At 56.4% G+C, this 52,825-nt stretch carries 66 protein-coding genes, 1 tRNA gene and 1 other RNA gene; 19 read left to right on the top strand and 49 right to left on the bottom strand.

All coding sequences use genetic code 11. The annotated features are described in order from the left end of the window. Positions 1 to 76 precede the first annotated feature (76 nt). The gene (rpsD, locus tag LKO31_RS11385) at positions 77 to 688 is read right to left on the bottom strand and encodes a 30S ribosomal protein S4 (protein ID WP_227690687.1); all 612 of its coding nucleotides are present in this window, start codon (positions 686 to 688) and stop codon (positions 77 to 79) included. A 250-nt stretch (positions 689 to 938) separates the two neighbouring features. Between rpsD and LKO31_RS11380 the strand changes: the two genes are divergently transcribed. Next, complete coding sequence (locus LKO31_RS11380; protein WP_227690686.1) at positions 939 to 1,247, top strand: chorismate mutase; 309 nt, start codon at positions 939 to 941, stop codon at positions 1,245 to 1,247. Positions 1,248 to 1,300: 53 nt separating this feature from the next. On the opposite strand, the gene LKO31_RS11375 is transcribed toward LKO31_RS11380, so the two are convergent. From LKO31_RS11375 to rpiB, 5 genes are read right to left on the bottom strand one after another with little or no spacing between them, the layout of a single operon-like run. Next, entirely contained in the window at positions 1,301 to 2,071 is a 771-nt protein-coding gene (locus LKO31_RS11375) for an RNA methyltransferase (protein ID WP_227690685.1), read from the bottom strand. A gap of 8 nt (positions 2,072 to 2,079) precedes the next feature. Continuing rightward, positions 2,080 to 2,547: a transcriptional regulator NrdR gene (nrdR, locus tag LKO31_RS11370; protein WP_227690684.1), complete on the bottom strand. Its 468-nt coding sequence runs from the start codon at positions 2,545 to 2,547 to the stop codon at positions 2,080 to 2,082. Positions 2,548 to 2,551: 4 nt separating this feature from the next. Next, the gene (locus LKO31_RS11365; protein WP_227690683.1) at positions 2,552 to 2,770 is read right to left on the bottom strand and encodes a hypothetical protein; all 219 of its coding nucleotides are present in this window, start codon (positions 2,768 to 2,770) and stop codon (positions 2,552 to 2,554) included. Positions 2,771 to 2,777: 7 nt separating this feature from the next. Continuing rightward, on the bottom strand, positions 2,778 to 4,082 hold the full coding sequence (gene glyA, locus LKO31_RS11360; protein ID WP_227690682.1) for a serine hydroxymethyltransferase: 1,305 nt from the start codon (positions 4,080 to 4,082) through the stop codon (positions 2,778 to 2,780). Between the two features lie 21 nt (positions 4,083 to 4,103). Next, positions 4,104 to 4,538, bottom strand: coding sequence for a ribose 5-phosphate isomerase B (rpiB, locus tag LKO31_RS11355; RefSeq protein ID WP_227690681.1), 435 nt, complete (start codon positions 4,536 to 4,538; stop codon positions 4,104 to 4,106). A gap of 137 nt (positions 4,539 to 4,675) precedes the next feature. Here rpiB and LKO31_RS11350 point away from each other — a divergent pair, with 137 nt between their 5' ends. Then, a complete protein-coding gene (locus LKO31_RS11350; protein ID WP_227690680.1) occupies positions 4,676 to 4,843 on the top strand; it encodes a hypothetical protein in 168 nt (55 codons plus the stop codon). A 73-nt stretch (positions 4,844 to 4,916) separates the two neighbouring features. Here the strand turns inward: LKO31_RS11350 and LKO31_RS11345 are convergent, their stop codons facing one another. Continuing rightward, positions 4,917 to 5,573, bottom strand: coding sequence for an alpha/beta hydrolase (locus LKO31_RS11345; RefSeq protein WP_227690679.1), 657 nt, complete (start codon positions 5,571 to 5,573; stop codon positions 4,917 to 4,919). Positions 5,574 to 5,810: 237 nt separating this feature from the next. On the opposite strand from LKO31_RS11345, the gene LKO31_RS11340 reads away from it, so the two are divergent. The 8 genes from LKO31_RS11340 to LKO31_RS11305 all read left to right on the top strand — a co-directional run bounded on the left by LKO31_RS11340 (position 5,811) and on the right by LKO31_RS11305 (position 13,232). Next, a complete protein-coding gene (locus tag LKO31_RS11340; RefSeq protein ID WP_227690678.1) occupies positions 5,811 to 6,902 on the top strand; it encodes a cysteine desulfurase family protein in 1,092 nt (363 codons plus the stop codon). Further along, positions 6,899 to 7,237 carry a 2Fe-2S iron-sulfur cluster-binding protein gene (locus LKO31_RS11335; RefSeq protein WP_227690677.1) on the top strand — a complete coding sequence of 113 codons (339 nt, stop codon included), beginning with the start codon at positions 6,899 to 6,901 and terminating at the stop codon, positions 7,235 to 7,237. The genes LKO31_RS11340 and LKO31_RS11335 overlap by 4 nt, the downstream gene beginning before the upstream one ends. 84 nt (positions 7,238 to 7,321) lie before the next feature. Beyond that, positions 7,322 to 7,419: signal recognition particle sRNA small type (gene ffs, locus LKO31_RS11330), an RNA gene on the top strand. A gap of 243 nt (positions 7,420 to 7,662) precedes the next feature. After that, complete coding sequence (locus LKO31_RS11325) at positions 7,663 to 9,630, top strand: DNA polymerase III subunit gamma/tau (RefSeq protein WP_407699282.1); 1,968 nt, start codon at positions 7,663 to 7,665, stop codon at positions 9,628 to 9,630. A gap of 18 nt (positions 9,631 to 9,648) precedes the next feature. Then, positions 9,649 to 9,984: a YbaB/EbfC family nucleoid-associated protein gene (locus LKO31_RS11320; RefSeq protein ID WP_227690676.1), complete on the top strand. Its 336-nt coding sequence runs from the start codon at positions 9,649 to 9,651 to the stop codon at positions 9,982 to 9,984. A 147-nt stretch (positions 9,985 to 10,131) separates the two neighbouring features. Next, complete coding sequence (lon, locus tag LKO31_RS11315) at positions 10,132 to 12,528, top strand: endopeptidase La (RefSeq protein WP_227690675.1); 2,397 nt, start codon at positions 10,132 to 10,134, stop codon at positions 12,526 to 12,528. 181 nt (positions 12,529 to 12,709) lie between these two features. Further along, positions 12,710 to 12,982 carry an HU family DNA-binding protein gene (locus LKO31_RS11310; protein WP_227690674.1) on the top strand — a complete coding sequence of 91 codons (273 nt, stop codon included), beginning with the start codon at positions 12,710 to 12,712 and terminating at the stop codon, positions 12,980 to 12,982. Between the two features lie 175 nt (positions 12,983 to 13,157). After that, a tRNA-Val gene (locus LKO31_RS11305) sits at positions 13,158 to 13,232 on the top strand. A 134-nt stretch (positions 13,233 to 13,366) separates the two neighbouring features. Here the strand turns inward: LKO31_RS11305 and LKO31_RS11300 are convergent. The 9 genes from LKO31_RS11300 to LKO31_RS11260 form a co-directional block, all read right to left on the bottom strand. Continuing rightward, positions 13,367 to 14,275 (bottom strand): tyrosine-type recombinase/integrase, encoded by a 909-nt coding sequence (locus LKO31_RS11300; protein ID WP_227690673.1) that lies wholly within the window; start codon positions 14,273 to 14,275, stop codon positions 13,367 to 13,369. After that, positions 14,251 to 14,637 (bottom strand): hypothetical protein, encoded by a 387-nt coding sequence (locus LKO31_RS11295; RefSeq protein ID WP_227690672.1) that lies wholly within the window; start codon positions 14,635 to 14,637, stop codon positions 14,251 to 14,253. Before LKO31_RS11295 ends, LKO31_RS11300 begins: the two co-directional genes overlap by 25 nt. Positions 14,638 to 14,869: 232 nt before the next feature. Then, positions 14,870 to 15,028, bottom strand: coding sequence for a hypothetical protein (locus LKO31_RS11290; protein WP_227690671.1), 159 nt, complete (start codon positions 15,026 to 15,028; stop codon positions 14,870 to 14,872). Further along, a complete protein-coding gene (locus LKO31_RS11285; protein WP_227690670.1) occupies positions 15,025 to 15,201 on the bottom strand; it encodes a hypothetical protein in 177 nt (58 codons plus the stop codon). The genes LKO31_RS11290 and LKO31_RS11285 overlap by 4 nt, the downstream gene beginning before the upstream one ends. A gap of 59 nt (positions 15,202 to 15,260) precedes the next feature. After that, positions 15,261 to 15,506, bottom strand: coding sequence for a DUF2312 domain-containing protein (locus LKO31_RS11280; RefSeq protein WP_227690733.1), 246 nt, complete (start codon positions 15,504 to 15,506; stop codon positions 15,261 to 15,263). Positions 15,507 to 15,671: 165 nt separating this feature from the next. Next, a complete protein-coding gene (locus LKO31_RS11275; protein WP_227690669.1) occupies positions 15,672 to 18,401 on the bottom strand; it encodes a toprim domain-containing protein in 2,730 nt (909 codons plus the stop codon). Positions 18,402 to 18,490: 89 nt separating this feature from the next. Further along, entirely contained in the window at positions 18,491 to 18,799 is a 309-nt protein-coding gene (locus LKO31_RS11270; RefSeq protein WP_227690668.1) for an ogr/Delta-like zinc finger family protein, read from the bottom strand. 29 nt (positions 18,800 to 18,828) lie between these two features. Beyond that, positions 18,829 to 19,323, bottom strand: a complete 495-nt coding sequence (locus tag LKO31_RS11265) for a phage regulatory CII family protein (protein WP_227690667.1) — start codon at positions 19,321 to 19,323, stop codon at positions 18,829 to 18,831. Next, positions 19,320 to 19,601, bottom strand: a complete 282-nt coding sequence (locus LKO31_RS11260; RefSeq protein ID WP_227690666.1) for a carph-isopro domain-containing protein — start codon at positions 19,599 to 19,601, stop codon at positions 19,320 to 19,322. The genes LKO31_RS11265 and LKO31_RS11260 overlap by 4 nt, the downstream gene beginning before the upstream one ends. 83 nt (positions 19,602 to 19,684) lie before the next feature. Between LKO31_RS11260 and LKO31_RS11255 the strand changes: the two genes are divergently transcribed. Next, positions 19,685 to 20,227: a helix-turn-helix domain-containing protein gene (locus LKO31_RS11255; RefSeq protein ID WP_227690665.1), complete on the top strand. Its 543-nt coding sequence runs from the start codon at positions 19,685 to 19,687 to the stop codon at positions 20,225 to 20,227. 441 nt (positions 20,228 to 20,668) lie between these two features. On the opposite strand, the gene LKO31_RS11250 is transcribed toward LKO31_RS11255, so the two are convergent. The 15 genes from LKO31_RS11250 to LKO31_RS11180 all read right to left on the bottom strand — a co-directional run bounded on the left by LKO31_RS11250 (position 20,669) and on the right by LKO31_RS11180 (position 32,236). Next, positions 20,669 to 21,316, bottom strand: a complete 648-nt coding sequence (locus LKO31_RS11250; protein WP_227690664.1) for a YoaK family protein — start codon at positions 21,314 to 21,316, stop codon at positions 20,669 to 20,671. 88 nt (positions 21,317 to 21,404) lie between these two features. After that, a complete protein-coding gene (locus LKO31_RS11245; RefSeq protein ID WP_227690663.1) occupies positions 21,405 to 22,418 on the bottom strand; it encodes a contractile injection system protein, VgrG/Pvc8 family in 1,014 nt (337 codons plus the stop codon). Then, on the bottom strand, positions 22,415 to 22,849 hold the full coding sequence (locus LKO31_RS11240; protein WP_227690662.1) for a phage tail protein: 435 nt from the start codon (positions 22,847 to 22,849) through the stop codon (positions 22,415 to 22,417). Before LKO31_RS11240 ends, LKO31_RS11245 begins: the two co-directional genes overlap by 4 nt. A gap of 12 nt (positions 22,850 to 22,861) precedes the next feature. Continuing rightward, positions 22,862 to 25,297 (bottom strand): phage tail tape measure protein, encoded by a 2,436-nt coding sequence (locus tag LKO31_RS11235; protein WP_227690661.1) that lies wholly within the window; start codon positions 25,295 to 25,297, stop codon positions 22,862 to 22,864. Positions 25,298 to 25,299: 2 nt separating this feature from the next. Beyond that, positions 25,300 to 25,419 carry a GpE family phage tail protein gene (locus LKO31_RS11230; RefSeq protein WP_227690660.1) on the bottom strand — a complete coding sequence of 40 codons (120 nt, stop codon included), beginning with the start codon at positions 25,417 to 25,419 and terminating at the stop codon, positions 25,300 to 25,302. A gap of 8 nt (positions 25,420 to 25,427) precedes the next feature. Further along, a complete protein-coding gene (locus tag LKO31_RS11225) occupies positions 25,428 to 25,727 on the bottom strand; it encodes a phage tail assembly protein (protein ID WP_227690659.1) in 300 nt (99 codons plus the stop codon). Positions 25,728 to 25,796: 69 nt separating this feature from the next. After that, positions 25,797 to 26,309 (bottom strand): phage major tail tube protein, encoded by a 513-nt coding sequence (locus LKO31_RS11220; protein ID WP_227690658.1) that lies wholly within the window; start codon positions 26,307 to 26,309, stop codon positions 25,797 to 25,799. 46 nt (positions 26,310 to 26,355) lie between these two features. After that, positions 26,356 to 27,531 carry a phage tail sheath subtilisin-like domain-containing protein gene (locus tag LKO31_RS11215; protein WP_227690657.1) on the bottom strand — a complete coding sequence of 392 codons (1,176 nt, stop codon included), beginning with the start codon at positions 27,529 to 27,531 and terminating at the stop codon, positions 26,356 to 26,358. Between the two features lie 29 nt (positions 27,532 to 27,560). Then, positions 27,561 to 27,902 carry a GPW/gp25 family protein gene (locus LKO31_RS11210; protein WP_227690656.1) on the bottom strand — a complete coding sequence of 114 codons (342 nt, stop codon included), beginning with the start codon at positions 27,900 to 27,902 and terminating at the stop codon, positions 27,561 to 27,563. 8 nt (positions 27,903 to 27,910) lie between these two features. After that, positions 27,911 to 28,474, bottom strand: coding sequence for a phage baseplate assembly protein V (locus LKO31_RS11205; protein WP_227690655.1), 564 nt, complete (start codon positions 28,472 to 28,474; stop codon positions 27,911 to 27,913). Positions 28,475 to 28,567: 93 nt separating this feature from the next. After that, entirely contained in the window at positions 28,568 to 28,789 is a 222-nt protein-coding gene (locus LKO31_RS11200; protein WP_227690654.1) for a hypothetical protein, read from the bottom strand. A gap of 3 nt (positions 28,790 to 28,792) precedes the next feature. Next, a complete protein-coding gene (locus LKO31_RS11195) occupies positions 28,793 to 29,185 on the bottom strand; it encodes a tail fiber assembly protein (protein WP_227690653.1) in 393 nt (130 codons plus the stop codon). Between the two features lie 14 nt (positions 29,186 to 29,199). Continuing rightward, positions 29,200 to 30,783, bottom strand: a complete 1,584-nt coding sequence (locus tag LKO31_RS11190) for a gp53-like domain-containing protein (RefSeq protein ID WP_227690652.1) — start codon at positions 30,781 to 30,783, stop codon at positions 29,200 to 29,202. A gap of 11 nt (positions 30,784 to 30,794) precedes the next feature. Then, positions 30,795 to 31,346, bottom strand: coding sequence for a phage tail protein I (locus tag LKO31_RS11185; RefSeq protein ID WP_227690651.1), 552 nt, complete (start codon positions 31,344 to 31,346; stop codon positions 30,795 to 30,797). After that, on the bottom strand, positions 31,343 to 32,236 hold the full coding sequence (locus LKO31_RS11180) for a baseplate assembly protein (RefSeq protein WP_227690650.1): 894 nt from the start codon (positions 32,234 to 32,236) through the stop codon (positions 31,343 to 31,345). Before LKO31_RS11180 ends, LKO31_RS11185 begins: the two co-directional genes overlap by 4 nt. A 145-nt stretch (positions 32,237 to 32,381) precedes the next feature. Between LKO31_RS11180 and LKO31_RS11175 the strand changes: the two genes are divergently transcribed. Then, positions 32,382 to 33,032 (top strand): abortive infection system antitoxin AbiGi family protein, encoded by a 651-nt coding sequence (locus LKO31_RS11175; RefSeq protein WP_227690649.1) that lies wholly within the window; start codon positions 32,382 to 32,384, stop codon positions 33,030 to 33,032. On the opposite strand, the gene LKO31_RS11170 is transcribed toward LKO31_RS11175, so the two are convergent. The 12 genes from LKO31_RS11170 to LKO31_RS11115 all read right to left on the bottom strand — a co-directional run bounded on the left by LKO31_RS11170 (position 33,029) and on the right by LKO31_RS11115 (position 39,717). Further along, positions 33,029 to 33,694 carry a phage virion morphogenesis protein gene (locus LKO31_RS11170; protein WP_227690648.1) on the bottom strand — a complete coding sequence of 222 codons (666 nt, stop codon included), beginning with the start codon at positions 33,692 to 33,694 and terminating at the stop codon, positions 33,029 to 33,031. The genes LKO31_RS11175 and LKO31_RS11170 overlap by 4 nt on opposite strands. A gap of 11 nt (positions 33,695 to 33,705) precedes the next feature. Continuing rightward, a complete protein-coding gene (locus tag LKO31_RS11165; protein WP_227690647.1) occupies positions 33,706 to 34,233 on the bottom strand; it encodes a phage tail protein in 528 nt (175 codons plus the stop codon). Continuing rightward, positions 34,230 to 34,367: a hypothetical protein gene (locus LKO31_RS11160; RefSeq protein WP_227690646.1), complete on the bottom strand. Its 138-nt coding sequence runs from the start codon at positions 34,365 to 34,367 to the stop codon at positions 34,230 to 34,232. The genes LKO31_RS11165 and LKO31_RS11160 overlap by 4 nt, the downstream gene beginning before the upstream one ends. Before the next feature lie 7 nt (positions 34,368 to 34,374). Next, complete coding sequence (locus tag LKO31_RS11155) at positions 34,375 to 34,773, bottom strand: hypothetical protein (RefSeq protein WP_227690645.1); 399 nt, start codon at positions 34,771 to 34,773, stop codon at positions 34,375 to 34,377. Continuing rightward, complete coding sequence (locus LKO31_RS11150) at positions 34,770 to 35,222, bottom strand: D-Ala-D-Ala carboxypeptidase family metallohydrolase (protein WP_227690644.1); 453 nt, start codon at positions 35,220 to 35,222, stop codon at positions 34,770 to 34,772. The genes LKO31_RS11155 and LKO31_RS11150 overlap by 4 nt, the downstream gene beginning before the upstream one ends. A gap of 4 nt (positions 35,223 to 35,226) precedes the next feature. After that, positions 35,227 to 35,559: a hypothetical protein gene (locus LKO31_RS11145; protein ID WP_227690643.1), complete on the bottom strand. Its 333-nt coding sequence runs from the start codon at positions 35,557 to 35,559 to the stop codon at positions 35,227 to 35,229. Positions 35,560 to 35,563: 4 nt separating this feature from the next. Next, a complete protein-coding gene (locus LKO31_RS11140; RefSeq protein WP_227690642.1) occupies positions 35,564 to 35,794 on the bottom strand; it encodes a tail protein X in 231 nt (76 codons plus the stop codon). Next, entirely contained in the window at positions 35,794 to 36,264 is a 471-nt protein-coding gene (locus tag LKO31_RS11135) for a head completion/stabilization protein (protein WP_227690641.1), read from the bottom strand. The genes LKO31_RS11140 and LKO31_RS11135 overlap by 1 nt, the downstream gene beginning before the upstream one ends. Continuing rightward, on the bottom strand, positions 36,261 to 36,704 hold the full coding sequence (locus LKO31_RS11130) for a hypothetical protein (protein ID WP_227690640.1): 444 nt from the start codon (positions 36,702 to 36,704) through the stop codon (positions 36,261 to 36,263). Before LKO31_RS11130 ends, LKO31_RS11135 begins: the two co-directional genes overlap by 4 nt. Before the next feature lie 115 nt (positions 36,705 to 36,819). After that, a complete protein-coding gene (gpM, locus tag LKO31_RS11125) occupies positions 36,820 to 37,710 on the bottom strand; it encodes a phage terminase small subunit (RefSeq protein WP_227690639.1) in 891 nt (296 codons plus the stop codon). 57 nt (positions 37,711 to 37,767) lie between these two features. Next, on the bottom strand, positions 37,768 to 38,850 hold the full coding sequence (locus tag LKO31_RS11120) for a phage major capsid protein, P2 family (protein WP_227690638.1): 1,083 nt from the start codon (positions 38,848 to 38,850) through the stop codon (positions 37,768 to 37,770). 57 nt (positions 38,851 to 38,907) lie between these two features. Next, positions 38,908 to 39,717, bottom strand: a complete 810-nt coding sequence (locus LKO31_RS11115) for a GPO family capsid scaffolding protein (RefSeq protein ID WP_227690637.1) — start codon at positions 39,715 to 39,717, stop codon at positions 38,908 to 38,910. 161 nt (positions 39,718 to 39,878) lie between these two features. Between LKO31_RS11115 and LKO31_RS11110 the strand changes: the two genes are divergently transcribed. Beyond that, positions 39,879 to 41,723, top strand: a complete 1,845-nt coding sequence (locus LKO31_RS11110) for a terminase large subunit domain-containing protein (protein WP_227690636.1) — start codon at positions 39,879 to 39,881, stop codon at positions 41,721 to 41,723. Further along, complete coding sequence (locus LKO31_RS11105; RefSeq protein ID WP_227690635.1) at positions 41,720 to 42,769, top strand: phage portal protein; 1,050 nt, start codon at positions 41,720 to 41,722, stop codon at positions 42,767 to 42,769. Before LKO31_RS11110 ends, LKO31_RS11105 begins: the two co-directional genes overlap by 4 nt. Positions 42,770 to 42,801: 32 nt before the next feature. On the opposite strand, the gene LKO31_RS11100 is transcribed toward LKO31_RS11105, so the two are convergent. From LKO31_RS11100 to LKO31_RS11090, 3 genes are all read right to left on the bottom strand, one after another. Beyond that, positions 42,802 to 43,092, bottom strand: coding sequence for an addiction module antidote protein (locus LKO31_RS11100; protein ID WP_227690634.1), 291 nt, complete (start codon positions 43,090 to 43,092; stop codon positions 42,802 to 42,804). A 30-nt stretch (positions 43,093 to 43,122) separates the two neighbouring features. Continuing rightward, entirely contained in the window at positions 43,123 to 43,410 is a 288-nt protein-coding gene (locus LKO31_RS11095) for a type II toxin-antitoxin system RelE/ParE family toxin (protein ID WP_227690633.1), read from the bottom strand. A 1,130-nt stretch (positions 43,411 to 44,540) separates the two neighbouring features. Further along, on the bottom strand, positions 44,541 to 44,891 hold the full coding sequence (locus LKO31_RS11090) for a hypothetical protein (RefSeq protein ID WP_227690632.1): 351 nt from the start codon (positions 44,889 to 44,891) through the stop codon (positions 44,541 to 44,543). A gap of 51 nt (positions 44,892 to 44,942) precedes the next feature. Here LKO31_RS11090 and LKO31_RS11085 point away from each other — a divergent pair, with 51 nt between their 5' ends. Next, on the top strand, positions 44,943 to 45,584 hold the full coding sequence (locus tag LKO31_RS11085) for a TPM domain-containing protein (protein ID WP_227690631.1): 642 nt from the start codon (positions 44,943 to 44,945) through the stop codon (positions 45,582 to 45,584). A gap of 754 nt (positions 45,585 to 46,338) precedes the next feature. After that, a complete protein-coding gene (locus LKO31_RS11080) occupies positions 46,339 to 46,767 on the top strand; it encodes a nuclear transport factor 2 family protein (protein WP_227690630.1) in 429 nt (142 codons plus the stop codon). Positions 46,768 to 47,002: 235 nt separating this feature from the next. Here LKO31_RS11080 and LKO31_RS11075 read toward each other — a convergent pair whose 3' ends face one another. Together LKO31_RS11075 and LKO31_RS11070 are read right to left on the bottom strand one after the other, a co-directional pair. Further along, positions 47,003 to 47,224, bottom strand: a complete 222-nt coding sequence (locus tag LKO31_RS11075) for a hypothetical protein (protein ID WP_227690629.1) — start codon at positions 47,222 to 47,224, stop codon at positions 47,003 to 47,005. Between the two features lie 93 nt (positions 47,225 to 47,317). Beyond that, positions 47,318 to 47,746, bottom strand: a complete 429-nt coding sequence (locus LKO31_RS11070) for a hypothetical protein (RefSeq protein ID WP_227690628.1) — start codon at positions 47,744 to 47,746, stop codon at positions 47,318 to 47,320. A gap of 567 nt (positions 47,747 to 48,313) precedes the next feature. On the opposite strand from LKO31_RS11070, the gene corA reads away from it, so the two are divergent. Further along, positions 48,314 to 49,285, top strand: coding sequence for a magnesium/cobalt transporter CorA (gene corA, locus LKO31_RS11065; protein ID WP_320443497.1), 972 nt, complete (start codon positions 48,314 to 48,316; stop codon positions 49,283 to 49,285). Between the two features lie 333 nt (positions 49,286 to 49,618). After that, complete coding sequence (rodA, locus tag LKO31_RS11060; protein ID WP_265104630.1) at positions 49,619 to 50,692, top strand: rod shape-determining protein RodA; 1,074 nt, start codon at positions 49,619 to 49,621, stop codon at positions 50,690 to 50,692. A 41-nt stretch (positions 50,693 to 50,733) separates the two neighbouring features. On the opposite strand, the gene LKO31_RS11055 is transcribed toward rodA, so the two are convergent. Beyond that, positions 50,734 to 51,120 (bottom strand): cytochrome c, encoded by a 387-nt coding sequence (locus LKO31_RS11055; protein ID WP_227690625.1) that lies wholly within the window; start codon positions 51,118 to 51,120, stop codon positions 50,734 to 50,736. A gap of 311 nt (positions 51,121 to 51,431) precedes the next feature. On the opposite strand from LKO31_RS11055, the gene LKO31_RS11050 reads away from it, so the two are divergent. Beyond that, on the top strand, positions 51,432 to 52,745 hold the full coding sequence (locus LKO31_RS11050) for an Ig-like domain-containing protein (RefSeq protein ID WP_227690624.1): 1,314 nt from the start codon (positions 51,432 to 51,434) through the stop codon (positions 52,743 to 52,745). Positions 52,746 to 52,825 lie beyond the last annotated feature (80 nt).

The raw sequence follows: 52,825 nt of genomic DNA, 5'->3' as shown, positions 1-52,825 counted from the left end.
TGGGGCAGCTTTGGGGCATGAAAAAAGGCGGCTCGCGATGCGAACCGCCTTTTCTTTTCTGTTCCGAAAGAACGGATTAACGCGAATAGAATTCGACGACCAGATTTGGTTCCATCTTCACCGGATAAGGTACTTCGTCCAGCGTCGGAACGCGGATGTAGGTTACCTTGGTGCCATCAACCGAAATATATTCCGGCAGATCGCGTTCCGGCAGGGTCTGTGCTTCGGCAACCAGCGCCATTTCTTGTGCTTTTTTGCCCAAGGTGATTTCGTCACCGGGCTTCACAAGACGGCTGGCGATGTCGCACTTTACGCCGTTTACATAGACGTGACCGTGGCTGACCAGCTGACGTGCCGAGAAGATCGTCGGCGCGAACTTTGCGCGGTAAACAACGGCGTCCAAACGACGCTCGAGGAGACCAATGAGGTTTTGACCGGTGTCACCCTTGATGCGGGTGGCTTCAAAATAGTTCTTTTTGAACTGCTTTTCCGTGATGTCGCCGTAATAGCCCTTCAGCTTTTGCTTCGCACGCAGCTGAATGCCGTAATCCGACACTTTGCTCTTGCGACGCTGACCGTGCTGGCCGGGGCCATATTCACGGCGGTTTACCGGGCTCTTAGGACGACCCCAGATGTTTTCACCCATCCGGCGGTCGAGTTTGTACTTAGCGCTTTGACGCTTAGACATATTAGTCTCCAATATGCTGTGCCGAAAAATTCGGCCTATTTTCCCGGGTCGCACCATAGGGGCAAGGAAAACCTGCCCTATGCGACCGCCGCTTCACCGGGATGCGGGGTCCATTGCGAAGGCGCGCGATTATCCAAAAGGCGCAGGGGAGTCAAGTTTTGGATGATTTTGCACCCTTTGGCGGAATATTTACGTCTGATACGGCGTGCCATTGCTCGACAGCGCGGCGCGGCATCGCTAAGGGGCGCATATGACCCAAGCGAAGCTTCCCCAAGATTGTGAAACCATGCTCGATGTGCGCGCCGGCGTGGATCAGGTAGATAAAGAATTGGTGGCGCTGTTGGTGCGCCGTTTTGGGTATATGGATGCTGCTGCGCGGATCAAACCCCACCGTGATGCCGTGCGGGACGAAGCGCGCAAAACCCAAGTCATTGATAATGTAGCCCGCGAAGCCGCAGTCTTGGGTTTGGATGCCCAGCGTATCAGCGCCGTGTGGAATGAATTGGTGGAACAATCCATCGCTTATGAATTGGGGCGTTGGGACGCTACGCGGGTCTAGAGCCACGCGGACGGAATGACACCCTCACCTTATGGTACGGGCATAACCGATCTTTAACGGCTGGTGCGGCGGGGCGGTTTGGTCAACGCGGCGACAATGCCATGCATCATCTTCACATCATTGCTGGACCATCCGGTTTTGGTCAACGCGGTGCGCAATGTACGCATGGTCGCGACCGATCGGGCGACGGGGTGAAAATAATTTTTCGGTTCCAGCTCGCGCACCAAATGCTGGATAAATTCTTCCAATTCTTCGTGCGAGGATGGCGGGTCCAGCGGCACTTGTGGCGGGCTGGCCAGTTCGCGGCCCTTGGACCATTCATAGCTGAGCAAAATCACCGCTTGTGCCAAATTCAGCGAGCTGAAATCCGGATTGATCGGCACGGTGATGATGCTGTGCGCCAAGGCGACATCGTCTGTGTCCAAGCCTGATCGTTCTGCGCCAAATACATAGGCCGAACGGCCTGCGGTGGCATGAACTTGCTTGGCGGCGGCTTCGGGGGTCAGTACGGGCTTGGTAACGCCGCGCTTGCGCACTGTGGTGGCATAAATGTGCGTACAATCGGCCACCGCATCGGCCAGCGTTTCATACACTTGCGCATTGCCCAGCACGATGTCGGCACCCGCGGCGGCGGGGCCAGCGTCGGGGTTGGGCCAGCCGTCACGCGGGGCGACGAGGCGCATGTCCGTCAGGCCGAAATTCAGCATGGCGCGGGCGGCTTTGCCGATATTCTCGCCCAATTGCGGGCGCACCAACACAATCACGGGGGGCGGTGCCAAATCCGCCGATAGGGCGGACGGCGCGGGGGATGGATGGTCGGTCATAAAAGGATTTAAGGCTTTTTCTGGACGGCTGCGGCGATGGTCGACGCAAATTCTTCGAAATCACGCGCTTCGGTGAAGTCACGGTACACACTGGCAAAGCGGATATAGGCGACATTGTCGACGCCCTTCAGCGCCTCCATCACCATGCCGCCAATTTGATGGGCGGCGGCTTCGCTTTCGCCCGATGTTTCCAATTGGCGCTGGATGCCCGACACCAGCCGTTCGATGCGGTTTTCATCAATGGGGCGTTTGCGGCAGGCGATTTTGACGCTGCGCATCAATTTGTCGCGGTCAAAAGCCTCGCGCCGACCGTCGGCCTTGGTGATGGTGACTTCGCGCAATTGGATGCGTTCAAAGGTTGTGAAGCGCGCCCCGCAGGCCTCGCATTGGCGGCGGCGGCGAATGGCGGCCGCGTCTTCGGTCGGGCGGCTGTCCTTGACTTGGCTGTCTTCATGTCCGCAATAGGGGCAGCGCATCGGCTTAACGCTTGACCCGCATCACAAGGGCGAAAACTGCCCCAGCCGCCAAACCAATTGGCCATGTCACAACGGGCAATATCGCGGCGGCCACGCCGCCAACGATACCGCCCGTGATGACGGGTTTGGTCGATGGATGGGCCAGCCCCTGACGCCCGATCGCCTTGGCTTCTTCGACAGAAAGTTCGAACAAAGTGGGTTCTTCGGGGTTGGGGCGGGCCATTGATTGATTATCCCTGATAAATGGGGAAGCGTTCGCACAAGGCACGAACACGAGTGCGCACATCGGCTTCCACCGCTGCATCGCCATGTTCGCTCTTTTCGCGCAGCGCGTCCAGAACATCAGCAACCATATCGCCAATTTCTTCGAATTCCGCAACGCCGAAGCCGCGGGTCGTGCCCGCTGGCGAACCAACGCGGATGCCGCTGGTCTTGATTGGGGGCAGGGGATCGAAGGGGATGCCGTTTTTGTTGCAGGTGATGGCGCTGCGTTCCAATGCTTCGTCGGCGTCGCGGCCCGTGATGCCCAAGGGGCGCAGGTCGACGAGGGCGAGGTGCGTGTCGGTGCCGCCAGCCACGATGTCCGCGCCGCGAGCCTTCAAACGGCCAGCCAAGGCTTGGGCGTTGGCGATGGTCGCCTTGGCATAATCCTTAAATTCAGGGCGCAGCGCTTCGCCAAAGGCAACAGCCTTGGCCGCAATGACGTGCATCAGGGGGCCGCCTTGCAGGCCAGGGAAGACCGCCGAGTTGATTTTCTTGGCGATATCTTCGTTGTTGGTCAGCACCATGCCGCCGCGTGGACCGCGCAGGGTCTTGTGGGTGGTGGTGGTGACAACATCGGCAAATTCCATGGGCGAAATATGCGCGCCGCCAGCGACCAAGCCGGCGAAGTGCGCCATATCGACCATCAGCAATGCGCCAACTTCGTCAGCGATCGCGCGGAAGCGAGCGAAGTCGAGGGTGCGCGGATAGGCCGAGCCACCTGCGATGATCAGCTTTGGCTTATGTTCTTTGGCCAAGGCTTCGACTTGGTCGAAATCGACCAAATGATCGTCAGAGCGCACGCCATATTGCACGGCGTTATACCATTTGCCCGACAGGGCTGGCTTGGCGCCATGCGTCAAATGGCCGCCGGCATCCAAGCTCATGCCCAAAATGGTGTCGCCGGGCTTGGTGAGCGCCAGCATGACAGCGCCATTGGCTTGTGCGCCGGAGTGGGGCTGAACGTTGATATAACCAGCGTTGAACAGCTGCTTCGCACGGTCGATGGCGAGTTGTTCAACTTCGTCCGAAGGGCCGCAGCCTTGGTAATAGCGACGACCGGGATAGCCTTCGGCATATTTGTTGGTGAACACGCTGCCTTGTGCATCCAGCACCGCTTGGCTGACGATATTTTCCGACGCGATCAATTCAATTTGATATTGTTCGCGTTCCATTTCCTTGGCCATTGCAGCGGCCACGGCGGGGTCGGTTACGCCCACGCCTTCGGAGAAAAATCCTGCCGAGCGGATGGGGGTGTGAGTATCGGTGGTCATCGGCTATTCTCCCTGTTTCAATCAGGCGGGGGTGGAAAGCTTGGCAACGCGGCGAGCATGCCGGTCACCGCCAAATTCGGTGGTTAAAAAGGCGTCGAGGCAAGCCTTGGCCATATCAACACCGGTCAGGCGTGCGCCCATGGCAATGACATTGGCGTCATTATGTTCACGGCTGAGTTTGGCTGACAAAGGTTCGCCCACCAGCGCGCAGCGGCAAGCGCTGTTGCGATTCACCGCAATGCTGATGCCGATGCCGGAACCGCATAGCGCCACGCCGCGATCCGCCGAACCGTCGGCAATCGCATTGGCCAGCTTGTAACCATAGTCGGGATAATCAACGCTGTCGGGGCTGTTTGGCCCCAGATCTTGAACGTCATGGCCCAGACCCGTCAAATATTCCACCAGCGTGGATTTCAGGTCAATGGCTGCATGGTCGGATGCTATGGCGATGCGCATCGGGCGCCTCCCGCAAGGGTGAAGGGAATCAATGCGGGGCGCTTTAGTCGATCACCCCCGAAAAGGCCATAAGCAGAGCCGCTTTTTATTCGTCCGCTGCTTTACGGTTAGGATGGATTGGATTAGCAGCATGGGCCATGGGTGACACATTATTATCAATCGCCATGCTGGGGGCCATTGCTTTGTTGATTGGGTCCGTGATGGTGTTTCGGCGCGGGGATCGCAAGCACGGCCTGTTGATGTTGATTGCGGCCTTGGTGCTATTTGCCAATGTTGCCATATGGATGGTGCCGGTTAACCCCTGATGGGGGCGTGCGGCAGCCCATGAAAAAGGGCCGCCGAAGCAGCCCTTTTTCCGTTTGTTTGTGATGGCCGACCTTAGCGGATCGGGCAATCTGGCGCCAAGCGCATGTCCAGATATTTGTTCACGCTGCCCATCAATTGATCGAGTTCATGTTCAAAGAAATGGTTGGCGCGGGGAATTTCATCATGTTCGATGGTGATGCCCTTTTGCGTGCGCAATTTGTCGACCAGCTTTTGCACGGCGCTGGGCGGGACGATTTCGTCGCCGCCGCCAGCCACCAAAATGCCCGATGAAGGGCAAGGGGCAAGGAAGCTGAAATCATACATGTTGGCGGGCGGAGCCACCGAGATGAAGCCGCGAATTTCGGGACGGCGCATTAGCAATTGCATGGCGATCCATGCACCAAAGCTGAAGCCAGCGACCCATGTGGTTTGGGCTTCGGGGTGGATGCTTTGCACCCAATCAAGCGCCGATGCGGCATCGGACAATTCGCCAATGCCATTGTCGAACGTGCCTTGGCTGCGCCCGACGCCGCGAAAGTTAAAGCGCAATACGGCAAAACCACGTGCCACAAAGCTTTTGTACATGGCCTGTGTGATACGGTCATTCATCGTGCCGCCGCCCTGTGGGTGGGGGTGAAGAATCAGCGCAACCGGCGCGCGGGGGCGCGGTGGGGGAGAGAAGCGGCCTTCGATACGGCCTTCGGGGCCGGGGAAAATGACGTCGGGCATCTGGGACCTTCGCAAATAAGGTGGGGGCCGCTTGGTCGTCGCCGTCCTTGGTGGGGATGGTGCCGACTGGCGGATAGAAAATGTCTGTGCTGCCTATATGCGAATGCGCAGGGAAAATGCAAATTTTGCGAATCATTCTCAATAATTACTTATTCTGTGCTTCGCTAGATGAGAATTACGATGTCAGCATTCCTCCGCTCTCGACAGGGGGGGGATAACAAGGCAGATGAGAAGGTCATGATCTATCTTGATTATCAAGCGACAACGCCGCTGGCCCCCGAAGCCAAAGACGCCATGCTCAAATGGATGGGCACGGCGGACGATGTGCCCGCCTTTGCCAATCCTGCCAGCACCCACCGCGCAGGCCGCGCAGCCGCGGCAGCGGTCGAGGTGGCGCGGGATCAGGTGGCGGCGCTATTGCCCGCCAATGGCCGCGTTTATTTCACATCGGGCGCGACAGAGGCGCTGAATTGGGCGCTATTTTGTGCGACGCGCGAATATTCGGGCGGCGTCGCCGGATTGGCGATTGAACATGCCGCGACCTTGCAATGTCTGGAAAAATTGCAGGCGTCGATTTTGCCGGTGGATGCCAAGGGCGTGGGCTTGGCGGTGGATGACGCCTTGATCCCCGAAAATGGCGTGGTCGCCATGATGCTAGTGAACAATGAGGTTGGCACCATTCAGCCGGTGCAGGATTTTGCCGATGCAGCCCATGCCAAGAACAGCTTGCTACTATGTGATGCGGTGCAAGGCTATGGCCGTGTCGCCATTCCGGATGGCGCGGATATGGTAGCGATTTCGGCCCATAAAATTCATGGACCCAAGGGTATTGGGGCCTTGTGGGTGCGGGACGGCGTGGATTTGCCGCCCTTGATGCTGGGCGGCGCGCAGGAACAAGGGATGCGGTCGGGCACGGTATCGCCGATGCTCTGTTCCGGATTTGGCGCGGCGGCGGCCTTGGCGGCCCAAAATTTTGACGCTGACGCAGCGCATGTCGATCATTTGTGGCATGTGGCGCGGGCCATCTTGCCGGAATGGACGATCAATGGCTCGCAGGACCATCGCTATCGCGGGAATATGAATATCCGCCGCGATGGGGTGAATGGTTTGCGCTTGATGTCTGATGCGCGCAATATCGCCTTTTCGCTGGGCAGCGCGTGTGGCAGCGGGTCGGGTAAGGTCAGCCATGTGCTGCGCGCCATGGGAATGAGCGAGACAGAGGCGCGGTCCTCCATTCGATTGGGTTGGGGCCGTTACACCAAGGAAGCGGAATTGCGGGCGGCGTTGGACGCGATCCGGCAGGCGGCGCAGTTGCAGGGGGTGAATTGATGCGCATAACCTTTGTCCATGCCGACGGCGACGGCGAAACCCAAGTGGAAGCCGCGGTGGGCGATAATCTGCTGACCGTCGCGCAAATGGCGCTGATGCCATTGGAGGGGACGTGCGAAGGGCAAATGGCCTGTTCGACCTGTCATGTTATCGTGGACAAAGAATATTTCGATCGCTTGCCGAGCGCTAGCGATATGGAAGAAGATATGCTGGACTTGGCGGCTGGGGTGCGGCGGACCAGCCGCTTGGCCTGCCAGATTGTCTTGACCGAGGAATTGGACGGCTTGGTGGTGAAAATTCCGACTGAAAGCCGGAATATGCAGCTTGGCCGCTGAAATCGCGTCAATATTTCAAATATCCGCGCCGCAACAATTTTTCGGGCGGCGCTTGCAATGTCGCCGATCCCCCGCCATATGCGCCTTGGGAGTCGGGCGGACGTAGTCTTCGCCAACCCGGTCAGGTCCGGAAGGAAGCAGCCGTAACGAATTCGCTACGGGTCGTTCCGGCTCCCACCCCAGTTTGAAATATGGTCCAGCGCGGCGCGCGGCCATGATGCAACGGGTCCAGTCATAGGCGCTGGTTTATTTCCTAAAATAAATGTCGAAACTGCGCGGTGATGGGCGCTCGGTTTAGCGCGTTGCCGCGCAGGACAAAGCCATGGCCGCTTTTGCCGTGGGGCGGGCAGAAATCCCCTTCGACAAGCGGGGCTGCGGCCCTTACACAGGGCGGTATGAATGATTCCGTTTCAGATGATATGCCGATGAACGCGCTGGGGCTTGACGAGCCAGCACAGCCGCAGGCCCCGAATTTGGCGGGTGCGTCATCCGGTCCCTATCGCGTATTGGCCCGCAAATATCGCCCGCAAACCTTTGCCGAATTGATTGGCCAAGACGCGATGGTGCGTACGCTGGGCAACGCCATTGCGCGTGATCGCTTGGCCCATGCCTTTTTGATGACGGGCGTGCGCGGGGTCGGGAAAACATCGACGGCGCGTTTGATTGCCAAGGCACTGAATTGCATTGGCCCAGACGGGCAAGGCGGGCCGACGATTGATCCGTGCGGGCTGTGCGAACCGTGCCGTGCGATCACCGAAGGGCGGCATATTGACGTGATCGAGATGGACGCCGCGTCCAATACCGGCGTCGACGATGTGCGCGAGATTATTGAGGCGGTGCGCTATGCGGCTGTGTCGGCGCGCTATAAAATCTATATAATCGACGAAGTGCATATGTTGACGCGCAACGCGTTTAATGCGCTGCTCAAAACGCTGGAAGAGCCGCCGCCGCACGTCAAATTCTTGTTCGCCACCACCGAAGTGAACAAGGTGCCAGTGACGGTCTTGTCGCGGTGTCAGCGTTTCGATTTGCGCCGCATTACGCCCGACATGTTGTTCGACCATTTTACGCAAATTTTGGCCAAGGAACAGGTTAGCGCCGAAGATGCCGCGACATGGCTGATTGCCCATGCGGCCGAAGGGTCGGTGCGCGATGGCTTGTCGATTTTGGACCAAGCCATTGCCCATGCCGATTTGGATGGCGGCGGCACTGTCAGCGCCGATCAAGTGCGGCATATGCTGGGCCTGTCCGACCGCAGCGTGACCGCCAATTTGCTGGCGCAAATATTGGAAGGCGATGCGGGCGCGGCGATTGATTTGGTGCGGGTGCAATATGCGCTGGGCATTGAACCCATTACCTTGGTGCGCGGCCTGATGGATTTGGTGCATAAGGTAACGCTGGCGAAATTGTCGCGCTTTGATGACCCAGCCTTGGCTGCAGACGACCGCGAACGCATATTGGCGTGGGCGCAGGCGATGGGCTTTGCGCCGCTGAACCGCTTGTGGCAATTGCTGTTGACGGGGCATGAAGAGGTTCTGCGCGCCAACCAGCCGCTGGACCATGTGGAAATGCTGTTGCTGCGCGTCATTTACGCCGCCGCGATGCCTGACCCTGGCGAACTGGCCAAGCTGTTGGTGCAGGCGAATTTCGCGGGCTTGCCAGCCACGACCTCTGCGCCGATTGCGGCTCCAGCACCGATGGTAGCGCCCGCTGCAGCACCGGTTGCAATCGCACCTTCACCTGCACCGACGCCGGTTCCCGAAGTCGTCGTTGTTCCCGAGGTGCCCGCTGCGCCGCTCGCGCAAGAGGTTGCGCCGTGGGATGACCAACCCGAACCGGCGGTTGAGGTTGTGGAAGATGTGGCCGCCCCAGCTTTGGTTGACGTGGAGGAACCAGCGGCCGTCGATGCACCCGAACCCACCGCCGAAAGTGAGGCGGGCCTAGAAGGGGAATTGGAAGATGATGAGGATGGCGGCGATGTGCCGTCTGACACGCTCTTTGCCCCTGCTCAGGCCGCCGAACCCGCAGCAGAAGCCCGAGCCGAGCCGCTGACCATCGCGCAATTGCATCATTTGATGGAAGCCAATGGTCGGCATGTCTTGGCGGGACTGATCCATGACCAGATGCGGCCCATTTTATTGGATGCGGGCCTGATCAGCTATGAAGCGTGCGAGGCTTTGGGGCAGGATTTCCCCCGCCGATTGAGCGAGGCCTTGTTTGAACTGACGGGGAGCCGTTGGCGCGTGCGCGAAGATGCGGGGCAGGGCAGGTCCAGCTTGTTGGATATGGAAAAGGCAAAGCTGGCGGATAATGAGGCGCGCATTCGCGATTTGCCCGTGGTAAAAGCGGCTTTGGAGACTTTTCCGGGTGCCAGCCTTGAAGAGCCGAAATAATCAGCATAGGGCAGAGATATGAAATCGATCGAAGATATGATGAAGGCTGCTCAGGAAGCAGCCGCAACCGTTCAGGCCCAAATGCAAGAGGCGCAGGCCAAGCTCGACGCGGTCGAGGTGGAAGGCGTTTCTGGCGGCGGCTTGGTGAAAGTTTTGGCCAGCGCCAAGGGGCGTATCAAAAGCATCAGCATTGATGACAGCCTGATGCTGATGTCCGAAAAGCAGATGTTGGAAGATTTGCTGGCCGCAGCATTTAATGATGCGCGCGAAAAAGCCGATGTCGTCAGTAATGATGAAATGGGCCGCATGACCAGCAGCTTACCGCTTCCTCCTGGATTTAAGCTGCCGTTCTGACGGTCGCTGCGCGCCATCGGCGTGCGCTGGACAAGTGTTTTTGCATGGTCCCGTTATTGAACAACGGGCGAACTGCGCCATATTAGCGTTTAAATCCGTAATGCAGAGGGCGAGGCATCGCGCAAGATGCCCGTCCTAGGAGCCGTAATGACGCAATCTTTCCCTTTACTTCCCCTTCGCGATATTGTGGTGTTTCCCCACATGATCGTTCCGCTGTTTGTTGGGCGGGACCGGTCTGTTGCGGCGTTGGAAGTCGCCATGGAAAGCGACAAAGAAATTTTTCTGGTCGCCCAGCTTGATCCCGGTGAGGATGATCCGGCGCGCGACGATCTTTATGATATCGGCGTTGTCGCCACCGTTTTGCAATTGCTGAAACTGCCCGATGGCACCGTGCGGGTGTTGGTGGAAGGCAAGCGCCGTGCGAAGCTGAAATCTTTGGCTTCGCAAGAAAAAGCGGTGATCGCGGACGTCGAAATTTTAGAAGATGTTGCGGACGACAGCAAAGATACGGCTGCTTTGATGCGCTCGGTTATGGATCAATTTGAATCCTATACCAAGTTGAACAAGAAAATGCCGGCGGATGCGGCGACGCAATTGGCGGAATTGACCGACCCATCACGTTTGGCCGACAGCGTGGCTGGCAATTTGAACATCAAAGTCGCCGATCGCCAAGCCTTGCTGGTGGAAAGCGAACCATCCAAGCGTTTGGAAATGGTGTTCGCCTTCATGGAAGGCGAATTGGGCGTATTGCAGGTCGAAAAGAAGATCCGTGGCCGCGTGAAGCGCCAGATGGAAAAGAGCCAGCGCGAATATTATTTGAATGAGCAGTTGAAAGCCATTCAGCGCGAATTGGGCAATGACCATGGGGATGGCGGCGACGAGCTGACGGAACTGCAAGCCAAAATCGACAAGCTGAAATTGCCCGCCGAAGCCAAAGCCAAGGCCGACGCGGAAATGAAAAAGCTGCGTGCGATGGCCCCCATGTCCGCTGAAGCGACGGTGGTGCGCAACTATTTGGACGTGCTGACCGGCCTGCCTTGGGGTAAGAAATCCAAGCTCAAAAAGGACATTGCCAAAGCGCAGGCGGTGCTCGACGGCGACCATTATGCGTTGGAAAAGGTCAAAGACCGGATCATCGAATATCTGGCCGTGCAGGCCCGCACCAACAAGCTGAAGGGGCCTATCCTGTGCCTCGTTGGTCCGCCGGGTGTGGGGAAAACATCGCTGGGCCGCAGCATTGCCAAGGCGACGGGGCGTGAATTTATCCGCCAGTCGCTGGGCGGCGTGCGCGACGAAAGCGAAATTCGCGGCCACCGCCGGACCTATATTGGTTCACTGCCGGGCAAAATCGTCACCAACCTGAAAAAGGCTGGTACGATGAACCCGCTGATCTTGCTCGATGAAATCGACAAATTGGGCCAAGATTTTCGTGGTGACCCAGCATCGGCCCTGCTCGAAGTGTTGGACCCGGAACAAAATAACAAATTTCAGGACCATTATCTGGAGGTCGATGTTGACCTGTCGGACGTGATGTTTGTCACCACGGCCAATAGCTTGAACCTGCCGCAGCCATTGCTGGACCGGATGGAGATTATCCGTCTGGAAGGCTATACTGAGGATGAAAAGGTTGAGATTTCCAAGCTTCACCTGATCGCCAAGCAGATTGAAATGCATGGTTTGAAAAAGGGTGAGTTTGAACTGACTGACGAGGGGCTGCGCGACCTGATCCGTTATTACACCCGCGAAGCGGGTGTGCGGACGTTGGAACGTGAAATTGCCCGTTTGGCCCGCAAGGCGCTGCGCAAGATTTTGGAAGGCAAAGCGACCAGCGTTGTCGTGACGTCTGAAAATCTGGCGGAATTTGCTGGTGTGCGTAAATATCGCCACGGCGTATCTGACCGCGAAGATCAGGTCGGCGCGGTGACGGGCTTGGCATGGACCGAAGTGGGCGGCGAATTGCTGACCATCGAAACCGTGACGGCGGCTGGCAAAGGTCAGATCAAGACCACCGGTAAATTGGGGGATGTGATGAAGGAATCGGTGCAAGCCGCGCTTTCTTTCGTCAAAGCCCGCGCACCGGCCTATGGCATTAAGCCCAGCCTGTTCGCCCGCAAGGATATTCACATCCATTTGCCCGAAGGCGCGGTTCCCAAAGATGGTCCGTCCGCCGGCGTCGGCATGGTCACCGCCATGGTTTCGACCATGACCGGTGTTGCTGTGCGCAGCGATGTCGCCATGACTGGCGAGGTCACCTTGCGTGGCCGCGTGCTGGCGATCGGCGGGTTGAAAGAAAAATTGCTGGCGGCCCTGCGCGGCGGCATCACCACCGTGTTCATTCCGCAAGAGAATGAAAAGGATTTGGCGGACATTCCTGCCAATATCACCAGCGGTTTGACGATCATTCCGGTGTCCCATGTCGATGAGGTTTTGGCGGGTGCTTTGGTGTCCAAATTGGAACCGATTGAGTGGACGGAAGCGGATGAATTGGCGGCTTCGCCAGCAGTTGGCAGTTCCGCCGACCCCGAGAAGCTGATTCGCCATTAATTCCAGAAGTGGATGAAATAGAGGAGTGGATTGGAATCCACTCCTTATTCGTCGCAAAAAGCTAGTTTTTTGGTCGCTTTCCGCGCTTTTTGCTTTGACAATATGCCGCGAAACAGCGTTAGTGTCGCCACATGGCCTGACCATGAATCAATTTTTTATCCAATGCAGGGGTTCCTTAGGCATGAACAAACAAGACCTGATCGCCACCGTCGCTGACTCGAGCGGTTTGACCAAGGCTGACGCGAGCAAAGCAGTAGAAGCCGTGTTCGAGGCGATCACGGCTTCGCTGAAGAAGGGCGACGAAGTTCGTCTGGTCGGTTTCGGCACCTTTGCTGTTAGCCAGCGTAAGGCATCGACCGGTCGTAACCCACGCACCGGTGAAACGATGACCATCGAAGCGTCGAACCAGCCAAAGTTTAAGGCTGGCAAGGCTCTGAAGGATGCCGTCAACTAAGTTTGACGCGCTTTCGCTTGAAAAATACGGGCCGCGACGAAAGTTGCGGCCCGTTTCATTTGGCGCAATGGGAAAATGGGAAAAGCGGTTTCCAACCAAAATCCCCATTGCATTCATCGGCGTAAGCGGTAATGGAAAGCCCACATTCGCTGCTGCTACGGACGCACAGCCGAATGGGCGCGTAGCTCAGCGGTAGAGCACACCCTTCACACGGGTGGGGTCACAGGTTCAATCCCTGTCGCGCCCACCATCAAAGTCATGGAAATTAAAGGATTTTTGATGATTTGGCATTTTTACTTTGTACGTGAAAATGCAGAACAAGACGCGAACTTACATCTCAATACCGTTCGCGACCGTACAAATCCCGTACAGTGCTCTAGCGATTTACAGCTTAATTTTCGTCCGTTCTTCGGCAAGGCGAAGACCTCGCCTTTGGGCGTCGTGGACCTTGGCGGAGACTTGTTCCGCGTGGGTATAAGTTCGCCTCATTAGGGCAGTGTCCGCCCATCCGCCAAAGTCGCCTGCGGCCTTTTCATCGACCGGCTGGCGCACATTTAGTTCCTGACCAAATCCGTGACGACCGGCTGCGTGGAATGGCAGATATTCGATGCCCGCTTTTTTGCAGGCATCGTTCCAGCCTTTGCGTGGGCTGGAGCGGTCCGCAAATCCGAACACTCTGAGATTTTCGGGGCGGTGCAGTTTCCCACGCGGATAGAGCGGCGGCAGGTTGGTAAGTTCCGTGATCAGTTCGGGCGCAATGTCGATCCAACGTTCCGCATGGCCTTTTGCTGGCGGGATGCAGATTCGTCCGTTTGCCAGATCGAGATGCTTTTCAGGGTGCATAGCCACGGCCTGACTGATGCGGGCACCGGTCATAAACATGAAAAGGGCAAGGGCGGCATGGCGCTGGCTGGCGTGTTGCCGGAATTTCAATAACCATTCCCAACTGCCGGGCTGCCGTTTGATACGGCTTTTCTTTCCCCGCTTTAAATCTTGCGCCACGCGTTCCTCATTAGTGTAGCCACGAATGCGTATTGGCCCGCATTGGCCAAGATCGTGGGCGTTGTTGATGACGGCACGAACGGGCGTGATAATTTGCCTTACCCATGTGTCCGTCGAGGCCTTAGGAAGTAGAGTGCCACCTAGGTTCTTGATCATTTTGGGGGTGATGTCTTTTATCAGCAGTGATCCTATCAACGGCACAATCTTCGTCAGATATGAGGCGTCAGCGGGCGTAGCGGGGTAGAGAACGACCGCCTCAGCAAATGTCAGCGCCTTTTCGTCACCGAGCAAATAGGTGCGGATTTGTCGCCTTTCTTCGTCGATGCACCAGCGCCGCGCACCCGCTTCTGAAGATGTTCCAATGCTGCGTCGATAGTAATCGGTGATAGGTGTGCCGACATATTCGACGCGCCCGCGTACCCACCAATTATTCCCTCTTTTATAGGGTTCGAGAGGCATAGTTGTCCGTTTCCGAAAATCTGATCAATTTGTTCTGGTGTGATGAGCATAGCGCGCCCAATCTTATGGCAAGCCCCAAGCTTGTTGGCCCGTGCCCGCAAGGTCCGTTCTGAAATCGAAATTCCTCTTTCTGCCATGGTGGCCGCCCATTGGGCTGGAGTTTTTGCGCGATCAAGCAAATGTGTGTTGGACATGACAGGCTATCCTGCGCGCCAAAAGACGGTAAAAATTTGCCTTGTACCTGTGCTGATCATCATGGTTCTCCTTCAATGCGAAAATGGGTGATGTCGAAAGGGCAGTTTTTGAAATGCCAGCGCGTCCACTTGGCGGCGGTGTATAGGTTTGTGCTGATCCAGCCGCACCGGAACCGGACGCGCAGCAAACTGGCACCAGTGCGGGGGCGATAGCCTTCGTTTCGTTGCCACGTCACAGGCACAGCTTTCCGAGATTGTAGACGATGGCACTGGTGGCGATGGGGCCGACGAGCAGCATCCAGCCCGCGATTTTTAGGCGATGGCGGTTTTCGACGCGGACGCACTCTATGCAATCGCAATAGGTGCGACGGGTGATGCCGTGGGCGCTCATGCGATCACGTCCCTGACTTCCCACATCAGGAAAAGCATGGGCAGAACGAACAGACCCAAGGCGGTGACGAACAGGCCCTTGGTGAATTCGATCAGGTCGGTGCGGTCCAGAACGTCCATGACGATCCGCGTGGAATGATTGTCAGGCAGTAGATGTTTCAGCAGTTTTTTCATGATGTGCTGGCGGCGCTTGTTCGGCTGGCCCGCCTCTCCCTATGTGGATTGGTGGGCGGTCAGGCCTGCATGCCGATTGCGTTTTTATAGATCGCCTTGATGGCTTCCATTTCCGCTAGGTCATGCAGTGGCAATTTGCGCTGGGCGACGATCTGACGGATGATCTTGGGTTCATAGCCAAGGCTTTTACTTTCCAAGTAGACATCGCGAATGTCCGCGCTGATGCCGCTTTTTTCTTCTTCCAGCCGTTCGATGCGTTCAATGAATTGAAGTAGTTGCTCATCCGATGCCGCGACATTGTTGATGACAGGATCAGGCGGGGTGGCCTTCTTCTTTTTGCCCACTTTTTCGGGCAGCGCAGGGCGTAGAGCGTGCATGGTTCCGCCCTTGCCATCTGGCACTTCCTGCATGGTCATCAAGGATTTCGGGCGCGGGTTTTCAGCAGATTGCATGGCTGGTGCTTCCTTTGATTATTTAGATGGGTTGGCGCTGGCGTTGGCAGCGGTATGGTCTTTGGGGCGTTGAAAAACGTAACAATTCACCGTTTTTCCGGTTCGTGAATTGACGGGTTTCTTTTCCAGAAATTTGCGGGTTTTGCTGGTGCGCAGCAGCCGTTTCAGTTCATTGGCTGATGGCAGGGACAGGCGCATGTCACCGCACCGCTGTTCAAATTGCACCAGATTGATGGCGATCACATCGGGGTTGCGGCTGTGGTCGATGGGGTTGGTGACGCCTTCGGGTTCTTGGGCGACGATCCAATCGAAACGCTCCCAAAAGATTTCGACAGCGGGATGGTCGTTTTCGGTCAGGCGTTGGCGTTCAGCCAGCATGGCGCGGAAAAAATCATGCGTTTCGGCGGCGACCGCTGGCGGGATGTTCTTCACCACGATTTGCATGGCATCAAACATGGCCGCCATTTGGGCATGGTTCTTGGCCAAGCGGTCATTGCGGATGCCGTCTTGTTTCAGCATCGCCGAATAATGGACTTTGAAGCGGTCGAAATAGGCGGCCAAAATATCGGCTTCTTTGCGCAAGATATGCACGATGAAACCCGACACATCATCGCGATCAATGCGGGCAATGGTTTCCGCCGCTGATCGGGTGTTTTCGCCCCAACGGCTTTTGTCGATCACAAGGCCCATGATGCGTTCGCGCATGGCGGGCGAAGCTTCGACCGGATCATTTTGCACAATGGCAATGGCACCGCGAAACGGCGGTTCGAATGTTTCCATGCCCGCATTGGCGATGGCGCGGGTGCGAACAGCGCGGCCATTATAGGCCGTTTTCAATTCATCCCATTCAAAGCGGCGGCCATGCGGGGCGTCTTGCGATCGGTCGCCCTCGATCAGGACAACCGGCAGATTGCCCACTTGGCCCAAGGTGCGGCTGATGCCCGCATTGGTGGCTTTGGTCGGGTCAAAACCTTCATAATTTCCCACACGGCCCATGATTTTCCACAGGAAAGCAATCAGCGTGGTTTTGCCGGTGCCTGGTGGGCCGGTGACTTCCAGAAAGCCCAAGCTTTCCTGTTTGGCGCGGATTTGTTCTGCAAACAGGGACATCACCCAAAAGGTGAGGATAGCTAGGCCCTTCACACCCCAAGCATCATAGACGGGCTGCACCCAATCTAAATTTAGCTTGTCCGCCTCATATTGGATTTTCAGCAGCCGTTCGCTTGTGCGCAGCTTCACCGCCTTTTTGCCGAACACGAAATAATCGTCGGCATTCACCTTGATGACATTGCCTTTATGCACACCAAGGTCGCCCAGCAAATAGGCGCCGTGATCGACAGAATAGCCGGTGAATTGGATGGCTTCGACGGTGCGGATGCCGGTCCATTGCTTCTGCATCAGCTTGTCCAGATGGCCGGTCGCGCCGGTCCATTGTGCGCCGGATGCCACCGATGCCAGCCGCTTTTTGAATTCCGCGCCCGCTGACAGGTTCGCACCGCTGAAGGTGGCCTTTACCGCCTCACGGCGCGGCTTGCCCTTTTGGCGGGGGAAGTCGATGCGCAGATAATATGCGCCTTCTTCCAAATAGGGGTCGCGCTGGAAATAGAGGGTGCGAAAGCAACAGTTCGCCAGTTCGGTGATGTCCACCGCCTTGGCGGCGGCGACATTCCATTGTTCCTCTTTGGTCAGGTTAGCGAAATCGTCGTCGTCTTCGTTCAGATGCTCGATCATATCGTTGATCCGCTGCAACGAAAAATTCGCCCACATTTGCTGGCTGTTGAACACAAAGGGGAAGGATGCCGACCGCGTGCGGGTGTAAATCAGCGTGGCCTTTTCATCGGCCTTGCTGGCAATGGTGACATCACCGCACCAACGGTAAAATTCGATGTCGTCTGCCTTCAGCCGGTTGGCCTTGTGCAGATCGTTCCAATCTTCCTTGTCGCCTTCGCCATCGATGGACACTTGCGCACCGCCTGTTTGCCAGCCTTCTTTGCGGGCTTGCGCGGCATGGGCCGTGGCAAACTCTACGCCCGCTGCGCCTTGGTCATAGGCAAAGATCAGGCGCGGCCCGATGGTGCCAAGGCGGGCTGCGGTCTGGCGCAGTTCGTCCAGCCATTCTTTGGGATAATTGTTGCACGACATGGCCGACACAGCAGGGATGCCGTTTTCCACCAGCGCACAGGCGTCGAAAATGCCTTCGGCTATCCAGACTTCATCCGCTGCGGCCAAGTTTTCCAAGCTGTGCGCAGGGTGCATCCAGACATGACCGCGATAGCCAGAGCCAAAGGAAAAAGTGGCTTTCTTGTCACCAAAGCGGTGGGCCTGATCGATGATGCGTTGCCAATATCCGCCATTGGGCAGCGGAAAGCGCACCGTGGCCGATCCGATATTTAGATCATGGTCATGATAATATTCTTGGGTGTAATGGCCTTTCAGCGGGGCGGTATCCAGCCCGCGCCCCATTGCCAAATAAGCATCGGCGGCGGCGTTCGGATTTTCCTTGCTGGTCTTGTAACGCTTTGACCAATCCTCGAAAATTTCGGGGTAAAGCTGTTGGCTTCGGCCTTCCCATCCGCATTTTTCGGTGCGGCCACAGCGCAAAATCCATGGGGCAGCGGCGGGGGCGTAAACGGATTTCTTGTCATTGCATTCGGGGCATTTGCCCTCGCGCAGAAACGCGCCCTGTTCGCGGAAATTATAATCCGCTTTCAGTTTGGCGATCAGTTCGCGCAATATGTCTTCACGCATGGCATTTTCTCAAGGCAAAGGGATGGCGTCCCCGAAAGCACATGGCATCGGGCGCATCGTTGGAATGGGGTAAGGGCTAGATCAGGCGATCAACTGGGGGCGTTGATCCGCGCCGCTTCGTCGGGCGGCGGGGTATCGTCATTGGCGGGGCTGGGTGGGCCAGTTTCGCGCCATGTGGTTTTGGGCAAATGGGCCAGCGGGGCGGGCATCATGCTGGGCCGGATGGTGCGCCGTGCTTCCATCGCCACCGCAAAGGTGTGCCCGCATTGGGTATCGTCCCTGCAATGATAATAAAGTTCGCGGAACGTCAGCGTGGCCAGCCCCATGGTGCGGGCAAAGGCATCGCCCCCGCATGATGGGCATTTCACGCTGGGCATCCGTGGACGTTTGGCCTTCATGTGCTGGCTTCCCTTTATTATGGTCATGGTCATCGGCGGGCCTCCCGCTGGATCATTTGGGCTTCGGCGCGAATGCGAATGGCGGTGGCAATCACCTTGTCGGCAGCGTCTTCGATCAGTGCGGCTTCGTCCGGCGTCACAATGTCATCGTCATGCGCCTCCAATATTTTGTCGGCCAGTTCGCCGTTGCTGCGCGATTGCTTAGCAAACAGCCTCAGCAGGTCGCGGCCACTGGCGGCGCAATGGGCCAGCGGCACGATTTCCATATCCAGCGCCCGCGCCAGCACGCTGGTGACATGCGGGTGCCCCGCCATGCCGACCGTTTCCGCTTCCAAAATCGCGACTTCATCCAGTCGCAAGAAAGCGTCGGTGTTACGGCTGGTGCAATCGCTGATACGCTGTTGACGGGTGCCAATGCGCTTTGCAGCGGCATCTTGCCCGCCAAAGGCACGAACCAAGGCGCGGCTGGCTGATTTCAACTCCTGCAATTCAATAGGCAGGATGATGGTGCGCTCGACGGTCACTGTTTTGTCTCCCGTCCTTCGGTAAGCGGCGCGGGGTTACCGATTGTGGCGCTGCCATCGGTGGCCGATGATGCATCAGAACCAAGGGGGAAGATGATGTCATGTGCTGTCACGGGCAGCCCAAGGGAAAGCGCCACGTTCAAAACGTGCGGCTGTTTTTCAGCAGGGATACGCCCAACACGCCTCCACGAGTCTACGTTGGACGACGGTACACCCAAAGCGCGTGCCATGGGGCGAATGCCGCCGAACAGTTTGAAAAGGCTGTTTTCGTAAATCATGCAAAACGTGTCCGATATTTTCAGACAATAGTCAACTGTAAAATGAGAGCGGAATTTGTCCGAAAATTTCGCATGGAGTGAGCATGGAAAATGTCAGCACCCGACTCCGCGATCTGAGAATGCAAGCCAGTCCTCGACTTTCTGTCCGAGCCATGGCTGTAGAGTTAGACCTGCCCCTAGGTACTTATTCAAATTACGAGTCGTCGCGGTATAAAAAGTCGGCATTGCCGCTCGACTTAACACGTAAGATTGCTGGCGTTTTGTCCCAGCATAACGTTGATCCGGCAGAGGTGATGAAACTTGCGGGCCTTTCGGATCAAGAAGTGGAACCGGAAGCGAAGATAATCGAGACCGCGCGACCAACCGTCCAGTACGTGACCATGGCGGTGGCCATGCCTAGTGAAGCCGCGCTGAAAGAAATGTTCCGAACGTTATTGGTATTGGTGCCTGATGGTGCGACAAAGGACGAAGCCGCCGCCATTCTTGCTCGACGGCTTCCAGCTGGCTTTGCAGCGATCGGACCTCTCTCGCACGATCAATTCGCGCCTGATAGCTTTGGAGACGCAACAATTCCTCAATCTCCCGCCACAGGTCCGCGTGAAAACGAGCAGCCGTCGCGCACCTAACAAAGCACCGCTTACAAGCAAATTCGCAGCCCGGTGTTAAGCGTATCACTTGGTCCTTCACTGAAAAACTCACTACCCATGTTCCTGTTCCGTTCTCATAGTGCGGGCGATATAATGTAGGAAAGAGGAATATTTTTTGCGGGACGAAAATCGGGGTAGTGGGGTGATGAAAACGGCAAAATTTAATCAAGTGTCATAAGCTGACTGGTTGATAATTCGTGTTCAATATCGCCGCCAAAATCGCGTTTCGCCCGCAAGAATGCGATAATCCGCCATCAAGCATCGCGGAAAATTCGCAGCCAATTTGCAATCATTAAATCGCCAGTTTGGCGCTAATGATTGTGAGGTAAAGGGTGCATTTTCGTCTGAAACGTTCGCCCATGGGTGCGGCTTGAAGGTGTAGTTGAGCTTTCGAGTGGGCCGCGCCAGCTAGAGCGGCTTTTAGGGTTGGCGACGTTCCTGCCAGAACATTGTTGCTGCCAGAACACAGCAAAAGCCGGATGCCAGCCATATGCCGTGCAGCCCCTGCCATTCAAAAACGGCGGCACCGGAAATCGCACCGGATAATAAACCCAACCAAAGCATCAGATAGGGACGCCAGTGACCATTTTTCTCACCCAGAAAATGTCCGGCAAGATGCTGGCCAAATTTAACTAATGTACCGGTCATATAGGTAACACCTATGCTGACCTCGCCTTGCCTGACGAACACATTATTGGCCGCGCCCATCGCGATGGCCATCATCGGGGCGGCAATAAGGGTCAAACCAAATTCCGCCCCGCATGATGCCAAGATCAGGCACAGTGCCATGAACGCCAGAACCGCGCCGGACGGGTGGTTTGGGCTGTAATGACGTATGGCGCGCCCCGCCATCACGCCGGTGACGAACAATATGATAATAGCCAGCGGCATCAGTGCATAGGACCATGATTGATGATTGATCAGGCCAACGGATAAAAGCGTCGAATTCCCGCTCATGAAGGAAACGAAAAACCGGCCAAAAATCAGAAACCCCAATGCGTCGGTAAAGCCAGCCAATATGGCCATGCTGATGGCCAGTTTCTGGGAAGACAGAGTATGTGAATGCATAGGCTCAGCAATCTTTCTCCACGGATGCGACTGGCGGATGGACCAAGAGTCTTGAGCCGCTGGAGGAAATGCTTGTAACGCCTGTGGTTCAAGAGGCCAATTCCATCTTGATATCGGTGGTCAGCCCGCCGCCCTTGTCCAGCCGGTGTGTCACATCGCTAATCAGCCATGTTGTGCCGTCTATCTGATCCTTGAAGCCGGTGACGGTCACGCGGCATTCGGGGCTGGCGTCGGGGCGGCCAAAGGCCAATTTCATATCAAAGCTGGCGGGGGCGCGTTTTAGCCGGTCCCGTTCGGCCACGGCGGCGCGGCGGGCGCTGGCTTCGTCGGGATAGGTTTTGCGCAGCCGCTTGGCACCATCCTTTTTGCCGACAGTGAAGCTTTGCTTTTTCGCGCCCTTTCGGTCGTGCCAGCTTGCCGTTACGCCCTCTTGCCCATCGCGCTTTTGCCGTTGCCAATTGTGCCGGTCGCCACTGGCCCGGGTGATGGTCAGGGTGGGCAGGGGCTTGCCGCTGGTGGTCTGGCCCGCGCCCTTGGGCGCAAAGATCAGATGCTTGTCCTTGATGGTCGCCACCGCGTCATTCTCGCGGCCAAGGCGGCGCAGAAAAGCAATATCGCTTGTCCGGCTTTGGCTGATTGATGGCAGGGCAATGGCGGCCAGCGCCGGTGTCACCTTCAATGTCAGGCCATTGCGCCCCGCTACATCCTTCAGCACCGCGCCCAGCGTGCTATTCTTCCAGCTTTGATCGCGCCGGTTGCGAATGGCCGATGTGAAATCCGCCGCCCGCGCTTTGATGGTGATTTGATCGGGTGGGCCGCTGTGCGATACATCATCCACCTTGAAGCTGCCCTTTTCGACCAAGCCGATTTCCACATTGCGGCCCTGTTTCCATCCGATGGCGACTGTCAACACGGCCCCTTCGGGTGGAATGTCTAGCCCGCCGTCTGTGTCATCCAGCACGATATCCAATTGGTCCGCTTCATCGCCCCGCTTTTCGGAAATGGACAGGGAGACAAGGCGCGGGCGCATTTTGCCGGTCAGGTCTTTGCCGTCCAATGTCACGCGCCAGTCGGCAATATTGCTGATGCCGGTTTGCGTCATTGGCTGGTCCCATTGTTGGCGGGTTCACTGGTAGCGTCGGGGGCATCGCTGACATCATCAACGCGCAGCAAATCGATAGCAAAATCGATGCGGCGCGGCGTTCCGTTGGGCAGGCTGTTGGCGTGGCGTTCATCAATGGCCGTGATGACATAATCACCAAAGACGGTGCCCGCCCCATCGACCAGCGGCAAAGCTTCGCCAGCATCGGCCATGGTGCGCAGATCGTCGATCGATGCCCGCCCATTGGTCAGTTCGGCATAGGCTGTGCCAGACAGGTTGATCGTTTCGGTGCCAACGCCGGTAAATTGCGTGGCATCCCGCGCACCGACGCGGGGCGATGTGGCGTGCTGCCAATCGCTTTTGCGCTGCAATTCGGAATAGGCAAAGCCGCCTACTTCAAAGATAAACATGCCAAGGGACATAAGCTGCATGATGTGCCTTTCTTAATCGTCGCCAAAGCTGCGGCCGCGCTTGTCACGCTCGATCTGTTCAATCGCGCCCCGGACTTGATCGGCAATGTCTTGGGCGTTGGAACCGCTGGCATTGATGGTGATGTGATAGGTGGCGGGTGCGGCGGCCATGGCGGTGCCTTGCGCCGCCTGCCCGCCCGCCGCCATGGCGGGGGATGCGCCCAGCGCCAAGGCGGGGGCGACGACGCCAGCGGCCATTGCACCTTTTAATTGTTCGGACAGGCCCGCCATGCGCGATAGGGGCGCACCGCTGCCCCCTGTGATGCCTTGATCAAGGCCCGTCATCAAATGCCCGCCAATGTCCGCGAAAACGCGGCTGGGGCTGTTTATGTCCAACGCTTTGCGAATGGGCGCGGGGATTAACTGGGCAAAGCCTTTCAGCTTGCCCATCAACCAATCTTTTTTGGCCATGATGCCGGACCACAGGCCATTGATCAGTTCGCGGCCAGTATCGGACAGGCTCGACGGGAAAAAGCTTTTGGCCCATCCAATGAAGCCAGTGAAAATCGCTTTCACCTGTTCCCACTTTTCCGCCAGCCACGGGCCGATTGTGCCCCAATTTCGATAGATGAGATAGACCGCCAGCGCGATGCCGGTGATGATGGCAATAATAGGATTGGTGATCATCAATGCGGATACGCCGCGAATGACCGTCATCAAAATAGAAAAGGCCGCTTTGGCGTAGGTTAGGACAGGCCCCAGCTTTGACCAAGCAAGGGCCAGCAGGCCGCAACCGCGAATGATGGTGCCGGACATTATGCCCAGCGCACCAAGGCCGATCAGCAGCGGGCCAATGGCCGATGCCACCAGCACCAATGTGGTGGTTAGCTTGGGGTTGTCGTCGGCAAATTTGCTGAACCGATCCGCCAATAATACGACTTTATCCGCCGCCTTGGCGATGACAGGCAACAGCTTGTCGCCAAGCTGGATTTTCAGCACTTCCACATTGTTCGCCGCCAGTTGCATTTTGGCCGATGTGGTGCCCATGCGCGCCAAATATTCGTCGGTCATAGAACCGGAATAGGCGCTGGCATCGCCAACCATGGTCAGCCGCGCCTTTAGATCATCCAAATTGGACAGCATGGGCGACAGCGCACCCACACTTTCGCCGCCAAACAGGCGCTTCATCATCGCCGTTTGCTTGTCTGGCGACAGTTTGGAAATGCGGGTCAGCACATCGGTGATCGCGCCGCCTGCATCCTTTTGCATACGCTTGGCCATAGTCGATGCGTTCAGGCCCAATTCGGCAAAGGCCGCGCCTTGGGATTTGGTGGCGCTATCGCCGCTAGTCAGGGCCAGCATCATATTCTTGATGCCGGTGCCCGCGACATCGGCTTGCACGCCGGTTGTGTCTAGCGTTGCGGCCATGGCCGCCATACTGCCCGCCGCCACGCCGGAAACGCGGCCCAAGGGACCAACATTGGTGATGATTTTGGAAATGGCTTGGGTATTGCCGCCCATTTTGTTGGTCAGGGCGTTGATCTGGTCGCCAAGGCTGGCCACTTCCTTTTGGTTCATTTTGAAACTGGTGCGCCATGTGGCCATTTGTGCCCCAGCATCGGCAGCTTCCATGCCAAAGGCGACGGACATTTTGCCCGCATCTTCGGCAAAGGCATCCAGTTCGCTGTGCGCCACGCGCATTTCTGCGCCCGCTGCCTTGATCTGCATAATGGCTTGGGGCGACAATGGCATTCGCTTGGCCTGATCCAATGTCGATTTGCGCATTGCTGCCAATTGTTCATTGGTCAGGTTCAGCACTTTATTGGCATCGGCCATCGCGTCTTCAAAGGACATGGCCGATTTGGCGGCAACAATGGCGGGCAGACTGGCGGCCACGCCCGTTCCTATGGCAACCGCACCTTGGCCTTGCAGCTTGCCACCCAATTCTTGGCTTTTGGAGAATTTGCGCCGTGCGCTTTCGGTGGCGGCAAGTTTGGCTTGCTGTTCTTCCAAGCTTTGATTGGTTCGGCTGATCTGGCTGGCCAGCGATTGTTCATGGTCGCGCAAGCGATTCACATTGATGCCGGCATCGCGCATTTCACGGCTGATTTCACCGATGCGATCCGCCTGTTTGGCGCTGGCTTGTTCCAGTTTTTCCACCGCCTTGGTGGCGCGATCATATTCGCGCTGCATGGTTTTGGTGGGGGCGGCGCTGGCGGCCAGTTCGTCGCGCAGGGCGCGTTGGCGGCGGCGGGCTTGGTCCAAGGCCGCGTTGGTTTTGTCCAATCCTTCGCGCTGTTCGCGCAGGCCCGTTGCCTTGGCCTGTGCGGCCTCAAGCGATTTAAGCTGGTCGCGGGTCGCCTTCAGGGCCGCCGCCGTTTTGCTGGCTCCCCCCGTGATGGATTGCAAAGGCCCGCTGACGCGATCAAGGGCATCCAGCACAAATTTCAGGCGCAATTCCCGCGACATATTCAACCTTTCAACAGCTTGGCACGGTCCACGGCTTTGCGTTGCCATTCGACCAGTTCGGATATGGAAAATTCATTCATGGCGGCGGGCGGCCAGTGAAAGATGGCGGCAATGTCCGCCATCGCGTCGTCTATGCTTCGGGGAAGCCCTGCATGTCCGCTTTCGTCAGCAAAAAACCGCCAATCTCCGTGCAGCACGCAAACAGGTCTTCGGTCTGCATATTATTGACTTCGACTTGGTTCAGCGTGGGCACCGTGATGCGGGGCAGCAATTTCAGCATGGCATTGACATCAAGGCGGGCAAGATCGGCCATCGCCAAGCCGCGCAGTTCACCGGCATTGGGTTTGCGCAGGCCGATTTCCCTAATTTCTTCACCGTCTTCGCCGCGCTTGATCGGGTTATCAAGAATGACTTTTCGCATATTGGTCATGACTTTACGCTTTCTGGATATGACAGGGGGGAGTGCGGCCCGACGCGCATGTCGTCGGGCCGTGGGATGTTAATATAGGCCGATGATGGCGTTCAGTTCGGCGTTGCGGTCCACGCCGCCCACGATTTCCACGCCGCGCAGGATATCGATTTCGACTTCGGTGCGCCCGTTCACGATCAGCTTGTAATAAGCGATGGCGGTTTTTACCTTGAACTCGCTGGCTTCGCCGGTTTCCTGATCACCCATTTCGATTTCTTCGTGGCGGCCACGCACTATGACCTCGTAGCCGTCAACCGCCCCGTCATTGTCGCGCTGATACGCACCAACAAAACGCAGATAAACGCCGTCCACGCGCACCACGCCAAATTGGCGCAAGATGTCCAGCATCGGGCCGCCAAAACTGGCTTCCAGTTCCAGCGCATTCAGGCCGTGATCGGTTTTGACCGTGCCGTTCATGCCCGCTGCGCGATAATCTTCCATCTTGCGGGTCAGGGTGGGCAGGGTCACGGTTTTGACTTCGCCCAAATAATCGCGGCCTTCGTTAAACAGCATCATTTTCTTCAGGGTTTTGGCCAGTCCCATGGCATATTTCCTTTGTGCAATATCGATTGGGGGAAAGGGATAGCGATCAGGCCGCGCCCGCCATCAGGCTGGCGAAGTCACCAAAATAGCTGTCTGTGATGCGCTGGATCAGGCCCAATTCTTCCAGCGGCGGCGGCACGGTATAATCATAATCAATGCGCAGCTTGCCCGCCTTCAGGCTGTTCACGCTGTTGCTTTCTTCGGCGAACCAACAATTGAACCCCAGCAACACGCCAGCGGCCACCAAATCGCGGCCAAAGCCATTGATGGTTTCCACAATATCCCGCGCCAATGCGGGTGTCAGCGGCTTGTCAATGGCCCACAACATGCCCTTGACCATCGTGTCACCGATCAGCTGCGCCACGCGGGTGGTGCTTTCAAAGGCAAAGGGATCATCGGTGGGCGCACAGGTGCGATTGCCCCAGAAACGAAAACCAGCATCGGTGCGGATGATGGTGGTGATTTCCTTGGCATTCAGCAAATTGGCCTCGCTGGTCGCGTCTTCGATGTCCCAATGGATATCGCTGGTGATGCCGATCACGCCATCAAGGGTGACGTTGGACAGGGTTTTATGCGGACCGACAGTTTCGTCGATCATGGCGCGCACGCCCATGGCGCGCGCGGCCACGTCGCTGGTGATGTTGGCGGCGCTGGCGACATCAAAGGCGATGAAATCGGGCATCAACAGCATCAATTCGCGCTGTGAAAAATTGGCGCGATAAGCGATGGCGGCGGCGGTGGTGGCCCCAAGGGCGCGGGCATAAACAAAGCCGCGCAGCCGCTTGGCCACAATCACCAACGCACTGGTGACGGCCTGTGTTTCCAGACCAGGCGTTCCCAAAATCTTGGGCTTCACCCCCAATTGGGCTTCGGCGGCCAGCAAGGCTTGCATCCCCGTTTTCTGGCCGCTGGGCAGGGTGGTGCCGATGACATTGGCATCTGTTTCTTCGGCATCCTCGCCTTCTTCCACACGCACCACAACAATGAACGGGCGGCTGTAATCGGCAATGGCGCGCAGGCTGTGGCCCAGCGTCCCACCCACGCCTGCCTTGCCAATGGCCGTGTCCACATCGGTGATCAGAACAGGGCGATTGAGGGGGAATGCGGCAGGGTCCGCGTCTGGCGCGGTGGCGACAAGGCCAATCACGGCGGTGCTGACCGCGCGCAGGGTGCGGGAACCTGTGTTGACTTCCGTAAGGGTAATACCGTGCTTAAAGGCCATGGGCTTTGCTTTCTTGCTGTGAAAAGGGATTAGAGGGGAACGGGCACTGTCAGGCGAATACGGCTGTTGCTGGCGGCGGTGTCGGTGCGGTCCGCGTCGATGATCAGCACGGCGGCGCTGGGCCGATCACCAGCATTCAATTGGACGCGGCGCAGGCGCAGGCGCTTTTCCCATCGGCCCAGCGCGACCGCTGTGGCCGCATAAAGGTGCAGGACACCCGCCGCCGAAAAGGGGTGGTCAATGCGATCCGGCAACAAGGAACCATAATCGCGCAGGCCGACATGCGACCCAATGGCCGTAGACAGAATATCCGCCACAGATTGTTCAATATGGGCCAGCCCATCCAGCGGCGCGCCGGTGTATCGGTTCATGCCCGACATTATACGGGCGCACCTGTTTGCGCGCCGCCAGCGGTTACGCCGCCATGCTTATGGCCTTTCAGCGATTTGCCGCCGCCAATGACATCATCCGATGCTTCCACTTTGCCGGTCACGGTCACATTGCCGGTTATGGTCACGTCACCAGTAATGGTGACGGGCGCGGTGATGGTCACGCCGCCCGATGCCGTGATCGCCAAAGTGCCCTCTGCCACGGTCAGCGCCATGCTATGGGCTTCATGATCATAGATGATGGTGGACCCATCGGGGAATTGGATATGCACCACATTGGGCAGGCGGGACGGGGGCGGGAAATCATCGCTATAATCGCCCAGCAAGACTTGCCCATTTTCCAGATCGCCTTCGGCGGCCAGCACGGTGGCGGGTTCGCCTTCGACGGGTGGGCACCAAATGCGTAGACCGCCCACGCTGGGCGATTTCCACGGCAATTCGCCGGTGGTTAAGTCACCAATGGTGACGGTGCAGGTCAAATTTTCATAATCCACGCTGGCAATCGTGCCGCGCTGGATCATTTCACCTGCCATATGTTCATTGTCTTGGGCCATGGCAGCGACCATGCCGCTGCACCGGCTGACTTTCGCCGGTCTACATTGGTAGAGGCGCACCCTACCAATGCAGATGATGGACGATAGGCGATCTTAGGCGGGGTCCGCCGTGATCGCCCCGCAAGCAATTTTATGTGCCACGCCGTTCGCCACATCGGCCACGCGGGCGGCGGTGGCGTCGGCGTCATAGCGGCCCGCATCGGTCAGCATGGCGTTGACATCGCGGTTGTGGATAATCGCCCCGCTGGTGAAGGTGACGGGCACCGTGCGGGTTTCGGGGTTATATTTGCCGATCTTGGTTTGAACGTCAGACATAGTTTATGCTCCTGTGGGGGCGACCGGCCATGTGATGACAGCCGGATCGGTGGTGGTTTCGGGAAGGTCGCGCAATTGCTGGCGGTAATCGGCCCATGCGGCGCGCTGTTCGCTGGTCAGCGGATAATCGGCCATCATCAGATAATCGCTGTTCCGCAGCAGGCTGTCCCGCTGGTGGCGCATGGCGTGGGCTTGTTCTTCGCTAGACAGCAGGCTGCTGGGGTCAACAGCGCGGGGCTGGCCATCTGGCCCCGCCATGATCATCAGTCCCGCGATCTGGGCTTCGGTCAGCGATTGGTGCAGGGCAGCGGATATTTCCACCGAACCAGCGGGCGGGTTGGGGTGAATGGCCGTATCGAAAATGCTGGCGCTGGCGGGGTCAAAAAAGATTTTCATGCTTGCTGTCCTGCTTATTTGCCAATCGCATACCAGCGCGCGCCGGAACCATAGTTGCCGCTGGATGTGGCCTGAAAGACGACCCGAAATTGGGTCAGGGAAATTAGGCCGCTTTGCGTCCATATATCGTTATTATTGGTTCCTGCGGTATTCATGGTGTTGGATTGCATCATCACCGAATTGAGGTCGGTGAAAGCAATCGGGAAGTTGCGGATTTGTGCCCCTTCGGCAAAGTTGCCAGTGAAACTGCCCCATTGTTCGATGACGCCATCAGGCGATTTTCGCCAATAGCCATTGGCGTTGCTGCCATATTCCCAGCCGGACAAGAGCGCGAAATCCGACGCGTGGCGGCCATCGAGCAGATCAGCATCCAGCCCGCTGCCCGATCCGTCCACCGTCAACGCCTTGGCCAGCACATCAGCGGCGGTGTAAGCGGTTGTATTCAACGGCGTGTAGCCCAGCCGTGATATGATCTGCGCGCCGGTAAACAGCGAAGCTTGCAAGAAAGCCGTCGCCTGATAGCCATCGAGCAAATCGGCATCCAAGCCGCTGCCCGCGCCGTCCAGCCCCAGCACTTTAGCAAAGACATCGGCGGGGGTGTAGACCGTGGCGTTCAAGGGCGTGAAGCCCAACCGTGCGATGACATTGGCGTAATAGCTGCCATCCTGCCCATCCAACAGATCGGCATCCAGCCCGCTGCCTGCCCCGTCTACGGTCAGCAATCGCGACAGGATTTGCGCACTGGTGAACAGCGATGCTGGCAGAAAATCGCTGGCATGTTGTCCGTCCAACAGATCGGCATCCAGCCCGCTGCCCGCACCATCAACGGCGATCAACCGCGACAGGATTTGCGCGCCGGTGAACAGCGATGCTTGCAAAAAGTCACTGGCATGTTGTCCGTCCAGCAGATCGGCATCCAACCCGCTGCCCGCACCATCAACGGCGATCAATCGCGAAAGAATTTGCGTGCCGGTGAACAGTGACGCTTGCAAAAAGTCGGTGGCATGTTGTCCGTCCAACAGATCGGCGTCCAAGCCGCTGCCCGCGCCGTCCAGCGCCAACAGCCATGTCATCAAGGCCGCCCGCGCTTTCTTGGCTGTCAGGGCGCGTTGATCATCCACGCCGGTATTTGCTTCTGGCTGGGTCGCAATCTCGATGACGCCTTGCACCGTTTCGGTGGCGGGAGGTAACAGGAAATCGGCGTTGCCAAATGTCAGATCGGCGGCGGCAATGTCCGCAAATTTAACGTCCACCGCCAACAGCATGATCGATTGCGCTGATTTTTGGACCAACAAGGCCGCCTGCCCATAAATCGCGAACAAGGTTCCATCGGCCAGATACAAGCCGAAACTGCGCACCGAATAGCTTTGGTTGCTTTCATCGCGAACGGTCAGGTGAATGACATCATCGGCCACCACATCGCCGGACATAGTGGACAGGCGCTTGGTTTCGCCGGTCAGGCTGGTCATGGCGGGGGTGGGCACAATGGCGGTGGCGGACAGGCCCACTTGTGTGATCTGCACCGGATTGGTGCCGGTGTTGGCGGCGTTGATCAAGGCAGCGCGGCCCGCATTGGTGATGATGATTTGAACAGCCATAAATGATCCAGTCAGGCGGCGGGGGCATCGGCATCGATGCGGACGAAAATGAAGGGGCGGGCAACGGCGATCAGGCCAATTTGGCCAGCGGAGGTGATGCCTTGGGTGAAGGTGAAATGGCTGCGGGCGGGTTTGGCGCGGTGAACTTCGGCAATTACTTGATCGACAAAGGCCGCCGTGGCGGGCGCGCCGTCGCGTTCCAAATTCAGCACGAGATCAAAGGTGAAGGGTTCGCCGCGTGGCATTTTTTGCCACCATTCCCGAATGGCGACTTGCCCGCCAAAGCTTTCCACGACGCTGCGCACGCTGGCGGCGGTGCCTTTTTGCCGCGCAATCGGAATGGCGCGGCGGACGCGGGCGCGCTTGATGCCTTCGGGCCAATCACTGGACCAATTATCCAGCGAAAAGCCCCACGCCTGCCATGGCAGAAATTTGGCAGGGCAATTGTCCGGCGACCAGACCAGCCGAATATCCGTGCGGATGTCCAGCAAATGCGCCGCCACTTGTTCCAATGCCTTTTCCAGCGTGGTGGATTGCGGCGGTAATTGGCTGGGCGCGATCATTCGCCAGTGCCCGCATAATTAACCGTGATGCCGGTGCAGTGCGGGGCCTGTGTCCGGCTGATAATGATATCGGCGGCGGGCGACGTCAGCACGACATTTTGCACGCCTTCGCCATGCAGCGCGGCAAAGATGGCGGAACGGGTGATATCACGGCCCATGCGGTGGCTTTCGATCACATATTCATCAATGCGGGCGCGGGATGCGGCCAGCACGACATCGGCGTCGGGGCCGGAATAGGTGGTCAGGGTGGCATTGATGGCAAAGGGGATGATCTGGGCCGATTGCACGGTGACAAAATCGGTCAGCGGGCGGCGGCTTTCATCCGAAACATGGGCGGTCACGGCGTCCAACAGCGCGGGTAGCGCGGTGCCATTGCCGGTTCGTGACAGCACCGAAACGACCACTTCGCCGGGGGCGGGTGACGTGGCGCTGGCGTCCAGCACATCAGGGTCAGCATTTAGCGCATGAAAGATATAGGCCCCTTCGGGACCAGCCACGGAATAACCCTCTGGCCCCAAAACCATGCGGCGGCGAAAATCGGCATCGCTTTCCATGACGGCGGCTATGCCCAACACAGGGTCGGCGGGCTGCAATTCAAAGCGGGCGATACCGAACAGCGCAGCGATATTGTCCAGATCGGCCCCAATGGCATAGGCAGGCATCACGGCATGGGCGGCATCATTCACGCGCTGGCGCAGGCGCAAACATTCCATGATAAAAACGCGCAGCAATTTCATGACAGGATCAGCAGGGCGCGCCACAAATTCGGGCATCAGCTGCTGCATCAGCGCCGTAGCATCGGCCAACAGCGTGTCGAAATCCAGCGTTTCGATCAGATCAGGCGCGGGAAGGCGCGACAAATCAACAGCGGTAAAACTTTCATCAGCCATGCCGCCCATGTCGTTTGACGCGGGCGGCAAAGGCTAGGCGCTTCATTGGTAGAGGGGCGCTTTACCAATGGACTGAGGGTTTGAAATTTGCTGTAAATAGAGAGTAGGGTGGAATATCCGGCCTACAATAAATAGGGGGGGGTGAATGAATAATCATCACATTTACCGCGATGAATGGTCCGACATGTCTCGATATTTGGTCCACTTCACCAAAGGTGATAATGCCTACCGAGATTTATTGAGTATATTGCACGCTGGGAATATCGAAGCCGGTGGGGTTTTCGGAATTGCGCAGAGCAAGTTACGAGATCGTTCAGATTTAAAATCTGTCTGCTTTAGTGAAACTCCATTGCCGTTAATAAAACGCATATCTGAAGGTACGTCTTCATACGGTGTAGTTTTTCATAAATTCCATTGTCAACGCAACGGCGTCAATCCCATCTTGTACGCATATGCGGAATCCGGTTTGCCAGACGGTATCCGAACCCTCATCGCAAGAGCGAGTGACGACCTTCGGGACCCGATATGGCAACTAAGCACATTTATAGATGAGCCAAAATATACCGATAATTATAAGTATAAATTCGAGTGGGAAAGAGAGTGGCGAAAGCTCGGAGATTATGGATTTAATCCGGATGATGTTGCATTCCTGATACTGCCTGAAGAATACCATGAGAACGCCAAAGGATTTTTTGAGCAAGCTGAAGCAGACGAGATAGGTCCGAATTACACTTGCCCATTTATTGATCCGTTGTGGGACCCCGAAATAATATCCGATATACTTAACGCCTCCTAATGATTAGAAAAGTGTCCTAAAATCATATCCATCAGCATATCTTTATCAGCATCGGTTGCGCCCAATAATTCCCGTTTGGGATAGGATGTCATCTGCGCTTTCAGCGATGGCCGGTCGCGCAAGCCGCTATGGTGGACATCGGCAATTTCGGCCACTTTGCCGGTGAAGCCGATCCAAAAGCCGCTATCGCTGGTGTTGACGCGCAGGAATTTTGACGATGCCAGACGCCGAAACATGGTGCGGCGGCGCAGGCCGCCACGGCGGCGCGGGTTGCTGCGGTTTTTATGTTCATCCGGCACCGGCAGCCATTGCACAATCTTGTCAAATTCAAAGGATCGGATGCCGCCCGCCATGATGTCAAAGCCGGTCATCATGCGGCCCGCGCCCCATGTGAAACTTTTCATGATGACTTTGCGCGGTGCGCCGCCGCCGCCCGATGGGTAGAGGAAACAGGCCGCACCGCGCCCCTGCACTGGCGGGCTTTTGTCTTTGCGCGGTTCATATCCGCTGCCATCGGGGGCGCGGTTGGCGGTGATGCGCTGGCGCTGGCTGATCGCCAATTTGCGGGCCATGGCGCGCATCAGGTTGCGGCGGTCCCCCGCCGACAGGCTGCGCACCAGTGCGCCGCAAACATGCTCAATTTCCGAAAAATCATCGCTCATATGGGCGCAGCCTATGCGTCGGGCGGGATAGCATCGGTGATGATGGCATCGGGATCATTGCTGTTGATGATGCTTTCCAGATTGGCAAAGCCATGGTGGAATTTGACGCTGCCAATGCCAAAATCATCGCCATAATCGGGTTCGGGCGGGCGCGTGATATCATAGCCGCTTTCGCCGCCTTGGCCTTGGCCGATGGTCACAATCCGATCTTCGGTCAGCGCAATTTCCATGACGATATCGCTGGTGTCGCCATCCAGCAATTCGGCCTTAAAGCTAAAGGGTTCACTGTCCCCGCGCCGCAGCAATTGGGGTTGTTCCTGTTCAATCCAAGCCAGCATGGGCACGATGATATGATCGGCATCACCGGCATAATCCCAAATGGCAATGGTCAGCGTATAGGCATAGGTGAATGACAGGGTGCGCGCCTCGCGGGCCTTGATCTGGCCAGCGTCCACAAAAATGGCCAGCCGGTCGGGGTGAATGGCCAGATCGGGCAAGGCTGCGGTCAGCCATTGGCGCAGGCTATCGGCTTTTCTCATGGTTGTTCGGTCTGTTTTGGCTGATTTTGCAGGGCGATGGCGGCTTGTTCTTGCAGGGCAAGGAAGCTTTCGCGAATTTGGCCGGCAACATCATAAAGGGCGGCAAAGCTGGCGATGCTTTGCGCGCCGGTCATGTCGCCATCAGGGCCGCGCTGGACCGTGGGCAGTATCGGTGGCGGTGCCCACAGGCGGGGTTCCACCCGCGCCATTGGCGACGGTGGCCGCGTGGTCGAGCAAGCGGACGCCATCAGCATCAATGCAGACGTTGCGATAGACAGGCCGATCAATGATTTTGATGGTTTCATTGTGAATTTCCCTCACGCTGGCTTGGCGCTGATATTCTTTGTTCTGGGCCGCGATGGCAGCGGCATCGATCTGGCCTTGCAATTGCTGGCGCACCGCGTCGGCGGCGTCATCAGCCCGCTTTTGCGCGGCTACTTCGGCGGCGCGGCCCATGCTGGTGCCATAGAAAAAGCCGCCGATGCCGGATGCACAGGCCGCCAGTGCGGCGGCCATGGCCAGATGCGATTTGCCAATCATCCGCCCAGCCCGTCAAAATAGGTGCCCCGCGCATAGCGCAGGCTTTGCTTGCGCAATCGCCCATCGCGATAGCTGGCATGTATCCAGCCGCTGTTGGGGTCGCCGATCACATGATTTTCCAAGATCAATTGATCAAAGGGCAGGCGGTCCCGAATATATTTGGCGGCGGTCAGATTATCGATGCCAGATATTTCAAAATCCGCCGCTTCGCCAGCCGCATGTTGGCTGGTGGTTTTGGACCCGACCGCCAGACACAGACGGGGCGAGCGAAAGCCGGACGTGATGCGAATGGGCCTGCCAAAATGGGCGCGCAGCGGTTCCAGCACCTTGGTGCAAAGCAGGCGCATGGCGTTGATCTGGGCGACATTGGGCCGGTTATCGATGCCGCGCGCGGTGGCGGTGGCGGACGCAGTAAATTCGGCCAAGCTGAAATGGGGCGACAGCTTCATGGGGTCAGCCTTTCTTGCCAAGGATGCGGTCCGCGATGCGGGCGGGCACACCCGACAGCGTTTCGGTGATGGATTTTTTCAGAACCGGCGTGGCGTCAAAGGCGACAATGGCGATGCCAAAGGCGATGCTTTGCGCCACAAAGTCATTCCAGCCGGTGGCGGCGATGGTGGCCATGGTGGCATAATAGCTGACGGTGGAACCGACGATCCATTGCAGGAAGCGGTCCCGCCATGCCAGCGCGGGTTTCCATGCTTGGGCGACCGCCGAACCGATCAGCGACGGGGCCAGCGAACCGGCCATTTCCGATGCGGATTGCAGGAAGGTGCGAAGGTCCATATTTTCAGTCCCAAAGTTTAACGGTGGCGTGAATGCGGGTGGCATTTTGCTGGGCGGTGTTGGTGGCGGGCACGGTGACAATCGTGCCGATGGGCAAGATCGGGCCAAGGTCCGCAAGGCCCGGATTGGCCCGCAAAACGCGGCCCACTTCGGACGCGCCAAGGCCCATGTCGCGCCACAGCATCAGGTCCAATTTGTCGCCTTGGCGCGCCACCAATTTGCGGGCTTCGGCCATCAGATCAGGTCCACCACGGTGCGGGTGACGCCCAAAATATCGCGGATGGCGTGCATGGCATCGCGGCGCAGATCGCCAATTGACTGGACCAGATCATCCGCTTGGGCGCTGCCCGCTGTGGTGGTGTCATAATCGCGGTGACGCTCGATCAATTCGGCCTTGGCCAGCAAGGTGACAGCGCGCAAATAGCGCAGCGTCTGGACGCTGTGCCCGTCCAATTGGGGGGCGGGCATATCCGAAAGGCTGGCAAATCCGTTGGCGATGGCGGCTTGTTTGAAATCCGCCAGATCAATGCCGACCGACAGCACCGCCCCGATCAGCGCGGCGCGCAGGCGCGAACCCGTCAGCGTCGTGGGGATGCGCCCCATATCGCGGACCTGTGCCAGATCAATATCAGGGAAAAACCCGTCATTGGTCAGCGTTGGTTCCGCGCCTTGGGGTGCCGCAGGGGGGCGGGCGACAAAGGTCATGCGATGGCCGAATAAACCGGCACAAAGAACAGGCTCAGGCTGTGATAAATGCCAAAGACGCCGCCGACCAAAAGAACCAAGGCCGCAGCCACACAAAAGTCTTGGCTGCGCCGCTGGATCATGTCTTTCCAAAAAAATATAATGCCAAGGCCAGTGATGGCGAGGGTGGCGCAATAAGCGATCACGCTGGTGCCAATGACCAGTGACGCCGCCCCATAAAGCCAAAGGCTTTGGCATTTAAGCCATGCCAAGGCGAACAGAGCGGCCATAAACCCGCCTGCCCAAATTCCGGCGCAGCGGCAAAAGTGCAGTGTTTTCTTAACCCATATGGTGGCCGTGGCATCAGGCCCCGCAAAGCCATCCAACGGGTGATGAACCAGAGCGGCGATAAAGCCGACAGTTAAAACGGTGATGGCGGCAATCAAGATCAGGTAAAACATGGACGATGGCTTTCAGGTCACGGCAACAGGGTGGGGATCAGGTCAATGGACGGCCCTTTGGCTCGAAAGCCTTCCCGCCATGCGTGATCCGCCCTGAGCGCCGAGGGGCAGAGGGTCAGGCGTTCGCTGCGTCGGCAGCGGGTTCGCCGGTTTCACTGGCTGCGCCATTTGTTGCCAAATTGGCGGCTTGTGCGATTTCTTCGGCTTCGCCTTTAGCCTTCGCTTCCGCTTCGGCGGCGGCGGCGGCGGCGGCCTGTGTGGCGGCAATCAGCTTGGCGACGCGCTTCAACCGATCTTTCACGCCAATGCGATCATGCAGGCGCTGGGCTTCGGCCAAATAAGCCCCAGCCGATGTCAGATAGGCGTCGGCCTCATTGGCGGGCACTGTTTCGCCAGCGCGCAGCATTTCACTGCCAATGGCTTTGTTCAGCTTGGCGCGGATTTCGTCGTGCATATCAATGCCATCGACAATGGTTTCGAGGTTGAGCAGCACATTGACGCAGAAGCTTTCACCAGCGGCCTGCTGTTTCAGGGCGGCTGCGGCGATTTCTTCGGTCAAGACGCTGGCAGGGTCGCGATTATAGCGGGCGGGCATGGCCGCGCCGTGGCGGATCAGGAAAGCGCCGATAGGCAAGGCGGCTTCATAATCGCCAATATCGATATGCCAAACCATGATGGTGGGCGCGATTTCGGCGGCGATGCCGGTGCCAAGGCCCGCATCGGCTTCCAGCAATCCTTCGATCCATGCGGCATATTCGCCAATCTGTTTTTTCTTGTGGGCGACCTTTTGATCGATGCCCTTAATCCCTTTTAGATCACGCAGATCATGGGTCAGGCGCAGGCCGATTTGCTGGGCGGCGCGTTCGGCGGGAATGTCGCGGGGTTTTGCCTCCCCCGCTGCCATGGTGATGGCAGCGGGGGCGACAGTTCCGGCCCCATTTTCAGGGGCATTCGCAGCGGATAGACCAGCAAGGATTTTATCCCGATGGCGTCTTGCGAGGCTCATTTCATTGGTTCCTGTTATGGGGGCGGAAAAGGGGGCGTGCGGGGGCGATGCCAGCGGTTAAGCTGGCTTCGGACCCATCACGATATTCTGAGCAAGGGCGGCCAAGCCGTAATCTTCGATCACATAGGCAAGGTTGGCCGATTCATAATTGGCCACCTGATCATAATCGGGTTCATCGCGGAACAAGCGGCGGCGCGTTTCTTCCTGTTCATAGATCGCCAGATTTTCCAGCGTCGTGATCATCACTGCCTTGGCGGGGAAGAATGGCACGACCACGGCGCGCTTGCCGCCCACTTGCTTGGGCAAGGTCAAGATGCGGTCGCGGGCTTCCACTTCGGTTGGCGTGTTGGCGGCGGCGGTCAGGATGTTGGAATATTTATCCTGCAACAGATCGCGCCCGACGATGACAACCAGATCGCTGCTATCGCGGTGCCATTCGTCCAGCATTTCCGTCAGGTCATGCACCAAATGGTCAAGGTTCACATAGTCCGCCTTGGCGGTGGCGGCGTTGGTGCCTTCGGCATTCAGCACTTCCACGCCAGACGCCACATAAATGGCCTTGGTGGGATCGGTGGTCAGCGCGCCGTCCAAAATGCAGCGGGCAGGCGCATCGGTGCGCAGATGGTGCAGCCAGCCTTTGTTTACATCCTGCAACAGCGGATTGGCTACGCGGTCGGTCGTCGCGGCAACGGATGTGCCGTTCCAGCCGATCATGATCATGTCGCGGGCCTGTTGTTTCAGGATTACGTCGCGCAGCAGCGTCTGAAATTCCGGCTTGTGCCGCCAATTGTCCAGCTTTGCATAAGGAATGGCGGTGTCGAAATTGGTTTGTGCGCAGACGTAAATGCCTTCGTTCGACGTGGATGTCGGATCGGTGGCGATGCGGCGATTGCCGCCAGCGGTGTTGGTGCGGCTGGCGATTGGGCGCGTGGTGCCAACGCCCACTTTCTGGCCCGTCTTGTCGATCACCGTTTCAAAGCTGATCTGCGACAGAAATTCGCTGCCTTGCTGGATGCGCTCTTGCATCTTTTGGCGAACGGTGGGCGTCACCGTGAATTTCTGGGCGGCATCATCGACGCCGTTAATCATGGCAATCTGGCTGCTGTAGCCAAGTAATTGGGCGCGGGTGTCTTTACGCATGGGCAAGGCTCCGGTGGGAAAGGTGTGCGGGGAAGGGGAGAGGAAAGGCGGGACCGGTCAGCAGTCGGTTTTCACGCCATTGCCGCCAGAGGCGGGCGTGCGGGTGAAGTGCGAGGGCGCGGGCGTGCCAGCCAATTGGGTTTTCAGTTCGGCCAGTTCCGTTTTCAGCAATGTCACCGCCTCATGCTGCGGCTTCACAGCAAGGGCGATTTGATCACCCATCAGGCTGGCAAAGGCTTGCATGTCCATATTGTCATTGGCGGGCGCGGGCTGGGTGATGGGTTCGCGCTTGTCGTCCTTAGTTTTGGCGGAAAACATGGACGTTAAGGCAGACAAAAAGCCCGTCTTGACCGCTTCGCCAATATCGGCGGGGTCCGTGCTGGACAGCATTTCAATGCTCGTTTCTTGTGCATCGCTAAAGATATTCGACCGCGCCATGGCCGCGAATTTCAGCACTTCGGTGCCAAGGCTGGCGGGCCGGTCGGTGATGGCCAGACCGACCAAATAGGCTTCGCCGCTATCTGCAAAATTGGGATGAAGTTCGGCGCTGGTGAACAGTTTTTGACCGGCCTTGTTCAACGCGATCAAATGTTCATTGGCTTCGATTTCGGCATAAAGCGCCAGCCGTTTATGCTGTTCGCCGCCGATGGTCAGTTCAATTTCCTTGGTGTGCAGGGCTAAGACGCTGCCATAGGATTTGAACGGGCTATCGGGGCTGAAGCCCATATAATGTTCGCAATTGACGCGGGCGGCATAGGTGTCCGGTTCATAATTGGCTGCTGCCTGTTCCAATTGGACCCGTTCAATCATGCGACCATCAGCGGTGGCACCTTCGACGGCGATGCGGACTAAATTGGTTTTGGCCATGGGGCGGGGTTCCTATGCTGCGGGGCGGGTTCGGTTTGCGTGTGCGATGACGCAGAAAGGGCGCGGCAAAGGCATTTCATCAATGCTGTCCATTGGTAGAGGCGCGCCTTACCAATGCAGGGCGGTGAATTAGCGGTTCGCGTGGCGGCATGGTCGCCGCCATGACCAGCGACAGCCCCCAATCCGCCCGCCTTTGGCACCTTGACCCGCGCCGCCACGCTTGCAGCCTTTATTGGCGCGGCTGGGGCGTTTCCCAGATCACCGGCGAATTTGAATTGCATGGTGTGATGAATGACAAGGGGAAGCCCATTCCCCGCGCCACGATTGAGGCATGGAAACAGCGCGACAAATGGGATGATGCGCCATCGATCCGCCGCATCGAAGATGGGCTGGAAATCCGCCTGCTAACCCTGATCGCCAAGGAAAAGAAAACACCCGCCGATTTGGTCGAAATGGACGCGCTGAACCGCAGCGTGGCCACGCTGGCGCGGGTGCGCCGCTATGAAAGCGAAGGCGGCCATGCTGGTGATTTGAATGAAAAGGTGGGCAACCGAAACAAAGGCCCGCGCAAAGCGCCCAAGAAAAATTATTTCACGGCGGAACAGGCCGAGCAGCTGAAGCAAATCTTCTTAGACGGCTGCTATGATTATCAGCATCAATGGTGGAACGCCAAGGATCAGCGCACCCGTATGATCCTGAAATCGCGCCAGATCGGTGCGACCTATTATTTCGCCTTTGAAGCCTTGATGGATGCCATTGAGACGGGCCGAAATCAGATTTTCCTTTCGGCGTCCAAGGCACAGGCGCACCAGTTCCGCAGCTATATCATTTCCTTTGCCAAGCTGGTGGGCGTGACACTGACCGGCGATCCAATGATGATCACATCGGAATTGCGCCCCGCCGAGGAAGCGGCAGCGGAATTGCACTTTTTGGGTACCAATTTCCGCACGGCGCAGGGCCGCCACGGTAATTTCTATTTCGACGAATTTTTCTGGGTCCATTCGTTCGAGGAATTGAACAAGGTCGCGTCTGGCATGGCGACGCACAAGAAATGGCGTAAAACCTATTTCAGCACGCCGTCCACCGTCGCGCATCCGGCCTATCCTTATTGGACGGGCGACCGGCGCAACAGGCGGCGCAAGAAAGCCGATCAGATCAAGATCGATGTCAGCCATGCCGCCTTGGCCGCTGGATCGGTGGGGCCAGATCGCATTTGGCGGCACATCGTCACCATTCACGACGCGGACAAGGGCGGATGCGACCTGTTCGACATCGAAGAATTGATGGACGAATATGCGCCGGACGAATTTGAAAATCTGTTCCTGTGCGGCTTTGTCGATGACAGCCACAGCGCGTTCAAATTTAACGATATGGTCAAGCTGGGCTGTGACAGCTTGATTGACTGGGTGGACTTTGATCCAGAAGCGCACCGGCCTTATGGCAATCGGCCTGTCTGGGCGGGCTATGATCCGCAAGAAAGCGAAGATGGCGATAATGCCGCGCTGGTGATTTCCGCCCCGCCGACCGAGGTAGGCGGCACATTCCGCATTTTGGAACGGCACCAGCTTCGCGGGCTGGATTTTGAACAGCAAGCCGAGTTCATCAAGGCGGTGCTGAGCCGTTATAACTGCACCTATCTTAGCATCGACGCGACCGGCGTAGGGGCGGGCGTCTATCAGCTTTTGGCCAAGGCAGGCGCGATGCCCAATTGTTCGGTGGTGAAGCTGGAATATTCCATCGATCTGAAAGCGCAGATGATCATGAAGGCGCAAAATATCATCCGGCGCGGACGCTTGGCGTTCGACAGCGGGATGATCGATCTGGTCAGCGCCTTTGTGTCGATCAAGAAAGTTCTGACAACCAGCGGGCGCAATATCACGTTCAAGGCCGGACGCGGCGGCGGCGATGGTCATGCCGATCTGGCGTGGGCGACCATGCACATCCTGATGAACGAGCCGCTTGACGGCAAAGAAAAGCCCATGGGCACAATGGAGATAATCGAATGAGCAAGCGAAACACCCGCCGCATGTCCCGCCAAGCATCGGCCAGCGCCGCGCAGGGGGCGATTGTCCCCGCCAATGATACGGCCAGCGGCGTGCAAGCCTTCACCTTTGGCGATCCCGAACCGGTGCTGAGCCGGTCCACCATGCTCGACATGCTGGAATGCTGGCATAATCACCGTTGGTATGAACCGCCGATATCGCTGGACGGCTTGGCGCGGGCATTCCGTGCATCGCCGCACCACAGCAGCGCGATCATTCTCAAGCGCAATATGCTGGCGTCCAGCCTTGCGCCTTCCAGCCTGATATCGGGCCGCGCCTTTGCGGGCATGGTTCAAGATTATCTGGTGCTGGGCAATGCCTATGCCCAGATCACGCGCAACCGGCTGGGCGGGGTGCTGGGCATTGATCAAGCCTTGGCCAAATATGTGCGGCGCGGGGTGAAGGCGGGGCAATATTGGTGGCTGCCCAGCTTTGGCCAAGAGGTGGAATTTGATGCTCGCAGCGTGATCCACATCCGTGCGCCGGACCTTAATCAAGAAATCTATGGCTTGCCGGAATATCTATCTGCCCTGCAATCGGCCTTGCTGAATGAAAACGCCACGCTGTTCCGCCGCCGCTATTATGAAAATGGCAGTCATGCCGGATATATTCTTTTTGCCACCGGCACGTTCAGCAATGGCGATGTCGATGCCATGCGGCAGGCGCTGAAGAAATCAAAAGGACCAGGCAATTTTCGCAACCTGTTTGTCCATGCGCCAGAGGGCAAGGAAAATGGCATCAGGCTTTTGCCGATTGCCGAGGCAGGGGCGAAGGATGAATTTCTTGGCATCAAGAACACGACGCGGGACGATGTGTTGGCCGCGCACCGCGTCCCGCCGCAATTGCTGGGCATCGTTCCAGCCAACGCGGGCGGCTTTGGCGATGTCACCAAGGCAACCGACGCATTCTTTGAATTGGAGATTGAGCCGCTGCAATCCGTCTTTCTGGAAATCAACGATCAGCTAGGCGTCAACGCCATCCAGTTCCGCGAACGGGTGAAGGCCGCATGATGTGGGAAGGGTGTCCAGACTATGGACACCCTTTATGCGTGCGCTGGTTCAATGCTCAGCTTCAGGCCAAGGGCGGGCAGCACCTTCAGCAAGGTTTCCATGGTCGGATTGCCTTCGGGGCCAAGCGCACGATAAAGCGCCTGCCGCTTCATTCCAGTATCCCGTTCCACTTTCGTCATACCGCGTGCGCGGGCCACAATGCCCAGCGCGCCCGCGATGGTGTGGGCGTCGTTGGTTGCAAGGGCATCGGCCAGCAGTTCGGCCAGATCATCCGCTTCGGTGATATGGGCTGCTGCATCAAAGGGCGTCAGTTCAATTGCCATAATTTCCATCATCCTTTTCGGCGGCCTAGATTATATCTGGGCCGCCATTTCTTTGGCCTTTGCGATGTCGCGCCGCTGGCTAGACTTATCGCCGCCGATCAGCAGAATGATCAACTGGCCATCCCGCACGGTGTAATACAGACGATAGCCGGGGCCGAATGCGATCCGCGCTTCCGACACGCCATCGCCCACGCTCTTCACATCACCCATCAGCCCTATTTCAAAGCGGGCGATACGGGCGGCGATCTTCGACTTCGCCTTGATATCGCGCAGATTGTTAAACCAATCTGCAAAGGCTGAAGTCTGGACCGTTTTCATGACGTCTCTTATAAGTGACGACCATTGCGATGTCAATTAAATGTGACACGCGGGCTGCCCTGACTATTGCAGGCATGGGCGCGGACGATGGGTCAGTGGGGCGGGGCCCAAGCGGCCCATGACTTGGCGCGAAATAATATTACGCGACCGGCGCGAAAATTTCCCTCGAAAATCGACCATAGGAACCCGAACCCACGGATTTCCGCGATGCCACCCCAAATTTCGCGCTTTTCCCCCCGCCTCGCCCGCGCGCTTTTTATGTCGGTTTTAATGCAATCTGGAGTTGACCGGAAACCGGCCCAAGACCTAGGCTTATGGCAGATCGACCAGCCCTGTTTGCTGATGCAATTTGATGCACGCTCAGGGGGTGTTTGTGAAAAGAGGCGGAAAAGGGAAAACCTTCTTTCCGCCTTTCTTTTTCAGGATGGGGTCGGGAAAACTATAATATCCGCAATCACCCCATTTGAACCTAGCTGAAAGCCGCAGGAAACTGCCATTTGTGAGGTTACTGTTTGGGTGCAATCTTTTGCAATCTCTCAGGGGTAGAACTATAATCCCATTGAAAAATAAGGATAATTTAAATCAAAAATATCGCTCTAAAAACTATAATCAGGTTATAAAAATATTATAGGTTTTATTGCCGATAAGTCATTGAATTTGCTAGGTGGTTATAGATGTTATAGTTTTCCCGACCCATACCCAAGGACTAGCGAAGGGGAGGCGTTTTTTGGGAAAGGGGTAGGCTCATGAATGGACAAATCAAGTTGGCTTGCCATGAGATTGAGCAGATGAGGTATGGAGCGGCCGTTCTTAATGACGGCTAACGACCCAGTTGCGGACAGCGTAGCCATAGGTAAAAGTGAGACATGAGCCTCAGTCTATTACTCGCGCTTGGCGTGTCCTTATGCAGCAGTTTCGTCATTATCGAAGGCTTGGTGAGGGGACGCATTTGTGCACAGGCATTTGAGTTTGATCGACTGCGGCAGCCCTTCTTCTTCTGGTTCACGGTGGCGTTCTTCAGTTTAATGGCTGCCGTGATGTGGGCACCATATTTGCATGAGCGCGGAATAATTTGAGGTCCGCTTTCCACCCCGAAGTTGTCGGGCTGAAAACGACCCATAGTCGGGCGTTCAATTGTCAGTTGTTTCAAGCGGAAAGCTGAAGCTCTGCTTTTCTCGGCGTACTGGCGAGCGCGCATCGAGCCCCTCAATATGCTTTGCCCATTTTAGAAAGCTTGGAAGTGCCTCACTTAACAGGCGTGCGTTGACGGCTTTCGCAGAGGCAGATTCCACCGCTTTGCAGTAAACCCAGATAAATTCGCCTGACCGACCTGACCGACTGCCATCTGGATAGTAATTGGCTTCTAGGACAGGATCAAACTTGTCCCATCTTGTGAATTCGACTGGTAGCTGTAAGCCGCTCTCCAATATTGCACTTTCAAGTTCTGATGGTTTTAAGGGATACGAGCGCCCCTTAGACAACTTGTCCTTCCTCGACTCCAATTGCCTATCCTTCCTCTTTTCGCGCTCGGCATGTCGGCTTTCCGCATCACTAACCGAAAAGCAGAACGTCTGAAACCCACCCCAAAACTGCCGGACAGGAAACGCCCGTTGCGCTCGTTTCTCCGAGACGTTAAATCGGCTCCTATGAAGTTCCTCCTCCTGCTCCTGACGGCACTCACCGTCGCGTTTCCGAACGGACAAGCCACAAGGCAGATGGACCTGAACCAATCGAAGCAGCCTTCAGCCTCAATCGAAGCGGCGATACCCCTCGCAGGTCGCGTCACCGATGCGGCCAACATCATCAGTGTTGGGCAGGAGGCGGTGCTCACCGATAAATTGGTCCTGCTAGAAAAATCAACTAGCCATCAAATGGTTGTCGTTACAGTTAATTCATTGGACGGACGAGATGTTGCCGACTTCACTCGCGACTTAGGCAATGCATGGGGGATCGGCCGCAAGGAATTCGACGACGGTGTGGTGGTGCTCGTTGCTCCTAGCGAGCACAAAATAAGGATTGCTGTCGGTCACGGCTTAGAACCAACACTGCCCGACTCTCTCTGCAAAACGATAATCGAGCAAAACATGCTTCCGCACTTCAAAAAAGGCAATTATTATGAAGGGATCGACGCAGGAGTAAGTGCCTTGATCGAGAGGTTGATACGAACCAACTAATCATCCATTTTCACCCAAAACCAGTCAGGCAGTAAACGAACTTATTGTTCCAAAAGTCGCCAGTCCGCATTCCACCCCATTGCTGCCGATTATGTGTGTGAATCTGCCGTCTTTTAAGCGTGTACGAAATCAGTACATTTCTTGAGATAATTTAATGAAAAATGAAATAAATTCATGCTGTTATGAATTTTTAGGTTCCGCCTTCACACGGGTGGGGTCACAGGTTCAATCCCTGTCGCGCCCACCATCGCTAAGGCGGTGGATTTACTGACTTTTCTCTGACTTTTTGTCCGCTGTAAACTTGGCTCTTGGCCCTCTTTGGACAGCAAATGGACAGCAGAATATTGCAGGGCCTCCCGGTGGGCAGCGCGCTATAAACCGACAGTGCGCTTGCCACATTCTGGAGCTGTTTCAGGGCGCGGCGGGGTGTCTTTGTAGGCTGCCCTTGGCCGCGTAACCGCTGTTACAAGCATATTCGTGCATCTGCACGGACAGGTCTTTGATCGATTCATAGTAATCGGCATCGAATTGGCCGACATCCGGTGACGGCACAAATTCGCCCAGCGTGTTGCATCCTCTTTGTACATGTCCAGCCAGTGTTTTTATCGCTGATTGTCGATCATGTCTTTGACGCGGCTGCGGATTGCGTGGCATTCGGAGTTGGCGGTGGGGCGCCCAAGGGCTAATTCTCTGCCAAATGATGAAGAAAACGCGTCGATTGAACGTTGATAATCTGGGCTTAGGAGTAAGAAATTTGAATATAAATGATGTGATTGCTCGGCACGAAATTGAAATGTGCATAATCGAAATAGCGCGGGGCTATGATTATCGTGATTGGGATGCCGTAAAGAAACATCTGAGCGATGACATCAAGGCAGAAATGGGCGACGGTCTGTTGGAGGGTCCGGAAATGTTTGTGGCGAACGTCAAATCATATTTGGACCGGTGCGGAACCACGCAGCATTTGCTCGGCAATCTGATTGTGAACGCGGACGGAGACGAAGCGGAGAGCAAATGCTATGTGAGCGACATGCACTTGGGCTTGGGTGAACGGGTCGAGCAAACATTTGCGACGCTGGGTGACTATCACGATAAATGGCGCAAGATTGATGGCCGTTGGCGCTTGGTTTATCGCCAAAAACTCAATCGTGGCTTTATCGGCTCCATTGACATTTTTTCCTGAGTTGGGGGCGTTGTAAAACAAGTTACGCCCCCGCTTTCATATACCCAAATAAAATTTATAGGACCAACGCTGATGTGCGCTTGTCACCATTGCGTGTGGCGGACGCAGGGGCGGGTGGTTTTGGTAACGGGTCTGATGTGCCCTTCCAGCCGAACTGATGGGCGCTGGCGATCCACGTCTTTGCACAGCCAGCCCATTTGCAGTTCGGCGCGGATGGGCCATGGGCGATGGGCGATTAGAATGGGCTGAGCAGCAGGCCGAAGGTCAGAAGCGCCAAAATGCCCACCGGTACAAACGTCACAAGTGATGAAACGTCATCGCGGGTAATGGAAAAGCCCGCTTGCGCCGCAGACAATGCGGTCTGGCGCGCGGCCACGCTGGTTTTGGCAGCGCGTTGTGCTGGCGCGCGGTTGGCGGAATTGACTTGCTGATGGGTGTTCATGATATGCGTAGACATATTTTCTTTCTTTCAAAACGGCCCTAGCCGTAGGGGGAGGGGGAAATCTGGGGTGCGGCGCGTGTGCGATTGGCCGCAGCCTGTCGGTTCAAGCTATCCATCGAACAGCCACAGCAGGACGGCGCTCGCTGTAATAAGCGGCACGATAAGCAACAGAAGCAGCGGAGTGAGCGGCATTTCCAGCGCGCGGCGATGATCATGATAAAACAGCGCCAGCTGATCGGATAGTTGTGCATCGGCCGCCATCACGGCCCTGTCGACCGGCGAAAGCGAAAGGAAATTCTCGATCAGGCGCGCCAATTCTCGTTCATCGAGACGAGGGTAGCGGACGAGAAGCCGCTCCGTATCAAATGATCTTTGCGCGTCATTCCGAAACGCAGAATAAAATTGAGCGGACATTTTCAAATTTCCTTTGCGCAGCAAGAGCGCCCACGCAGGCGAAAGCCTGACTGGGCACGAACGACAGATTTTGCCCTGCATCGGAGGATGGGATTGTACGCGGCTTTTAAAGCTGCGGGTCATGACTCGGATGCTGTGTTCCGGACACCGCCCAAATGGGCAGGTGTCCGGTTAAACACAAATCATCAGAAACTTTGCATTTCGAATTTTGAGAAACATGGTCATGGACATGAGTTGTATATAGTTATTGATAGGTGTAATTCAAGATTTGAAAATAATAATTGTAAATTGTTGGTAATTTGTTCTTCGTGGTCAGTTTGTTTATTTTTTTATGAGTTAAAATTTCTTTTCAATGATATTTTTGTAGCAATATATTTTTGGTTTTATGTTTGGTTTATTGGGCCGTGACAGCGACCGCGCAGCTGTACGGGCTGACTTTCGCTTGTCTGCATTGGTAGCGGCGCGCGGTAATGTAGATGATGGACGATGGGCGATTTTCCGCGGGGCTGTTAACGAGACCAATAAGTAATCGCGATACCCGATCGTCAGGCCATGGATTGCCCCGCCTGCATGGGCGACAACGCTGTTAGAATTTGCTTTGTTTCCATAATGGCGTGAGGCACGTTTTTGTCCGCATTGGATTATGCTGTGCTTATTCTAAGCGGACTTCGCAGCAGGCGGGAGGGATAGTTGATCAAAGGTTATTCACATCAAGAGGGCCGATTGGTCGAAATTCCATATTCGGATCAGGCGCTGAACGACCTCATTTGGATTGACCTTGTTGCACCGAACAGGGGCGAGGAAACGCAACTGGAAAATGACCTAGGGATAGGCGTGCCGACGCGGGATGAAATGGCAGAAATCGAGATTTCTTCGCGTTTGTACAAAGAAGGTGATGCGGTGTTTATGACCGCTATTTTGCCTGCTCATTCCGATGATGACGAACCGGATATGCAACCCGTATCGTTCATTCTGACTGGTCACCATCTTTTGACCGTGCGTTATCACGATCCACGGGCATTCAAAACTTTCCCGCAACGTGCCGCTAAAGTGGCCATGGGCCTGAATTCGGGGGAAAGCGTTTTCATTGCTTTGCTAGAGGCCATCGTTGATCGAATGGCCGACATACTAGAACGGGCGGGCCGCGATATTGACCAGATTTCAAGGCAGATATTTCGCCACCGAACAGATGAAGTGGTGGAGGCCAAAAGCCTTCAGGTCACACTCGAAACAATTGGCCGAAAAGGTGATCTGGTGTCGAAAATTATAGACAGCCTGATGACCCTAGATCGTTTGTCCGGCTTTGTTAGCCAGCATATATCTGGCAAAGGCGATCCCGCTGGTCATCGGGTGCGGGTTAAGACCCTCACCCGCGATATACGGTCGATTACCGACCATGCTGGATTTTTGTCACAGAAAGTCACTTTTCTTCTCGATGCAACATTGGGGATGATCAGCATCGAGCAAAACTCGATTATTAAAATCTTATCGGTCGCCGCGGTGGTTTTTTTGCCGCCTACGTTGATCGCTTCTATTTATGGTATGAATTTTGAACATATGCCCGAACTCAAATGGCTTGCGGGCTATCCGGTTACGATTGTGATCATGGTCTTGGCGGCCATTTTGCCTTATCTGTTTTTCAAGCGAAAAGGGTGGTTGTGAGGTCGGCGACCAGCAAGTGCGAATGCAATCTGACCAGGATGGCGGCTTTCATCCGAAACATAGGCGTCAATGGCGGGCAATGACGCGCGGGGCGCGGAGTTTTTACGCCTTTGTGAGCTTACGGGCTTGGCTATTTATTTGTGATGCTGCGTGATGGCTGGTGGGAGTATAATATTCCGCGATTGCTTTTTGTGGTGCGTGATGAACGCGAATGAGGAAACCATCGGTTGAATAAAGTATCGGCCAGCATATAGGTTGCTTTTGCAAAGATTGCCCGCCGAGTAATTTATAATGCCTGTTTTGCCCAGTGGATTGCGATGGCTTCCATGGAAAATGCTTTTCGTCCTATTTTTTATTGAGGCCTGTGGTGTCGCCACCTTATATTCGGCGGCGGGCGGTGATTTTTGGTTGTGGGCGGGGCAGCAGTCCTTGCGTATCTTTGTGCTGACGGGGCTTATGTTCGCGGTGGCTTTTGTGCCGATCAGCTTGTGGATGCGCCTTGCTTATCCAGCCTATGCTCTATCTTTTCTATTGCTGATCATTGTCGAGCTTTTTGGGCGCGTGGGCATGGGTGCGCAGCGTTGGATCGATTTGGGCGTAATGAAATTGCAGCCCTCTGAGTTGATGAAAATTGCTGTGGTACTGGCTTTGGCGCGTTTTTATAAAAAGCTGCCGCCGTCATTGACCAATAAACCGCTGACCATTGGGATGGCGCTAGCGATTATTTTTGCGCCGGCGGGTCTGGTGCTGTTGCAGCCGGATTTGGGGACGGCGGTGATGATTATCGCGGTCGGCGTGGTCATCATATTCATGGCCGGAACAACGATAAAGCTATTTTTGGCGGCGGCGGCCGGTGTCGTGGCCTTGGCGCCATTGGCTTGGGCAAGTTTGCATGATTATCAGAAAAATCGGGTGCTGACATTTATTGACCCAGACCGTGACCCATTGGGGCAGGGCTATCATATCACCCAGTCGAAAATTGCCATTGGTTCTGGGGGGCTGTTGGGCAAGGGGTTTTTAAATGGTTCGCAAAGCAATTTAAGCTATTTACCGGAAGCCCATACGGATTTTATCTTTGCCACGATGGCTGAAGAATGGGGCATGGTGGGCGCTATGTTGGTGTTGCTTGCTTATGCTTATGTCATTCGATGGGGCAGTAATGTCGGGGCATCTGCGTCGCGATTTGACCTGCGGTTGGTGGCTTATGGGCTTTCGTTCAACCTATTTCTATATGTCGCGATCAATGTCGGTATGGTGATGGGGTTATTGCCTGTTGTCGGTGTTCCGCTGCCGCTGATGTCCTATGGCGGGTCGGCAATCATGACGGTGCTGCTGATGCTGGGTATCTTGTTATCGGTCCACCGACATGAAAGCCAAGGTGTTAACGGCCAGTTCAACGGATTTTGAATCGCTGGCTGGCCGGGCGGGCGCCAAGATGATGCCGTTTCTTATATGCGCGGTTTGTGCTTGGGGTCTTTCAGGGTCAGCATATGTGCGGCTAGGTCGTCGATATGGTCAGCTTGAATTTCAAAATTCATGATTTGCGGAAAATTATGGGAATTGCGAAGCCATGGGTTCAGCGTTTTTTCGCTGAGATCGGGTTGATTGATCACATCCGCAAAAGCTGGCGCGTCCGCATGAGGGGATGTTCCGTCCGCAATGGCGTGGCAACTGGCGCAATGTGCCTGTGCAAAGGCGCGTCCGCGCATCGCCGCATCGCTGGGTGCAGCCTTGCTAGCGATGGGCGTGGCTGGGATATTGGATGGAGCGCAGGAGCTGGTGATGGCCAGCGCGGGAAGTAGCATCAGGGTCGAAAATGAGATTTGCGCGCGCATAAAGCCTCCTTTGGATTGATGATACGCGTTATGCCGCTTCGCGGTGAATGCCAAGGCCAGTGCTAAATTTCCTGCCTCCAATCTATAACGATAAATTTATACGCTCTTGTCCATTTCATGTGGCAATTTGGGTGAAAATTGTCGTGCCATTTTTATGGCGCTGCGCATTTTACGGTATGGTTGATACGCGATTGGACGAATGTGTAGCCAAAGATAATCTCTGTTCGTTGGAATGTGTTGAAGTTGCGCTCTGAAGTGGGGTAGGGGGTGGAGAAGTATAAATTTAACCGGCAAAATTAAGCAGAGGTACCATGAAATTCTCCTCGATTAGTAAAGTTAACGGAAAAGTCGTCCAAGACAGCAACGGAGGAGATATTGTAATTCATGGGCCGTCGGTTGTTCGGTTAAAATTATCGCCCGAAAAGGTTGCGCGCTATGAACGCCGAGGTGCAGACCTTGTCTTGGTATTGAATGATGGTGAAGAGGTTTTGATTAAAAACTTCTTTGTCCGTTATTCTGCTGATGGCGAACCATTGGTCAGCGATAGTGATTCCGCTGGCGCGGGCAAGGCGGAATCAGGCGCGGCTGATGAGGACGTCGTTCGCAATGATTTGATTTTGGAAGATGATAATGGCGTCCTGTGGTGGGGCCAATATCCCGAAGAGTGGACCGAATTTCATTTTACCGAAATTGAATGGAATGATGCCGGATTTGCGGCTTGGCCGTGGCTGCTGGGCGCGCTGGGCGGTGCTGGTGCCATTGCGCTTGCATCCGGTGGCAAGAAGAATGCGCCCCCCGTCGCGGTCAATGATCAGGCTGTTGGTGAAGAGGATGGCGGCCCGATCACCGGCAATGTTCTGGGCAATGACAGTGACCCAGACCAAGATCCGCTGACCGTCACCAGCTTTTCCGTCAACGGGAAAAATGCTGCGGCGGGCGATACGATCACCATCGACAATGTCGGTACCATCACCATCAAGCCGAATGGCGATTATGTCTTTACGCCAGTTCCAAACTATAATGGTACGGTTCCGCCCATCCATTACACCATCACTGATGGTAGCAAGCAGGACGATGCAACGCTGACCATCATCGTGACGCCAATTGTCGATTTAGTGGCTGAGGATGACAGCAACGAAACCGACGAAGACACCCCAATTGATGGCACGGTTGCGGACAATGACAGCACGACCAGCGGCGGCACGTTGACGTTTGAAAAGGCAACGGATCCCGCGAACGGAAGCGTCGTGATGCGGCCGGACGGCAGCTATACCTATACGCCAAACCCCAATTTTAACGGAACTGACAGCTTTACCTATACAGTGACCGACCCGGCAAGCGGTGAAACGCTGACCAAGACGGTGACGATTATTGTGAATCCAGTGGATGATCTGGAGGCGGAGGATGACAGCAATGTCACCGACGAAGACACCCCAGTTGATGGCACGGTTGCGGACAATGATAGCACGACCAGCGGCGGCACGCTGATCTTTGAAAAGACAACGGATCCCGCCAACGGAAGCGTAGAGATGCGGCCGGACGGCAGCTATACCTATACGCCCAATCCCGATTTCAATGGTACGGACTGTCCGTCGTCAGAACATTTGGCACAGATGTCGGTTTAAATTAACGGAGCGTTGGTCTCATCTGGTGGTTGATATTAAGCGGCGATCTTGCGGTGTTGCAAGCGCCGATATGCGATGGT

The sequence above is a fragment of the Sphingopyxis yananensis genome (genome assembly GCF_020687785.1).
Taxonomy (GTDB): Bacteria; Pseudomonadota; Alphaproteobacteria; order Sphingomonadales; family Sphingomonadaceae; genus Sphingopyxis; species Sphingopyxis yananensis.
The sequence above is the reverse complement of the archived record's forward strand: the minus strand, read 5'-3'. Positions and strand labels throughout refer to the sequence as shown.

What these genes read in the sequence shown, in the direction of transcription:
- LKO31_RS11290 (WP_227690671.1), bottom strand. Translation starts at nt 15,028, where the DNA reads ATGAGCGCCCACGGCATCACCCGTCGCACCTATTGCGATTGCATAGAG.
- LKO31_RS11050 (WP_227690624.1), top strand. Translation starts at nt 51,432, where the DNA reads ATGAAATTCTCCTCGATTAGTAAAGTTAACGGAAAAGTCGTCCAAGAC.
- LKO31_RS11135 (WP_227690641.1), bottom strand. Translation starts at nt 36,264, where the DNA reads ATGACCTTTGTCGCCCGCCCCCCTGCGGCACCCCAAGGCGCGGAACCA.
- LKO31_RS11100 (WP_227690634.1), bottom strand. Translation starts at nt 43,092, where the DNA reads ATGGCAATTGAACTGACGCCCTTTGATGCAGCAGCCCATATCACCGAA.
- LKO31_RS11320 (WP_227690676.1), top strand. Translation starts at nt 9,649, where the DNA reads ATGAAATCGATCGAAGATATGATGAAGGCTGCTCAGGAAGCAGCCGCA.
- LKO31_RS11110 (WP_227690636.1), top strand. Translation starts at nt 39,879, where the DNA reads ATGACCAGCGACAGCCCCCAATCCGCCCGCCTTTGGCACCTTGACCCG.
- LKO31_RS11055 (WP_227690625.1), bottom strand. Translation starts at nt 51,120, where the DNA reads ATGCGCGCGCAAATCTCATTTTCGACCCTGATGCTACTTCCCGCGCTG.
- LKO31_RS11225 (WP_227690659.1), bottom strand. Translation starts at nt 25,727, where the DNA reads ATGACCAATATGCGAAAAGTCATTCTTGATAACCCGATCAAGCGCGGC.
- LKO31_RS11230 (WP_227690660.1), bottom strand. Translation starts at nt 25,419, where the DNA reads ATGGCGGACATTGCCGCCATCTTTCACTGGCCGCCCGCCGCCATGAAT.
- LKO31_RS11240 (WP_227690662.1), bottom strand. Translation starts at nt 22,849, where the DNA reads ATGCAGCTTATGTCCCTTGGCATGTTTATCTTTGAAGTAGGCGGCTTT.
- LKO31_RS11155 (WP_227690645.1), bottom strand. Translation starts at nt 34,773, where the DNA reads ATGATTGGCAAATCGCATCTGGCCATGGCCGCCGCACTGGCGGCCTGT.
- LKO31_RS11150 (WP_227690644.1), bottom strand. Translation starts at nt 35,222, where the DNA reads ATGAAGCTGTCGCCCCATTTCAGCTTGGCCGAATTTACTGCGTCCGCC.
- LKO31_RS11295 (WP_227690672.1), bottom strand. Translation starts at nt 14,637, where the DNA reads ATGTCCAACACACATTTGCTTGATCGCGCAAAAACTCCAGCCCAATGG.
- LKO31_RS11340 (WP_227690678.1), top strand. Translation starts at nt 5,811, where the DNA reads ATGATCTATCTTGATTATCAAGCGACAACGCCGCTGGCCCCCGAAGCC.
- LKO31_RS11350 (WP_227690680.1), top strand. Translation starts at nt 4,676, where the DNA reads ATGGGTGACACATTATTATCAATCGCCATGCTGGGGGCCATTGCTTTG.
- LKO31_RS11365 (WP_227690683.1), bottom strand. Translation starts at nt 2,770, where the DNA reads ATGGCCCGCCCCAACCCCGAAGAACCCACTTTGTTCGAACTTTCTGTC.
- gpM (WP_227690639.1), bottom strand. Translation starts at nt 37,710, where the DNA reads ATGAGCCTCGCAAGACGCCATCGGGATAAAATCCTTGCTGGTCTATCC.
- LKO31_RS11160 (WP_227690646.1), bottom strand. Translation starts at nt 34,367, where the DNA reads ATGACCGGCGCGCAAAGCATCGCCAGCTTTGCCGCCCTTTATGATGTT.
- LKO31_RS11375 (WP_227690685.1), bottom strand. Translation starts at nt 2,071, where the DNA reads ATGACCGACCATCCATCCCCCGCGCCGTCCGCCCTATCGGCGGATTTG.
- LKO31_RS11105 (WP_227690635.1), top strand. Translation starts at nt 41,720, where the DNA reads ATGAGCAAGCGAAACACCCGCCGCATGTCCCGCCAAGCATCGGCCAGC.
- LKO31_RS11245 (WP_227690663.1), bottom strand. Translation starts at nt 22,418, where the DNA reads ATGACGCAAACCGGCATCAGCAATATTGCCGACTGGCGCGTGACATTG.
- LKO31_RS11220 (WP_227690658.1), bottom strand. Translation starts at nt 26,309, where the DNA reads ATGGGACTGGCCAAAACCCTGAAGAAAATGATGCTGTTTAACGAAGGC.
- LKO31_RS11175 (WP_227690649.1), top strand. Translation starts at nt 32,382, where the DNA reads ATGAATAATCATCACATTTACCGCGATGAATGGTCCGACATGTCTCGA.
- LKO31_RS11210 (WP_227690656.1), bottom strand. Translation starts at nt 27,902, where the DNA reads ATGAACCGATACACCGGCGCGCCGCTGGATGGGCTGGCCCATATTGAA.
- LKO31_RS11120 (WP_227690638.1), bottom strand. Translation starts at nt 38,850, where the DNA reads ATGCGTAAAGACACCCGCGCCCAATTACTTGGCTACAGCAGCCAGATT.
- lon (WP_227690675.1), top strand. Translation starts at nt 10,132, where the DNA reads ATGACGCAATCTTTCCCTTTACTTCCCCTTCGCGATATTGTGGTGTTT.
- LKO31_RS11205 (WP_227690655.1), bottom strand. Translation starts at nt 28,474, where the DNA reads ATGGCCCAAGACAATGAACATATGGCAGGTGAAATGATCCAGCGCGGC.
- LKO31_RS11130 (WP_227690640.1), bottom strand. Translation starts at nt 36,704, where the DNA reads ATGTTTTACCTGATCTTGATTGCCGCCATCACCGTTTTAACTGTCGGC.
- LKO31_RS11325 (WP_407699282.1), top strand. Translation starts at nt 7,663, where the DNA reads ATGAACGCGCTGGGGCTTGACGAGCCAGCACAGCCGCAGGCCCCGAAT.
- LKO31_RS11250 (WP_227690664.1), bottom strand. Translation starts at nt 21,316, where the DNA reads ATGCATTCACATACTCTGTCTTCCCAGAAACTGGCCATCAGCATGGCC.
- LKO31_RS11095 (WP_227690633.1), bottom strand. Translation starts at nt 43,410, where the DNA reads ATGAAAACGGTCCAGACTTCAGCCTTTGCAGATTGGTTTAACAATCTG.
- glyA (WP_227690682.1), bottom strand. Translation starts at nt 4,082, where the DNA reads ATGACCACCGATACTCACACCCCCATCCGCTCGGCAGGATTTTTCTCC.
- LKO31_RS11235 (WP_227690661.1), bottom strand. Translation starts at nt 25,297, where the DNA reads ATGTCGCGGGAATTGCGCCTGAAATTTGTGCTGGATGCCCTTGATCGC.
- LKO31_RS11145 (WP_227690643.1), bottom strand. Translation starts at nt 35,559, where the DNA reads ATGGACCTTCGCACCTTCCTGCAATCCGCATCGGAAATGGCCGGTTCG.
- LKO31_RS11165 (WP_227690647.1), bottom strand. Translation starts at nt 34,233, where the DNA reads ATGAGAAAAGCCGATAGCCTGCGCCAATGGCTGACCGCAGCCTTGCCC.
- LKO31_RS11310 (WP_227690674.1), top strand. Translation starts at nt 12,710, where the DNA reads ATGAACAAACAAGACCTGATCGCCACCGTCGCTGACTCGAGCGGTTTG.
- LKO31_RS11185 (WP_227690651.1), bottom strand. Translation starts at nt 31,346, where the DNA reads ATGATCGCGCCCAGCCAATTACCGCCGCAATCCACCACGCTGGAAAAG.
- LKO31_RS11215 (WP_227690657.1), bottom strand. Translation starts at nt 27,531, where the DNA reads ATGGCCTTTAAGCACGGTATTACCCTTACGGAAGTCAACACAGGTTCC.
- LKO31_RS11170 (WP_227690648.1), bottom strand. Translation starts at nt 33,694, where the DNA reads ATGAGCGATGATTTTTCGGAAATTGAGCATGTTTGCGGCGCACTGGTG.
- LKO31_RS11345 (WP_227690679.1), bottom strand. Translation starts at nt 5,573, where the DNA reads ATGCCCGACGTCATTTTCCCCGGCCCCGAAGGCCGTATCGAAGGCCGC.
- rpsD (WP_227690687.1), bottom strand. Translation starts at nt 688, where the DNA reads ATGTCTAAGCGTCAAAGCGCTAAGTACAAACTCGACCGCCGGATGGGT.
- rodA (WP_265104630.1), top strand. Translation starts at nt 49,619, where the DNA reads ATGCTTTTCGTCCTATTTTTTATTGAGGCCTGTGGTGTCGCCACCTTA.
- LKO31_RS11140 (WP_227690642.1), bottom strand. Translation starts at nt 35,794, where the DNA reads ATGGCCGAAGCCCGCAAATTGGTGGCGCGCCAAGGCGACAAATTGGAC.
- LKO31_RS11275 (WP_227690669.1), bottom strand. Translation starts at nt 18,401, where the DNA reads ATGCGTGAAGACATATTGCGCGAACTGATCGCCAAACTGAAAGCGGAT.
- LKO31_RS11285 (WP_227690670.1), bottom strand. Translation starts at nt 15,201, where the DNA reads ATGAAAAAACTGCTGAAACATCTACTGCCTGACAATCATTCCACGCGG.
- nrdR (WP_227690684.1), bottom strand. Translation starts at nt 2,547, where the DNA reads ATGCGCTGCCCCTATTGCGGACATGAAGACAGCCAAGTCAAGGACAGC.
- LKO31_RS11075 (WP_227690629.1), bottom strand. Translation starts at nt 47,224, where the DNA reads ATGTCTACGCATATCATGAACACCCATCAGCAAGTCAATTCCGCCAAC.
- LKO31_RS11195 (WP_227690653.1), bottom strand. Translation starts at nt 29,185, where the DNA reads ATGAAAATCTTTTTTGACCCCGCCAGCGCCAGCATTTTCGATACGGCC.
- LKO31_RS11260 (WP_227690666.1), bottom strand. Translation starts at nt 19,601, where the DNA reads ATGATTTACGAAAACAGCCTTTTCAAACTGTTCGGCGGCATTCGCCCC.
- LKO31_RS11115 (WP_227690637.1), bottom strand. Translation starts at nt 39,717, where the DNA reads ATGGCCAAAACCAATTTAGTCCGCATCGCCGTCGAAGGTGCCACCGCT.
- LKO31_RS11255 (WP_227690665.1), top strand. Translation starts at nt 19,685, where the DNA reads ATGGAAAATGTCAGCACCCGACTCCGCGATCTGAGAATGCAAGCCAGT.
- LKO31_RS11200 (WP_227690654.1), bottom strand. Translation starts at nt 28,789, where the DNA reads ATGTCTGACGTTCAAACCAAGATCGGCAAATATAACCCCGAAACCCGC.
- rpiB (WP_227690681.1), bottom strand. Translation starts at nt 4,538, where the DNA reads ATGCGCATCGCCATAGCATCCGACCATGCAGCCATTGACCTGAAATCC.
- LKO31_RS11380 (WP_227690686.1), top strand. Translation starts at nt 939, where the DNA reads ATGACCCAAGCGAAGCTTCCCCAAGATTGTGAAACCATGCTCGATGTG.
- LKO31_RS11270 (WP_227690668.1), bottom strand. Translation starts at nt 18,799, where the DNA reads ATGAAGGCCAAACGTCCACGGATGCCCAGCGTGAAATGCCCATCATGC.
- LKO31_RS11070 (WP_227690628.1), bottom strand. Translation starts at nt 47,746, where the DNA reads ATGACCCGCAGCTTTAAAAGCCGCGTACAATCCCATCCTCCGATGCAG.
- LKO31_RS11085 (WP_227690631.1), top strand. Translation starts at nt 44,943, where the DNA reads ATGTCGGCTTTCCGCATCACTAACCGAAAAGCAGAACGTCTGAAACCC.
- LKO31_RS11190 (WP_227690652.1), bottom strand. Translation starts at nt 30,783, where the DNA reads ATGGCTGTTCAAATCATCATCACCAATGCGGGCCGCGCTGCCTTGATC.
- LKO31_RS11180 (WP_227690650.1), bottom strand. Translation starts at nt 32,236, where the DNA reads ATGGCTGATGAAAGTTTTACCGCTGTTGATTTGTCGCGCCTTCCCGCG.